Annotated in this window: 55 protein-coding genes and 1 tRNA gene (2 of these 56 only partly in view); 26 read left to right on the top strand and 30 right to left on the bottom strand. The window is 68.8% G+C overall.

Going from position 1 to position 56345, the window contains the following annotated elements; all coding sequences use genetic code 11:
* The 3 genes from thrA to ACORQU_RS14505 form a co-directional block, all read right to left on the bottom strand.
* Positions 1-105 carry the start of a bifunctional aspartate kinase/homoserine dehydrogenase I gene (gene thrA, locus ACORQU_RS14515; protein ID WP_491641807.1) on the bottom strand. It extends 2391 nt beyond the left edge of the window, so only the first 105 of its 2496 coding nucleotides appear in the window; its start codon is at positions 103-105; the stop codon falls past the left edge of the window.
* Between the two features lie 384 nt (positions 106-489).
* Positions 490-1047, bottom strand: a complete 558-nt coding sequence (gene ybiA / locus ACORQU_RS14510) for a riboflavin biosynthesis intermediates N-glycosidase (protein ID WP_491645138.1) — start codon at positions 1045-1047, stop codon at positions 490-492.
* A 90-nt stretch (positions 1048-1137) separates the two neighbouring features.
* Positions 1138-1214 (bottom strand) — tRNA-Arg (locus ACORQU_RS14505).
* A gap of 227 nt (positions 1215-1441) precedes the next feature.
* Between ACORQU_RS14505 and ACORQU_RS14500 the strand changes: the two genes are divergently transcribed.
* The 10 genes from ACORQU_RS14500 to ACORQU_RS14455 all read left to right on the top strand — a co-directional run bounded on the left by ACORQU_RS14500 (position 1442) and on the right by ACORQU_RS14455 (position 13630).
* The gene (locus ACORQU_RS14500; RefSeq protein WP_491641805.1) at positions 1442-2284 is read left to right on the top strand and encodes a cyanophycinase; all 843 of its coding nucleotides are present in this window, start codon (positions 1442-1444) and stop codon (positions 2282-2284) included.
* 180 nt (positions 2285-2464) lie between these two features.
* The gene (cphA, locus tag ACORQU_RS14495; RefSeq protein WP_491641804.1) at positions 2465-5260 is read left to right on the top strand and encodes a cyanophycin synthetase; all 2796 of its coding nucleotides are present in this window, start codon (positions 2465-2467) and stop codon (positions 5258-5260) included.
* A gap of 2 nt (positions 5261-5262) precedes the next feature.
* On the top strand, positions 5263-7029 hold the full coding sequence (locus tag ACORQU_RS14490) for a Mur ligase family protein (RefSeq protein WP_491641803.1): 1767 nt from the start codon (positions 5263-5265) through the stop codon (positions 7027-7029).
* Between the two features lie 150 nt (positions 7030-7179).
* Entirely contained in the window at positions 7180-8712 is a 1533-nt protein-coding gene (gene amaB, locus ACORQU_RS14485; protein WP_271646552.1) for an L-piperidine-6-carboxylate dehydrogenase, read from the top strand.
* A 241-nt stretch (positions 8713-8953) separates the two neighbouring features.
* Positions 8954-9727 carry a class I SAM-dependent methyltransferase gene (locus ACORQU_RS14480; RefSeq protein ID WP_491641802.1) on the top strand — a complete coding sequence of 258 codons (774 nt, stop codon included), beginning with the start codon at positions 8954-8956 and terminating at the stop codon, positions 9725-9727.
* Positions 9728-9737: 10 nt separating this feature from the next.
* Positions 9738-10022, top strand: a complete 285-nt coding sequence (locus ACORQU_RS14475; protein ID WP_491641801.1) for a DUF4190 domain-containing protein — start codon at positions 9738-9740, stop codon at positions 10020-10022.
* Between the two features lie 3 nt (positions 10023-10025).
* Entirely contained in the window at positions 10026-11081 is a 1056-nt protein-coding gene (locus ACORQU_RS14470; RefSeq protein WP_491641800.1) for a quinone-dependent dihydroorotate dehydrogenase, read from the top strand.
* Positions 11078-12118 carry a UDP-N-acetylmuramate dehydrogenase gene (murB, locus tag ACORQU_RS14465; protein WP_491641799.1) on the top strand — a complete coding sequence of 347 codons (1041 nt, stop codon included), beginning with the start codon at positions 11078-11080 and terminating at the stop codon, positions 12116-12118. Before ACORQU_RS14470 ends, murB begins: the two co-directional genes overlap by 4 nt.
* Entirely contained in the window at positions 12118-13029 is a 912-nt protein-coding gene (locus ACORQU_RS14460) for a DMT family transporter (protein WP_491641798.1), read from the top strand. The genes murB and ACORQU_RS14460 overlap by 1 nt, the downstream gene beginning before the upstream one ends.
* A 28-nt stretch (positions 13030-13057) precedes the next feature.
* Positions 13058-13630: an HD-GYP domain-containing protein gene (locus ACORQU_RS14455; protein WP_333909495.1), complete on the top strand. Its 573-nt coding sequence runs from the start codon at positions 13058-13060 to the stop codon at positions 13628-13630.
* 112 nt (positions 13631-13742) lie between these two features.
* Here ACORQU_RS14455 and ACORQU_RS14450 read toward each other — a convergent pair whose 3' ends face one another.
* On the bottom strand, positions 13743-13865 hold the full coding sequence (locus ACORQU_RS14450) for a hypothetical protein (protein ID WP_491641797.1): 123 nt from the start codon (positions 13863-13865) through the stop codon (positions 13743-13745).
* 9 nt (positions 13866-13874) lie between these two features.
* Between ACORQU_RS14450 and ACORQU_RS14445 the strand changes: the two genes are divergently transcribed.
* Complete coding sequence (locus ACORQU_RS14445; RefSeq protein WP_271646559.1) at positions 13875-14567, top strand: aspartate/glutamate racemase family protein; 693 nt, start codon at positions 13875-13877, stop codon at positions 14565-14567.
* Between the two features lie 7 nt (positions 14568-14574).
* Here the strand turns inward: ACORQU_RS14445 and ACORQU_RS14440 are convergent, their stop codons facing one another.
* The gene (locus ACORQU_RS14440) at positions 14575-15273 is read right to left on the bottom strand and encodes a phosphatase PAP2 family protein (protein WP_491645137.1); all 699 of its coding nucleotides are present in this window, start codon (positions 15271-15273) and stop codon (positions 14575-14577) included.
* Positions 15266-16543 carry a flavodoxin-dependent (E)-4-hydroxy-3-methylbut-2-enyl-diphosphate synthase gene (ispG, locus tag ACORQU_RS14435; protein ID WP_491641795.1) on the bottom strand — a complete coding sequence of 426 codons (1278 nt, stop codon included), beginning with the start codon at positions 16541-16543 and terminating at the stop codon, positions 15266-15268. Before ispG ends, ACORQU_RS14440 begins: the two co-directional genes overlap by 8 nt.
* 121 nt (positions 16544-16664) lie before the next feature.
* Here ispG and xseA point away from each other — a divergent pair, with 121 nt between their 5' ends.
* Positions 16665-18008: an exodeoxyribonuclease VII large subunit gene (xseA, locus tag ACORQU_RS14430; protein WP_491641794.1), complete on the top strand. Its 1344-nt coding sequence runs from the start codon at positions 16665-16667 to the stop codon at positions 18006-18008.
* A 183-nt stretch (positions 18009-18191) separates the two neighbouring features.
* On the opposite strand, the gene ACORQU_RS14425 is transcribed toward xseA, so the two are convergent.
* Positions 18192-19430 carry an AcvB/VirJ family lysyl-phosphatidylglycerol hydrolase gene (locus ACORQU_RS14425; RefSeq protein WP_491641792.1) on the bottom strand — a complete coding sequence of 413 codons (1239 nt, stop codon included), beginning with the start codon at positions 19428-19430 and terminating at the stop codon, positions 18192-18194.
* Between the two features lie 184 nt (positions 19431-19614).
* Here ACORQU_RS14425 and ACORQU_RS14420 point away from each other — a divergent pair, with 184 nt between their 5' ends.
* Both ACORQU_RS14420 and ACORQU_RS14415 read left to right on the top strand, forming a co-directional pair.
* The gene (locus ACORQU_RS14420; protein WP_491641791.1) at positions 19615-21318 is read left to right on the top strand and encodes a vWA domain-containing protein; all 1704 of its coding nucleotides are present in this window, start codon (positions 19615-19617) and stop codon (positions 21316-21318) included.
* Positions 21319-21451: 133 nt separating this feature from the next.
* Complete coding sequence (locus ACORQU_RS14415; protein WP_491641789.1) at positions 21452-21700, top strand: hypothetical protein; 249 nt, start codon at positions 21452-21454, stop codon at positions 21698-21700.
* Positions 21701-21710: 10 nt separating this feature from the next.
* On the opposite strand, the gene ACORQU_RS14410 is transcribed toward ACORQU_RS14415, so the two are convergent.
* On the bottom strand, positions 21711-24623 hold the full coding sequence (locus ACORQU_RS14410; protein WP_491641787.1) for an EAL domain-containing protein: 2913 nt from the start codon (positions 24621-24623) through the stop codon (positions 21711-21713).
* A gap of 246 nt (positions 24624-24869) precedes the next feature.
* Between ACORQU_RS14410 and ACORQU_RS14405 the strand changes: the two genes are divergently transcribed.
* The 7 genes from ACORQU_RS14405 (at position 24870) to nfi (ending at position 30677) form a co-directional block, all read left to right on the top strand.
* Positions 24870-25424, top strand: coding sequence for an RNA polymerase sigma factor (locus ACORQU_RS14405; RefSeq protein ID WP_271646564.1), 555 nt, complete (start codon positions 24870-24872; stop codon positions 25422-25424).
* On the top strand, positions 25421-26500 hold the full coding sequence (locus ACORQU_RS14400; protein ID WP_491641786.1) for a hypothetical protein: 1080 nt from the start codon (positions 25421-25423) through the stop codon (positions 26498-26500). The genes ACORQU_RS14405 and ACORQU_RS14400 overlap by 4 nt, the downstream gene beginning before the upstream one ends.
* On the top strand, positions 26497-27111 hold the full coding sequence (locus ACORQU_RS14395; protein WP_491641785.1) for an IMPACT family protein: 615 nt from the start codon (positions 26497-26499) through the stop codon (positions 27109-27111). Before ACORQU_RS14400 ends, ACORQU_RS14395 begins: the two co-directional genes overlap by 4 nt.
* A 168-nt stretch (positions 27112-27279) precedes the next feature.
* Complete coding sequence (locus ACORQU_RS14390; RefSeq protein ID WP_491641784.1) at positions 27280-29076, top strand: ABC transporter transmembrane domain-containing protein; 1797 nt, start codon at positions 27280-27282, stop codon at positions 29074-29076.
* Between the two features lie 105 nt (positions 29077-29181).
* Positions 29182-29367, top strand: coding sequence for a DUF3606 domain-containing protein (locus ACORQU_RS14385; protein WP_491641783.1), 186 nt, complete (start codon positions 29182-29184; stop codon positions 29365-29367).
* Between the two features lie 9 nt (positions 29368-29376).
* A complete protein-coding gene (locus ACORQU_RS14380; RefSeq protein WP_491641782.1) occupies positions 29377-29964 on the top strand; it encodes a histidine phosphatase family protein in 588 nt (195 codons plus the stop codon).
* Entirely contained in the window at positions 29961-30677 is a 717-nt protein-coding gene (gene nfi / locus ACORQU_RS14375) for a deoxyribonuclease V (protein WP_491641781.1), read from the top strand. Before ACORQU_RS14380 ends, nfi begins: the two co-directional genes overlap by 4 nt.
* Before the next feature lie 13 nt (positions 30678-30690).
* Here the strand turns inward: nfi and ACORQU_RS14370 are convergent, their stop codons facing one another.
* Positions 30691-33036 carry a CocE/NonD family hydrolase gene (locus ACORQU_RS14370; protein WP_491641780.1) on the bottom strand — a complete coding sequence of 782 codons (2346 nt, stop codon included), beginning with the start codon at positions 33034-33036 and terminating at the stop codon, positions 30691-30693.
* Between the two features lie 150 nt (positions 33037-33186).
* Positions 33187-34077: a LytR/AlgR family response regulator transcription factor gene (locus tag ACORQU_RS14365; protein WP_491641778.1), complete on the bottom strand. Its 891-nt coding sequence runs from the start codon at positions 34075-34077 to the stop codon at positions 33187-33189.
* Positions 34078-34367: 290 nt separating this feature from the next.
* Between ACORQU_RS14365 and ACORQU_RS14360 the strand changes: the two genes are divergently transcribed.
* Entirely contained in the window at positions 34368-35231 is an 864-nt protein-coding gene (locus ACORQU_RS14360) for a pirin family protein (RefSeq protein WP_491641777.1), read from the top strand.
* A 234-nt stretch (positions 35232-35465) separates the two neighbouring features.
* Positions 35466-35918 carry a hypothetical protein gene (locus tag ACORQU_RS14355; RefSeq protein ID WP_491641776.1) on the top strand — a complete coding sequence of 151 codons (453 nt, stop codon included), beginning with the start codon at positions 35466-35468 and terminating at the stop codon, positions 35916-35918.
* A gap of 19 nt (positions 35919-35937) precedes the next feature.
* On the opposite strand, the gene ACORQU_RS14350 is transcribed toward ACORQU_RS14355, so the two are convergent.
* The 7 genes from ACORQU_RS14350 to rlmD all read right to left on the bottom strand — a co-directional run bounded on the left by ACORQU_RS14350 (position 35938) and on the right by rlmD (position 41966).
* On the bottom strand, positions 35938-36792 hold the full coding sequence (locus ACORQU_RS14350; protein WP_491641775.1) for a pirin family protein: 855 nt from the start codon (positions 36790-36792) through the stop codon (positions 35938-35940).
* A gap of 523 nt (positions 36793-37315) precedes the next feature.
* Complete coding sequence (locus ACORQU_RS14345) at positions 37316-37522, bottom strand: cold-shock protein (RefSeq protein ID WP_130520125.1); 207 nt, start codon at positions 37520-37522, stop codon at positions 37316-37318.
* A 90-nt stretch (positions 37523-37612) separates the two neighbouring features.
* Complete coding sequence (locus ACORQU_RS14340) at positions 37613-38359, bottom strand: S-methyl-5'-thioinosine phosphorylase (protein ID WP_491641774.1); 747 nt, start codon at positions 38357-38359, stop codon at positions 37613-37615.
* On the bottom strand, positions 38356-38928 hold the full coding sequence (locus tag ACORQU_RS14335; protein WP_491641773.1) for a hypoxanthine-guanine phosphoribosyltransferase: 573 nt from the start codon (positions 38926-38928) through the stop codon (positions 38356-38358). The genes ACORQU_RS14340 and ACORQU_RS14335 overlap by 4 nt, the downstream gene beginning before the upstream one ends.
* The gene (gene nagZ / locus ACORQU_RS14330) at positions 38928-39932 is read right to left on the bottom strand and encodes a beta-N-acetylhexosaminidase (RefSeq protein WP_491641772.1); all 1005 of its coding nucleotides are present in this window, start codon (positions 39930-39932) and stop codon (positions 38928-38930) included. The genes ACORQU_RS14335 and nagZ overlap by 1 nt, the downstream gene beginning before the upstream one ends.
* Before the next feature lie 90 nt (positions 39933-40022).
* Positions 40023-40520 (bottom strand): CYTH domain-containing protein, encoded by a 498-nt coding sequence (locus ACORQU_RS14325; RefSeq protein ID WP_491641771.1) that lies wholly within the window; start codon positions 40518-40520, stop codon positions 40023-40025.
* A 105-nt stretch (positions 40521-40625) separates the two neighbouring features.
* The gene (gene rlmD, locus ACORQU_RS14320; RefSeq protein ID WP_491641770.1) at positions 40626-41966 is read right to left on the bottom strand and encodes a 23S rRNA (uracil(1939)-C(5))-methyltransferase RlmD; all 1341 of its coding nucleotides are present in this window, start codon (positions 41964-41966) and stop codon (positions 40626-40628) included.
* 114 nt (positions 41967-42080) lie between these two features.
* On the opposite strand from rlmD, the gene ACORQU_RS14315 reads away from it, so the two are divergent.
* The gene (locus ACORQU_RS14315; protein ID WP_491641768.1) at positions 42081-42782 is read left to right on the top strand and encodes an Hpt domain-containing response regulator; all 702 of its coding nucleotides are present in this window, start codon (positions 42081-42083) and stop codon (positions 42780-42782) included.
* On the opposite strand, the gene recO is transcribed toward ACORQU_RS14315, so the two are convergent.
* From recO to rpoE, 9 genes are all read right to left on the bottom strand, one after another.
* Positions 42779-43522, bottom strand: a complete 744-nt coding sequence (recO, locus tag ACORQU_RS14310) for a DNA repair protein RecO (RefSeq protein ID WP_491641767.1) — start codon at positions 43520-43522, stop codon at positions 42779-42781. The genes ACORQU_RS14315 and recO overlap by 4 nt on opposite strands.
* A gap of 47 nt (positions 43523-43569) precedes the next feature.
* Entirely contained in the window at positions 43570-44478 is a 909-nt protein-coding gene (era, locus tag ACORQU_RS14305; RefSeq protein ID WP_491641766.1) for a GTPase Era, read from the bottom strand.
* 156 nt (positions 44479-44634) lie between these two features.
* The gene (gene rnc / locus ACORQU_RS14300) at positions 44635-45300 is read right to left on the bottom strand and encodes a ribonuclease III (RefSeq protein ID WP_491641765.1); all 666 of its coding nucleotides are present in this window, start codon (positions 45298-45300) and stop codon (positions 44635-44637) included.
* Position 45301: 1 nt separating this feature from the next.
* Positions 45302-45685, bottom strand: a complete 384-nt coding sequence (locus ACORQU_RS14295; protein WP_271646591.1) for a DUF4845 domain-containing protein — start codon at positions 45683-45685, stop codon at positions 45302-45304.
* 32 nt (positions 45686-45717) lie between these two features.
* Positions 45718-46512 (bottom strand): signal peptidase I, encoded by a 795-nt coding sequence (lepB, locus tag ACORQU_RS14290; protein WP_271646592.1) that lies wholly within the window; start codon positions 46510-46512, stop codon positions 45718-45720.
* Positions 46513-46624: 112 nt separating this feature from the next.
* On the bottom strand, positions 46625-48418 hold the full coding sequence (gene lepA, locus ACORQU_RS14285) for a translation elongation factor 4 (protein WP_491641763.1): 1794 nt from the start codon (positions 48416-48418) through the stop codon (positions 46625-46627).
* A 157-nt stretch (positions 48419-48575) separates the two neighbouring features.
* Positions 48576-50114 (bottom strand): Do family serine endopeptidase, encoded by a 1539-nt coding sequence (locus tag ACORQU_RS14280; RefSeq protein WP_491641762.1) that lies wholly within the window; start codon positions 50112-50114, stop codon positions 48576-48578.
* Positions 50115-50183: 69 nt separating this feature from the next.
* Positions 50184-51062 carry a sigma-E factor negative regulatory protein gene (locus ACORQU_RS14275; protein WP_491641760.1) on the bottom strand — a complete coding sequence of 293 codons (879 nt, stop codon included), beginning with the start codon at positions 51060-51062 and terminating at the stop codon, positions 50184-50186.
* Positions 51059-51676 (bottom strand): RNA polymerase sigma factor RpoE, encoded by a 618-nt coding sequence (rpoE, locus tag ACORQU_RS14270; protein WP_491641758.1) that lies wholly within the window; start codon positions 51674-51676, stop codon positions 51059-51061. Before rpoE ends, ACORQU_RS14275 begins: the two co-directional genes overlap by 4 nt.
* 232 nt (positions 51677-51908) lie before the next feature.
* Here rpoE and ACORQU_RS14265 point away from each other — a divergent pair, with 232 nt between their 5' ends.
* Together ACORQU_RS14265 and ACORQU_RS14260 are read left to right on the top strand one after the other, a co-directional pair.
* Positions 51909-53984: a 3-hydroxyacyl-CoA dehydrogenase NAD-binding domain-containing protein gene (locus ACORQU_RS14265; RefSeq protein ID WP_491641756.1), complete on the top strand. Its 2076-nt coding sequence runs from the start codon at positions 51909-51911 to the stop codon at positions 53982-53984.
* A 92-nt stretch (positions 53985-54076) separates the two neighbouring features.
* Positions 54077-54250, top strand: coding sequence for a hypothetical protein (locus ACORQU_RS14260; RefSeq protein WP_271646599.1), 174 nt, complete (start codon positions 54077-54079; stop codon positions 54248-54250).
* 33 nt (positions 54251-54283) lie between these two features.
* On the opposite strand, the gene ACORQU_RS14255 is transcribed toward ACORQU_RS14260, so the two are convergent.
* The 4 genes in view from ACORQU_RS14255 to tmk are tightly spaced (at most 26 nt apart) and all read right to left on the bottom strand, a layout consistent with a single transcriptional unit that may run on beyond the window.
* The gene (locus ACORQU_RS14255) at positions 54284-54874 is read right to left on the bottom strand and encodes a hypothetical protein (RefSeq protein WP_491641755.1); all 591 of its coding nucleotides are present in this window, start codon (positions 54872-54874) and stop codon (positions 54284-54286) included.
* A gap of 26 nt (positions 54875-54900) precedes the next feature.
* Complete coding sequence (locus ACORQU_RS14250; RefSeq protein ID WP_271646602.1) at positions 54901-55248, bottom strand: PilZ domain-containing protein; 348 nt, start codon at positions 55246-55248, stop codon at positions 54901-54903.
* Positions 55245-56204, bottom strand: a complete 960-nt coding sequence (locus ACORQU_RS14245) for a DNA polymerase III subunit delta' (RefSeq protein WP_491641753.1) — start codon at positions 56202-56204, stop codon at positions 55245-55247. The genes ACORQU_RS14250 and ACORQU_RS14245 overlap by 4 nt, the downstream gene beginning before the upstream one ends.
* A protein-coding gene (gene tmk, locus ACORQU_RS14240) for a dTMP kinase (protein ID WP_491641752.1) crosses the window boundary here: on the bottom strand, positions 56201-56345 show its 3' portion. 500 nt of this gene lie beyond the right edge of the window; 145 of the gene's 645 nt are visible here — the last part of the coding sequence; the start codon falls outside the window, past its right edge — the gene reads right to left on this strand; its stop codon occupies positions 56201-56203. Before tmk ends, ACORQU_RS14245 begins: the two co-directional genes overlap by 4 nt.

Genomic DNA, 56345 nt, shown 5'->3' with positions numbered 1-56345 from the left:
GTGGCGATAGCGCGCGGCATCGGCCACGGAGGTGCCGCCGAACTTGTGGGCGACGACCTTGTGCGATGGAGAAGCTTGGACGGGTTCGGATGCGACGGACGACATGGGGACCTCGGGGAAAGGAGGCCTCGCGCGCATCAGGACGGGGGCTCCCGCATCCTGATCCGGGTGCGGGGCGGTGGTTGCGAAAAACTTACGCTTGCACGGCCATCCACACCCGGTAACCCCGGGTGATGGTGGTGGTAATGGTCGTGGTGCCAACGACTTCCAAACGCAGGCTCGCGCCGGGTGCGTGCAGGGGTTCGGAAGGGGTGGGCAAGTGCGTCATGGGCGGCTATGGAACCCCATGCGTGAAAGCCCTGTCAAGCACTGTGGAACAAGCGCCTCTGCACTTGTCAATATCGTTTCACGCGCAACTTCGCAGACGCGACGCCAAGGACGGTGAAGCGTGCCCAAGGCGCCCTTCAATGGAAGGCCGAGGATGTCGAGCTATCGACAAAAGAGGTGCTCGCGCACTGCCATCAGCGCAAACCCCAGGAGCTTGAGGCCTTCCCAGGCAGCAGGGTCTTGTATGCCAGGTGCGTCTGCAGCCAGGCCAATTCCCCAGATCGAATCCATCGGACTCGCTTCGACCAGCACCCTGCCTTCCGTACTGCAGAGGAACCCGGCCAGGCGCTCATCCTGACCGAACTTCGCCAGGTTGCCCTGGACGACGATGTCGAACCTGTGTCGTGACCAAGTGGCTTCGTCGAAGCCCACGACCTCGCGGCCATGCGCCTTGGCTGCGCCAGGACTTCGTGATGCCAGCACGCGCGCGAGTGCGGCGAGATCCCCGAACAATCTTGCCTTCTCCGCCATCATGTAGTGCTCGGCAGTGGGATACCTGATGCCATCCAGCTCAAATGAGGCTTCGTACCACTGACTGAAGCAGGCATTCGATGGCGCGCCATCGGGACGTGGACGATGCCCCCAGAAGCAGAGATACGAAAACGCCTCACCCGTTGCGGCGCGGGTGCGCAGCTGATCGATTGTGAGAGGAGGTGGCACGCTCAAGCCTCGATTCGACTGAATTGACCCGCAGCCCAGGTTGATGCACAGCCATACAACCGGCGGCCATCACCGCGACGCAGTCGCAGTTGGTGACCCCGAGTGGATTCGAACCACTGACCTTCCCCTTAGGAGGGGGACGCTCTATCCAGCTGAGCTACGGGGCCGGCCGCGCCATTGTAGCCGCATGCGCCGGGCGCACGGCAGCACGAAGCCGCTGCCCACATCGCCTTAGCGCGTGCGTGCTAACGTTTCGGCTGGCCTGGGGATCGCCCATGATCGTCTGGCCGATTGGGGGAGAACCCGGGGTGTCGGTTCCTTGCAGGCCGGCGCCCGCAGCGCGGCAGATGCCGCGCGCCAAGACCTCTTCCACGACAGGAGCCGCAGCGCCGTCATGTGTCCGAGCAAGGTTGCCCAAGGCGACGAACGCGGCTGGATCGTCCCCATCGGCGGTGCCGAGAACAAGGACGGCGACCCGCGCATCCTGGCGCGCTTCGTGGCGCTGGCCGGCGGCCCGCGCGCCGAGATCCTGGTCATTCCCACCGCCAGCCAGCTGCGTGATGCGGGATCGCGCTACGCGCAGCTGTTCGGGGAACTGGGCGCGCAGCGGGTGGAGGTCGTGGATTTCCAGACCCGCCACGACGGGCATGATCCCGAGCGCCTGGCACGCATCGAGCGGGCCAGCGCGATCTTCTTCACCGGCGGCAACCAGCTGCGGCTGTCCTCCGTGCTGGGCGGCACGCCGGCCGCGCAGCTGATCCGGGCGCGCAACGCCGCCGGGATCACCGTGGGCGGGAGCAGCGCCGGGGCGGCGATCCTGTCCGAGCACATGATCGCCTACGGCAGCGAGGGGGCGTGCCCGCGCGCAGACAGCGTGCACCTGGCCCCAGGGCTGGGGCTGACCAACCGTTTCCTGATCGACCAGCATTTCCGCCAGCGCGACCGCCTGGGCCGGCTGCTGGCGGCGCTGGCCTACAACCCGTTCGCCGTCGGCATCGGCCTGGACGAGGACACCGCCGCCTTCATCGGCCCGGACAACACGCTGGAGGTCGAGGGCTCGGGCTCGGTCACGGTGGTCGATGCGGGCGAGCTGGGGTTTTCGTCCATGGCCGATGCCGGCGGACGCGATCCGGTGTGCATGCTCGGCCTGACCCTGCACGTGCTCATCGCCGGAGCGACCTTCGACCTGGCCACGCGCACGGCATCGCCCGGTGCGCTGCTGGCGGAACGAACGTGAGCCAACGCCGGTTGACGCAATTGCGAGACACCACGCCGCGCCTGGGCAGGTGCGGGGCAAGCAACAAGGAGAGCGCTGATGTTGATAAGCAGCCCAATGACGACGCGGCACCGCGCGCGGCCATTCGCGCTCCTTGGACTTGCCGTGTCCCCGCTCTGTCGCGTTGACGGAATCTAGGCCATGCGCATCCTGGAACGCGCGGTCTACGTCGGCCCGTCGCTGTATGCACACTTTCCGGTCATCCGGCTGGTGGTGGACCTGGAGGCGCTGGCGGACTGGTCGAGCGCGCGCCTGGGCGAGGAATTCGTCACGGGCGTGCTGGCCGCGCTGCCCGGTCTTGGCGCACACGGCCATGGCGGCGATGAGCGCGGCGATCTGGCCAGTCGCATGCGTGCCGGTGACGGCGTCGGGCTAGGCGAGATCCTGGCGGCGGCGGCCGTCGAACTGCAGCGGATCGCGGGCGAAGACGTAACCTTCTTCCGCAGCCGTGCCATCGCGGGCCCTTCGCCCCCCCTGCACGAAGTGATCTACGCCTACGCGCAGCGTGAGGAGGGCCTGGCGGCCGCTGCGCTGGCGCTGAAGTTGCTGGCCTGGCAGGTCCCCGAGGCGCTGCGCGGCAGCGAGGCGGTCGCCGCTGACTGGCAGTGGGACACCGCGCGGATCGACTTCATCCGTTACGCCCAGCGGCGCGCGTTCGGCCCGTCGACCGCTGCCCTGGTCAAGGCCGCCGAAGTGCGCGGCATCCCCTGGCTGCGGCTCAACGCCCAGTCGCTGATCCAGTTCGGCCACGGGCGCTACCAGCAGCGCATCCAGGCCACGATCACCGGCCGCACCTCGCACATCGCCGTCCAGCTGGCCAGCGACAAGGAAGAAACCAACACCCTGCTCGCCGGCCTCGGCCTGCCGGTCCCGCGGCAGGTGCTGGTCACCAACGCGCAGGGGGCGGTGCGCGCGGCACGCCAACTTGGCGGCGCGGTAGTGACCAAGCCCTACAACGGCAACCACGGCCGCGGGATCAGCATCGACCTGCACACGCCGGAACAGGTCATCGCCGGCTTCGAGGCCGCGCGCCTGCATTCGCGCTCGGTGATCGTGGAGACCTTCATCGCCGGCGACGACCATCGCCTGCTGGTGGTCAATGGCGAACTGATCGCCGCCACCCGGCGCACGCCCGGCCACGTGGTCGGCGACGGCGTGGCCGATATCGCCGAGCTGGTGGACCGGGTCAACGCCGACCCGCGCCGCGGCATCGGCCACGAGAAGGTGCTCACCCAGCTGGAGCTGGACGACCAGGCCGACCTGATGCTCGAGCGCCTGGGCTACCACCACTTCACCGTGCCCGCCGCCGGCGAGGTGGTCTATCTGCGTTCGACCGCCAACCTGTCCACCGGCGGCACCGCCACCGACGTGACCGATCTGATCCATCCGGACAACCGCGACATGGCCGTGCGCGCGGTCAGTGCGATTGGCCTGGACGTGGCCGGCGTGGACTTCATCAGCCCGGACATCGGTGAGAGCTACACCAAGGTGGGCGGGGCGATCTGCGAGGTCAATGCCGCCCCGGGCCTGCGCATGCACGTGGCGCCCAGCGAAGGGCAGCCGCGCGACGTGGGCGGGCCGGTGCTGGACATGCTGTTTCCGCCCGGCAGCCCGGCGCGCGTGCCGATCGCGGCGATCACCGGCACCAACGGCAAGACCACCACCGCGCGCATGCTGGCGCACATCGCCAAGATGGCCGGACGCACGCCGGGCATGACCACCACCGACGGGGTCTACATCGACGGGCGACGCACCGTGGAAGGCGACATGACCGGCCCGGTCGCCGCGCGCATGGTGCTCGGCGATCCGCAGATCGACATCGCCATCCTGGAGACCGCGCGCGGCGGCCTGCTGCGCGCCGGCCTGGCCGTGCCGGAGGTCAATGTCGGCGCCGTGCTCAACGTGGCATCCGACCACCTGGGGCGGCAAGGCATCGACACCCTGCCCCAGCTGGCGCAGCTCAAGCGCATCGTGGTGGAGGTGGCCCGCGACTGCGCCGTGCTCAACGCCGATGACCCCAACGTGATCCGCATGTCCGCCCACACCGATGCGCGCGCGGTCTGCTACGTCACCACCAATCCCTCGCACGCGCTGGTCCGCGCGCACATCCGCGCCGGCGGCCGCGCCTGCGCGCTGGAGGCCGGCGTCAACGGCCAGATGATCACCCTCTACGACGGCGGTCGGCACATCCCGCTGATGTGGACTCACCTGATCCCGGCCACGCTGGAAGGCCGGGCCACGCACAACGTGTCCAACGCCATGTTCGCCGCGTCCCTGGCCCACGCGCTGGGATTGAAGCTGGATGCCATCCGCCAGGGGCTGCGCACCTTCGACACGACCTTCTTCCAGGCGCCGGGGCGGATGAACCTGTTCTCCGAGCACCCGTTCAAGGTGTTGATGGACTACGCCCACAATGCGCACGCGGCCAGCGCGATCGCCGATCTGGCCGGGCGCATGGACGTGAGCGGGCGGCGCATCGTGGTCCTCACCGGACCGGGTGACCGCCGCGACGCGGACCTGGTGGAGATCGCCCGCGCGGTGGCGGGGCGCTTCGATCATTACATCGTGCGCCGCGACGACGCGCTGCGCGGGCGCGGACCGGAAGAGGTGCCGCGCATCCTGGCCGAGGCATTGCGCGAGGCCGGCGTGCCCGCCTCGGCCATCGAGGTCATCCCCGACGAGCAACAGGCGGTGGACGCGGCCCTGCGCCTGGGCCGCACCGGCGACCTGGTCGTGGTGTTCGCCGATGCGCTGGCGCGCACCTGGAAGCAGATCACCAAGTTCCGCCCGGCCGGCGCGCCCGGGGCGCACCACACCGCTGCGGTCGGCCGTGACCCCATGCTCGACGTTGGCCTGGAGCCGGAAGCCCTGCCCGACGGCGTGGTCCGCGATGCACGCGGGCTGGTGTTCGCGCGACCGCCCGGGGCGGATGGGTGAGCATGTCCGGGCTTCCGTTCCACGAATCGCGCCGACTCACCGGCTGCAACGTGTATTTCGCCGGCCCCGGCACCGCGCTGGAATCCGCGCCGGGGCTCCCCCTGGACGACGCCGCGCCGCGCCGCTGGCGCGCCCTGGTGCGGCAGATGCGCCGTGCGCTGGGCTGGCCGGACGATGCACTGCACGTGCGCCGCCACGCTAGCGGCGTAACCCTGGCCTTCGCTGCACCGCTGGACCAGCTGCACACCGCCACCGTTCTCAACGAGTGGGCCTGGTGGCAGGCCTCCGGCTGCGCGGCCATCCCCTTCCACGCGCCGGGACATCCCGCCACCTGGGACATCACCGCCGCCCTGCCAAGCCTGCGCGCGGCAGCCGCCGCCGAGGCCATGCCGGCCCTGGTGGCGCTCAAGGCCGAGGCCGATGCGCGCGCGCTGGCCTTCCTCCTGGACGACGACGAATTGACCCTGGGCAGCGGTCGCGGCAGCCGCAGCTGGTTCCTGGATGAGCTGCCGACGCCGGCCGAAGTGCCATGGGCGCGCCTGCACGACATCCCGACCGCACTGGTCACCGGATCCAACGGCAAGACCACCACCGTGCGCCTGCTGGCCGCCCTGTGCGCCGCGCACGGCTGGCGCTGCGCCTACAGCTGCACCGATGGGGTGTTCATCGAAGGCCATGCGCTGGATACCGGCGACTTCTCCGGCCCCACCGGCGCACGCATGGCCCTGCGCCAGGCAGGTGCCCAGGCCGCCGTGCTGGAAACCGCGCGCGGCGGCCTGCTGCGCCGCGGCCTGGCCACCTGCCGGGCCAGCGTGGCGGTGGTGACCAACGTGGCGACCGACCACTTCGGCGAGTACGGCATCCACGGATTGGACGACCTGGCCGCGGTGAAGCTGACCGTGGCCCGGGGGATCGGCGCCGGCGGGCGGCTGGTGCTCAACGCCGACGACCCACGGCTGCGCGCTCAGGCCGAGGCCTTGTCCTGTCCGCTGGCGTGGCACTCGCAGGATTTCGAGCACCCGTTGCTGCGTGCCCAGCGCGCGCGGGGCCAGCCGGCCTGCGGGCTGCGCGACGGACATCTGTGGCTGTCGCTGGCCGGCGTCGACCACGACCTGGGCGCCACGGCCGACATGCCCCTGAGCCTGGGCGACCGCGCCGGCTACAACCTGGACAACCTGGCCTCGGCGGCCCTGGCCGCGGCCGCGCTGGGCATCCGCCCGGACGCCATCGCGGTGACCTTGATGCACTTCGGCAACGATCCGCACGACAATCCGGGCCGCCTGCAGCACTGGACCTTCGGCCGGACCCAGGTCTATCTGGACTATGCGCACAACCCCGACGGCCTGCATGGATTGCTCGACGCCGTAGGCGCCGGCGAGCGCGAAGGGCGCCTGGCCGTAGTGCTGGGCCATGCCGGCAACCGCGAGGACGCCGACCTGCGCGCGGTCGCCGCGACCGCCGCGGCCTACCGACCCGAACTGGTGGTGCTCAAGGACATCGCCGGCTACGAACGGGGCCGTGCCAGCGGCGAGGTGGCCGGCATCATGCGCGCGCAGCTGCTGGCCGACGGCATCGCGCCCTCGGCCATCGCCCTGCACCTGAACGAGGTCGACGCCGCGCTTGCACCCCTGATGTGGGCGCGCGATGGCGACCTGCTGGTCCTGCCCGTGCACGAGCTCGCGGCCCGCGAACGCGTGGTCGCCCTGCTGGATGCACTGGCCCAGCAGGGCTGGCGTCCCGGCCAGCCGGTGCCACGCCCCGCCCCGTAAGCGCTCGTCCGCCGATGGGACACGCCGCGGCGCCAGGGCCTGCATACGAACCAGCGCGCGGGAGGCGGCCGGCGCGCCCTGTTAAAATCACCGGCCGCGCCGCGTCCCCCCACGTGCGGCCACTTCTTTCGCATCAAACACGGAGTCTCCATGTCATCTGACCTGCTCAAGGCCCTGGGCCTTGGCCCGACCAATTCCGGCACCTACCTCGGCCAGGGGGAATGGTCGACCACGACCGACGCCGGCGTGCTGGAATCGGTCAACCCGACCACCAACGCCGTCATCGCCACGGTCCATGCCACCGGCAAGTCCGACTACGACACGGTGATCGAACGCGCCCAGGCCGCCTTCAAGACCTGGCGCACCACCCCGGCGCCGCGCCGCGGCGAAGCCGTGCGCCTGTGCGGCGAGGCGCTGCGCGCCAACAAGGATCTACTCGGCTCGCTGGTCGCCCTGGAAATGGGCAAGTCCAAGCCCGAGGGCGATGGCGAGGTGCAGGAGATGATCGACATCGCCGACTTCGCCGTGGGCCAGAGCCGTATGCTCTACGGCTACACCATGCATTCCGAGCGCCCCGGCCACCGGATGTACGAGCAGTACCACCCGATCGGCCTGGTCGGCATCATCAGCGCGTTCAACTTCCCGGTCGCGGTGTGGGCGTGGAACGCCTTCCTGGCCGCCATCTGCGGCGACATCTGCATCTGGAAGCCGTCCAACAAGACCCCGCTGACCGCGCTGGCCACGCAGAAGATCTGCAACGCCGCGCTCAAGGACGCCGGCTTCCCGGACCTGTTCTTCCTGGTCAACGATGCCGGCATCGAACTGTCCCAGCAGTTGGTCGACGACACCCGCGTGCCGCTGATCAGCTTCACCGGCTCGACACAGGTCGGCCGCATCGTCGGTGAGCGCGTGGCCCGCCGCATGGGCCGCAGCCTGCTGGAGCTGGGCGGCAACAACGCCATCATCCTGGATGAGACCGCCGACCTGAAGCTGGCCGTGCCAGGCATCGTGTTCGGCGCGGTCGGCACCGCCGGCCAGCGTTGCACCACCACCCGCCGCCTGATCGTGCACACCTCGATCTACGACACCGTGCTGTCCACCCTGGTCAAGGCCTACAAGCAGGTCGAAGGCAAGATCGGCGACCCGCTGGACGCGGCCAACCTGATGGGCCCGCTCAACAGCAAGGACGCGGTCGATGCGTTCCTGAAGTCCGTGGAAGCAGCCAAGGCCGCCGGTGGCACCGTGGAGACCGGGGGCATGGCACTGCCACGCGAAGGCAACTTCGTGCTGCCGACGATCATCTCCGGCCTGAAGAACACCGACGCCATCGTCCAGCACGAGACCTTCGCCCCGATCCTGTACGTGATGCCCTACGAGACGCTGGACGAGGCGCTGGACATGCAGAACGGCGTGCCGCAGGGCCTGTCCTCGGCGATCTTCACCAACAACCTCAAGTCCGCCGAGAAGTTCCTGTCCGCCGCCGGAAGCGACTGCGGCATCGCCAACGTCAACATCGGCACCTCCGGTGCGGAGATCGGCGGTGCGTTCGGCGGCGAGAAGGACACCGGCGGCGGACGCGAATCCGGCTCTGACGCGTGGAAGGCCTACATGCGCCGCCAGACCAACACGATCAACTACTCCGATTCGCTGCCGCTGGCCCAGGGCATCAAGTTCGATCTGTAAACCGCAGGGCCGGCCTCCCAGGGCCAAACCCTGCATCGCAACGGCGCCGCATCCCGGCGCCGTTGTCGTCTCTGCGGACGACGACGCACTGACGCCGGGCTTGCATTTGCGCGACCGGCACCTGGACGCCGGGCTGTTAAAATCCCGGTGCTGTCCCGCGCACCGCGCGCTGGTTGCCGTCCATCGCTGCCCGCTGGCGGGCAGGCGATGTTTCCCCCGACTGAGCACTGCCAGGATCCCCGTGACGCTCGATTCCACCGAACGCTTCACCACCCGCGTGGCCGATTACGTGCGCTACCGGCCGGACTATCCAGCGGCACTGCTGGACTGGCTGCACGGCGAACTGCGCGTAGCGGCCGATGCGCCGGTCGCCGATATCGGAGCCGGCACCGGCATCTCCAGCAAGCTGTTCCTGGATGGCGGCCATCCGGTGACCGCCGTCGAACCCAACGCCGCAATGCGCGCGGCCGCTGTGGAGTGGCTGGGCGGCGAGGAACGCTTTTCGGCAGTGGCCGGCACCGCCGAAGCCACTACGCTGGCCGATGCCAGCGTCGGTCTGGTCACCGCCGCGCAGGCCTTCCACTGGTTCGACCACGACGCCGTCAAGGCAGAGTGGTCGCGCATCCTGCAACCCGGCGGACTGGCGGTCATCTTCTGGAACTCGCGCCGGCTGACCGGTACGCCGTTCCTGGAAGGCTACGAGCGGCTGCTGCTGGACTACGGCCTGGACTACACCAGCGTGGCCGAGCGCTACAACGACGATGCGTCGATGGCCGCCTGGTTCGGCGAGGGCCTGCGCGGCAGCGCGCGCTTCGACCACGGCCAGCGGCTGGACTTCGATGCGCTGCGCGGACGACTGCTGTCCTCCTCCTATGCCCCGCAGTCGGATCATCCCCGGCATGCGCCGATGCTGGCAGCGCTGCGCGCGCTGTTCGATGCCACCGCGGTCGATGGCGCGGTGTCCTTCGACTACGACACGCGCGTGTTTGCCGGTACGCTTGCCAACGCTTCCTGAGGATCCCCCGATGAATACCCCCGTCCGCTCCACCAGCAGCCTGGCCGTGGTCTCGCTGGTCTTCGGCATCCTGGGCTGGACCCTGATCCCGGTCATCGGCGCCATCGTCGCGGTCATTACCGGTCACATGGCCCGCGCCGAGATCCGGCGCAGCGCCGGCCTGCTGGAAGGCGACGGCCTGGCGGTGGCCGGGCTGGTGCTGGGCTGGCTGTCCATCGCCCTGGGCGTGGCCGCGCTGGCGATCTTCCTGCTGTTCTTCGGCGGCGTCGCCGCGCTGGCCATCTTCAACTCCTGACCCATGTACGGACTCGCCCGCCCCTTCCTGTTCGCCCTGGATGCCGAGCGTGCGCACGGCGCCGGGCTGCGCGCCATCGAGGCCGCCTACCGCACCGGCACCTCCGCGCTGCTGGCGCGGCGGCCCGCGCCGCTGGTGACCAAGGCCTTTGGCCTGGCGTTCCCCAACCCGGTCGGCCTGGCCGCCGGACTGGACAAGAACGGCGCGCACATCGATGCGCTGCTGGCGCTGGGTTTCGGCTTCGTCGAGGTCGGCACGGTGACCCCGCGCCCGCAGCCGGGCAATCCCAAGCCGCGGATGTTCCGCCTGCCGCAGCAGCGGGCGGTGATCAACCGCCTGGGCTTCAACAATGGCGGGGTGGACGCGCTGATCGCCAACGTGCAGCGTGCGCGCCGCCAGGGCGGGCTGCTGGGCATCAACATCGGCAAGAACAAGGACACGCCCAACGAATCGGCCGCCGACGACTACCTGTTCTGCCTGGAACGGGTGTATCCGCTGGCCGACTACATCACCGTCAACATCTCCTCGCCCAACACCGCCGGCCTGCGCGAGCTGCAGGAAGAACAGGCCCTGCGCCAGCTGATCGGCACCCTGCGCGAGGCCCAGGAGCGCCTGGGCGCCCAGCACGGCAAGCGCGTGCCGATGCTGGTCAAGGTCGCCCCGGACCTGTCCGACGCCGACATCGACGCGGTCTGCCGGGTCCTGGCCGATCTGTCGGTGGATGGGGTGATCGCCACCAACACCACCGTGGCCCGCAACCTGATCCACACCCATCCGCACGCCGCGCAGGCCGGCGGCCTGTCCGGCGCCCCCCTGATGGGCCAGGCCACGCTGGTCCTGCGCCGCATGCGCGCGCGGCTGCCCGACACCATCCCGCTGATCGGCGTGGGCGGCATCACGTCCGGTGCCGATGCGGTCGCCAAGGTCTCCGCCGGCGCCGCCCTGACCCAGCTCTACACCGGCCTGGTGTACCGCGGCCCGGCCCTGGTGCACGACTGCGTGGAAGCCATCCGCCGCCGCCGCGAGCATCCCAGCGGCGGCCCGGTGGCCCCGGTATGAGCGCCCCCTGGCGTCTGACCGAACACGCCCCGCTCCGCTCCCGCAACACCCTTGGCATTGATGCGCAGGCGCGCTGGCTGCTGGAGGTCGCTCAGCTACCCGCCCTGCCCGCCGCACTGGCCCTGCCAGAGCTGAGCGAGCAGCCGCTGCTGCCGATCGGCGCGGGCAGCAACCTGCTGCTGGCCGGCGACCTGGACGGGGTGGCCCTGGCCTTCACCGCGCGCCAGGTCGCCATCGTCCAGGAAGACGCCGACCAGGTCCTGGTCCGCGCCGAAGCCGGCCTGGACTGGCACATGCTGGTGCTGTGGACGCTGGAGCACGGCCTGTGCGGGCTGGAGAACCTGGCCCTGATTCCCGGCACCGTCGGCGCCAGCCCGATCCAGAACATCGGCGCCTATGGCGTGGAGGTCGGCGAGCGCATCGACAGCGTGGAGGCCTGGGACACCCGCGCCAGCGACTTCTGTCGGCTCTCGCGCGCCGAATGCGCCTTCGGCTATCGCGACAGTGTGTTCAAGCGCCAGCCCGGGCGCTGGATCATCACCGCGGTGACCTACACCCTGAGCCGCACTGCGCATCTGCAGCTGGACTACGCCGGCCTGCGCGCCGAGCTGGCCGACATGGAGATCGCCAACCCCACCGCACGCGAGGTGGCCGAAGCGGTCATCCACATCCGCCGCCGCAAGCTGCCCGACCCGGCACTAATGGGCAACGCAGGGAGCTTCTTCAAGAATCCGATCGTGCCGGCGTCCATCGCCGAGCGACTGCAAGCCAAGCACCCGGGCCTGCCGGTGTTTAACGGGGATGCCGCCGACACGCGCAAGCTTTCGGCCGCCTGGCTGATCGAGCAGGCCGGCTGGAAGGGCCATCGCCAGGGCGATGCCGGCGTTTCTCCCGACCACGCCCTGGTGCTGGTCAACTACGGTCAGGCCAGCGGCGCGCAGCTGCTGGCGCTGGCACGGGACATCGCCGCCTCGGTGCATGCGCGCTTCGGGGTGGACATCGAGCCGGAACCGCGCATCGTGGGACAGACCTGGTGATGGCGCCGGTCCAAGCCGCGCCGCTGCGCGCGGCCCTGCTGATGCTGGCCAGCACGCTGTCCTTCGGCCTGATGGCCATCAGCATCCGCCTGGCCTCGGCCACGGTGGAGACCACCGAGATCGCCTTCTTCCGCAATGCCTTCGGCCTGCTGGCGCTGCTGCCGGTGATCCTGCGCCCGGGCAAGCCGCTGCCGCGTACCGCGCACCTGCCGCGCTACCTGGTCCGCACCGTGATCGGGCTGTGCTCGATGCTGTGCGGGTTCTGGTCGATCGGCCACTTGCCGTTGTCCCAGGCGGTCTCGCTGTCCTATTCCACGCCGCTGTTCGTGACCATCGCCGCGGTGTTCTGGCTGCGCGAGAGGGTTCACGTGCGCCGCTGGATGGCCGTGGCCGCCGGCTTCACCGGCGTACTGGTGATCGTGCGCCCGTGGTCGGAGGCCTTCAGCCCCGGCCTGCTGGTGGCCGTGGCCGCCGCGGTGATCAGCGCCATCGTGGCCATCCAGATCAAGCAGCTCTCGCGCATCGATGCGCCGGACACGGTGGTGTTCTACACCTACCTGTTCTGGGTGCCGATGTCGCTGGTGCCGGCGCTGTTCCAGTGGCACTGGCCGCAGGGTATGACCTGGCTGTGGCTGGTGGGCTGCGGCATCTTCGGCACCGGCGGCCAGCTGCTGTGGACGCGCGCGCTCAGGCTGGGCGAGGTCTCGGCCTTGCAGCCGATCAGCTTCATGCAGCTGCCGGTGGTGATCGTGCTGGGCTGGTGGCTGTTCGGCGAGACCCTGGACCTGGCCACGGCCGTCGGCGCGGGCATTATCCTGGCCTCCACCGCCTACATCGCCCACCGCGAGGCGGTGCTGGCAAGGCGCGCGGCGACCCATGCCCCATCCGAAGGCGCCAAGCCCGGCGAATAATCCCACTCGACCCTGGGTGTCACCTCTCTTGCAAGGTTCACTCGACGCACTCTCGATGGCCCTGGCCGAACGTGACCTGGGCACCCATGACCACAGCGACCGGGTCGGGCAGCTCAGCCTCGCGTTGGGCCAGGCCTGCGGCCTGACCTCCGCGGAGCTGAAGCAGCTGGCACTGGCCGCGCGCTTCCACGACATCGGCAAGATCGGCATCCCGGACCGCGTCCTGCTCAAGCCCGGCGTGCTGGATGCCGGGGAACGCGCGCTGATGTCCGAGCACTGCGAACGCGGCGCACGGATCTTCCTGTCGACCGAGCGTCAGGACGCGGCATGCATCGCCGCGATCATCCGCGGCCATCACGAAGCCTGGGACGGCAGTGGCTACCCGGACCAACTGGCCGGCGAAGCCATCCCGCTGCTGGCCCGCATCGTGCGCGTGGCCGACAGCTACGACGCGATGATCTCGGCGCGCCCGTATCAGCGGCCACGTGCGCATGCCCAGGTCATGCATATCCTGCAGCAGGAGCGCGAGCGCAAGTTGGACCCGGCGATCTTCGACCACTTCACGCGGCTGATCGCACACCACCCGTGGCGCAGCCCATGACCGGCATGCTGCGGACGATCGCCAGGCGACTGCGGCGGCCGGCGCTGACCGGCGCCGGCAGGCTCCTGGGGGCGTGGCTAGAGGCCGGGGACTACGCCTACACGCCGGCCTACTACGCCAGCCAGGCATCGTCGTCCTCATCTTCTTCATCGTCATCCTCGTCCGGCGGCGGCAGCTCGGGCGGCGGCGGCGCCAGTTCGAGTTGGTAGGCGAGAAAGGGAAGCAGCTGCGGCACAATGGCGCCATGAAGACCATCGGCATGATCGGCGGCATGAGCTGGGAATCCACCCTGCCCTACTACCGCCTCGTCAACGAAACCGTCCGCGACACCCTGGGCGGGCTGCACTCGGCACGGGTGCTGCTGCACAGCGTGGATTTCCACCAGATCGAGGCCTTGCAGCATGCCGGCGACTGGGACGCGGCCGGCGAGGCGATGGCTGAGGCCGCACGCGCGCTGCACGCCGGCGGCGCGGACTTCATCGTGTTGTGCACCAACACCATGCACAAGGTCGCCGACGCGATCACCGGCGCCACGCCCTTGCCGCTGCTGCACATCGCCGACGCCACTGCCGATGCACTGGCCGCTGCCGGCATCGCCCGCGTGGGCCTGCTGGGGACGCGCTTCACCATGGAGCAGGACTTCTACCGCGCGCGGCTGCAGGCGCGCGGCTTCGAGGTCCTGGTGCCTGAAGAAGAAGACCGCGGACAAGTCCACCGGATCATCTACGACGAACTCTGTCAGGGCGTGATCCGCGACGACGCGCGCGCAACCTACCGCCAGGTCATGGCCCGGCTGGCCGCGGCCGGTGCGCAGGGCATCATCCTGGGTTGCACCGAGATCTCGCTGCTGGTGGACCAGACCGACGCGGATGTGCCGCTGTTCGACACCACCACCCTGCATGCACGCGCCGCGGCGCTGCACGCGCTGGCCGCCTAGGCCCGGATCAATCCGACTGCGGGGTCTCCGGCGTCTTCCACGGCCGCCGGTGACCACGGAACACGGCCGCATACACGCCCACCGTCCAGGCGATCGCGGCGGTCCAGCCGCCCAGGATGTCCGAGGGGTAATGCACGCCCAGGTAGATCCGCGAGAGCCCGACCAACAGCGCGAACAGCGCGGTGATGGTCAAGACCGGCCAGCGTCCGCGCGTGCCCCAGGTCAGCAGCACCAGCACGGTGACCAGGGTCATCGAGCCCATCGCGTGCCCGCTGGGAAAGCTGAAGGTGTCTTCCGGCGAGATCGACTCCCATAGCGTGGGCCGGGCGCGGCCGAAGGCCTGCTTGGTCGCCAGGTTGAGCAGCGCCGAACCGACCACGGCCACGCCGACGAAGGTCGCCTCGCGCCAACGACGCAGCGCCAGCAGCACGATGAGCAGCACGCTGTTGAAGACGATCACGCCCTGGTAGCCGGCCCAGGTGATCTTGAGGAATGCCTGGTCCAGCCACGGCCCGGACGCGGCCTGGGCGTGCAGCAGCAAGGGCGTGTCGAAGACGAAACTCTCCGATTCGTGGACCTCTTCGCCCAGTTCGGCGAAGCCCCACATCGGCAGGCCGATGGCCACGAACAGCAGCCCCATGCGCCAGCCGATGCGGCGCAGGGTGTGGCCGATGAGCCGCACCCCTTCGGCGAAGACCTTAACCAGCACTACGCGCGTAGTGCGTGTCGACGTATTGGTCGATCAGCGCGACGAATTCATGGGCGATGTTCTCGCCACGCAGGGTGACGGTTTTTTCGCCATCGACGAACACCGGTGCCGACGGGGCCTCACCCGTGCCCGGCAGCGAGATACCGATGTTGGCGTGGCGCGACTCGCCCGGGCCATTGACCACGCAGCCCATCACCGCCAGGGTCATGTGCTCGGCGCCGGGGCGGGTGATCTTCCATTCGGGCATCTTGCCGCGCACATGCTCCTGCACGACCTTGGCCAGCTCCTGGAAGAACTCCGAGGTGGTGCGCCCGCAGCCGGGGCAGGCGGTGACCATCGGGGTGAAGGCGCGCAGGCCAGTGGTCTGCAGCAGTTCCTGGGCGACGATGACCTCCTGCGTGCGCGAGGCGCCGGGCTCGGGGGTCAGCGAGATGCGGATGGTGTCGCCGATGCCTTCCTGCAGCAACACCGCCAGCGCCGCCGAGGACGCCACGATGCCCTTGGAGCCGATGCCGGCCTCGGTCAGGCCCAGATGCAGGGCGAACTGACTGCGGCGCGCCAGGTCGCGATAGACCGCGATCAGCTCCTGAACCCCGGAGACCTTGGCCGAGAGCACGATGCGATCGGCCGGCAAACCGATCTCCACCGCCCGATGCGCCGAATCCAGCGCCGAACGGATCAGGGCCTCGCGCAGCACCGCGGTGGCCTCCCACGGCTGGGCGCGCTGGGCGTTCTCGTCCATCAGCGCGGCGGCCAGCGACTGGTCCAGCGAACCCCAGTTGGCGCCGATGCGCACCGGCTTGTCGTACTGGATCGCGAACTCGATCAGCTGGGCGAACTGGGTGTCGCGCTTCTTGCCAAAGCCGACATTGCCCGGATTGATGCGGTACTTGGCCAGGGCCTGCGCGCACGCCGGCTCGTTGGCGAGCAACTGGTGGCCGTTGTAGTGGAAGTCGCCGATGATCGGGACCTCGATGCCCATCATCGCCAGCTTGTCGACGATGCGCGGCACCGCGGCGGCCGACTCGGGATTGTTGACCGTGACCCGGACCATTTCCGACCCCGCGCGCCACAGATCGGCGACCTGCTTGACGGTGCCGGTCACGTCGGCCGTGTCCGTATTGGTCATGGACTGCACCACCACCGGCGCCCCGCCCCCCAGCCGGACCTTGCCCACCTGCACACCGTGGGTGTGACGGCGGGGTTGGGCACCGGCGGTCACGGGCGTGGATTCGGAGGCGGGCGATTGGGTTGGAATGGCGTTCATGGGAAACATTTTAGCCCCTGGCAGGTGTGGGAGCCGCCACGGCGGCGATGGCGCCTGACCATGAAGGCCTCTCGCCGCCATGGCGGCTCCCACACCTGCGCGCCGCTACACTGGCGCGCTGATGAACGACCTGCCCGCCCGCGATGTCCTCACCCCGTCCCAGCTCAATACCCTGGCCCGCGACCTGCTGGAAGGCAGCTTTCCGGCGATCTGGGTCGAGGCCGAGCTGGGCAATGTCACCCGTCCCGCCTCCGGGCACCTGTATTTCACCCTGAAGGACGCGCGGGCGCAGGTGCGCTGCGCGATGTTCAAGCCCAAGAGCAGCTGGCTGAAGTTCGTCCCGCGCGAAGGCCTGCGCGTGCTGGCGCGCGGACGGGTGACGCTGTACGAGGCACGCGGCGAGTATCAGCTGGTGCTGGATCACATGGAGGAAGCCGGTGAAGGCGCACTACGCCGGGCCTTCGAGCAGCTCAAGGCAAGGCTGCAGGCCGAGGGCTTGTTCGATCCGGAACGCAAGCGGCCGCTGCCGGCCTTCCCGCGCCGGCTGGCGGTGATCACCTCGCCTAGCGGTGCGGCGGTGCGCGATGTGATCAGCGTGCTGGGCCGGCGCTTTCCGCTGCTGGAGGTCGACGTGCTGCCCACTCAGGTGCAGGGCGCCACCGCCGCCGCGCAGATCGCAGCGCTGGTGCGCGCAGCCGGTAACAGCGGCCGCTACGACGCGGTCCTGGTGACCCGCGGCGGCGGCTCCATCGAGGACCTGTGGGCGTTCAACGACGAGGCGCTGGTTCGCGCAGTGGCCGACTGCGCCGTGCCGGTGGTCTCGGCCGTGGGCCACCAGACCGACTTCACCCTGTGCGACTTCGCCGCCGATCTGCGCGCGCCCACGCCATCGGCTGCGGCCGAACTGCTGGTGCCCTCGGTCGCCGACCTGGGCACGCGCCTGCGCGGCCTGGGACGGCGTCTGCACACCCTGCATGCGCATCGCATGGACCGCGTGCACCAACGCGTGGATCGCGCGTGGCTGCGCCTGCAGGCGCAGGGTCCCCAAGCGCGTCTGCAGCTGATGCGCCGACGTCACGCCGAAGCCTTGCGCCATCTGCAGGCGCAGTGGCAGGTGCAGTTGGATCGCCGCCAGGCACGGCTGCGCCACGCCGACAGCGTGCTGCGTGCGCATTCGCCGCAGCGCCGCCTGGCCGCATTGGCCGAACGCCTGGCCGCGTTGCAACCGCGTCCGCGAGCCGCCATCGCCCGCCAGCTGCAGCGCGACACGCTGCGGCTGGGTGGGCTGGTGCGTTCGCTCGAAGCGGTCAGCCCGCTGGCGACCGTGGCGCGCGGCTACGCGCTGGTGACCAAGGACGACGGCACGCTGGTGCGTTCGACCACACAGGTCGCCGCCGGCGACCGGTTGAACGCGCGCCTGACCGACGGCCAGCTCACCGTGCAGGTCCTGCCGCCGCGGGACTGACCGATCAGGGCCGGCGTCTTGCCACGGCCGGCCTTTCAGCCGCCACGTTTCACTTTCACTCCCGCAAGCACCCACGCACGCGCGTGCCCCAAGCGCGCAACGTCGCCCGGCCCGAGGCCATCGACCAGGTGCAGGCATGTGGTGATGTCATCAGCGCGGCAGAACGCCGGACGCGCCCGCACCTCACCCCGATGGCGGTCGGCCCGCGCTGTCATTGCGCGAGAAGTTGGCGCGCAGGCGCTCGACCATCGCCGGGATGTTATGGTCGAAATGATGGCCACCGCGGGTCTTGGCAACGCGAATGCCTTGCGCGGCCAGCGTCGGGCACAGGGTGTCCCTCTCATGCTCGCCATACACGCACAACAGCTCGCCGGGCGGCACTTTCGCCAGCTCCGGCGCGACCGGCACATCGTCGGAGGACGGCGTGCCCAGCCAGTCGCCCACCGACACACGGAACGACGCCGCATGCCCCAGGCCCAGCAGCGAAATCGAGCGCACGCTGGCGCGGGTGGCCGGTGGCAGGCGGTTGTAGAGGAAGGGCATGGCGTCGGCGCCAAACGAGTAGCCGATCAATTCCACTTCGTCTGCATGCCAGCGCTGGCGGTATTCATCGATCACCGCGGCCAGGTCGGCAGCGGTCTGATCGGGTGTCCGCCGCGACCAGAAGTAGCGCAGGCTGTCCCAACCCACCACCGAAACCCCCTGCGCGCGCAACCCGTTGCACACGCCCTTGTCCAGACTGCGCCAGCCACCATCGCCGGACATGAAGATCGCCAGGCGATGGCTGCCGGCCGCCGGCAGCTCGATCAGGGGCAGGCCGCGAAACGCCGGCTGCGGCCGCGGCAGGTGCGCCACCACCGTATCGGCCACCGACTGCTCCCCGACCCGTTCCAGCACGAAGCCCTGCTCGGCCGAAGACGGCGCTACCGCGCAACCCGCAGGCGCCGCCGATGCGGGCCCGTTCAACACCGCGCCAGCCACGGTCTGCGGCAGCGCATTGGCCACCGCCAGTCGCGCCAACGCACTGCCCTGCGCATCTGCGCCGACCAGCATCGGGGCGAAGTAGGCATCCGCACCGCTCTGACGCATCAGACGCCGGCCCACGCGCTCGACATCGTTGGCGACCAGCGCGCAGTGCTGCGGATCGAGGTGCGTCAGCACTTGGCGGGCCGGCACCAGCGCCACCAACAGACCACGATCGGCCAGCGACTGCGCCAGCTGCGCGGCCGTTCCGTGCGAGCGCACACGTTCGGCCATCATCACCACCACGCCACGCGGCGTGCCGGCCGGCTGGAAGGTCAGCGCCATGCCGAACGGCTTGCCCAGGTGGTCACGGCGCAGATGCGCGGCCACGGCCGCACCGGCGGCAAGGCTCAGCAACAGGACCAGCAGCGTCCAGCGGGCCCAGGGGCGGATACGCATCGCGGTTCCTGACGGAAGGAAAAGGTGGCGCAGCCTAGCGCCAGGTTGCGGCCAACGCGCACACCGGCCTTGCGCCCGTTTCGCCGCGGTTGAGCTGGCCTGGGCCGCACACGAGGCACCGGTGCAAACCCCGTTGCGGCTGCCCGCGCGTTTGCAGGTCTGTCCATCCCAGGAAGCCACCGACATGCTCCGCACGCCTCGCACCTGTCTGTCCCTGCTGACCGCCGCCACGTTGGTGGCTTGCTCCTCCGCGCCCCTGTCGCCCTCCGCCCGCAACGATATTCCAGCGGCCGAAGCCGCCAAGCTCGCCACTTACCCGGCTCAACGCGACCAGGCCTTCCAGCTGACCGCGCCCGTGGCGCCACCCGCCCCGCCTGCGCCAGCACTGCAGCGCGCCGCCCCCATGGCGATGTACGAAATGCTGATGCCCGCCCCCGCGCCGCCCCCGATCAATACCGAGCGCTATGCGCGCCACGACGACAACCCGGTCCAGCGGACCGCCGAGCAGCCGGTCTCGACCTTCTCCATCGACGTCGATACCGGCAGCTACAGCAACGTGCGGCGCATGGTCCAGCAGGGCCAGCGGCCGCCGGCCGACGCGGTGCGCACCGAGGAATTCATCAATTACTTCGACTACCACCTGCCCGCGCCCGCCAGCCGCCACACGCCGTTCAAGGTCACCACCGAACTGGCGCCCGCGCCATGGAATGCCCAACGCCAGGTGCTGATGATCGGCATCAAGGGCTACGAGTTGCCCAAACGGGACCTGCCGCCGTCCAACCTAGTGTTCCTGATCGATACCTCCGGGTCGATGGAGGCGCCGGACAAGCTGCCGCTGCTCAAGCGCTCGCTGGCACTGCTGGTGCCGCAGTTGCGCGCGCAGGACCGGGTGTCGATCGTGGTCTACGCCGGCTCGGCCGGGCTGGTGCTACCGCCAACGCCGGGCAACCAGCACGACACGATCCTGGCCGCGCTGGATCGGCTGGAGGCCGGCGGCAGCACCAACGGCGGCGACGGCATCCGCCTGGCCTATGCGATGGCGCGGCAGGGCTTCGTCCCCGGTGGCAGCAATCGGGTCCTGCTGGCCACCGATGGCGACTTCAACGTCGGCACCGTCGACCAGCGCGCGCTGGAGACGCTGGTCGGTGATGCGCGCAAGTCCGGCGTGGCGTTGAGCACCCTGGGTTTCGGCCAGGGCAATTACAACGACGCACTGGCCGAACGCCTGGCCGATGTCGGCGATGGCCAGCACGCCTACATCGATTCGGAGAAGGAGGCCCGCAAGGTGCTGGTGCAGCAGATGCAGGGCACGCTGCTGACCATCGCCCGCGATGTGAAGATCCAGGTCGAGTTCAACCCGGCCGCGGTCGCCGAGTACCGCCTGATCGGCTACGAGAACCGCCTGCTGCGACGCGAGGATTTCGCCAACGACCGCGTCGATGCCGGCGATATCGGCGTTGGCCACGAGGTCACCGCGCTTTACGAGCTGACCCCGGTCGCCTCGAAGGCCCCGCGCCTGCCGGCGTTGCGCTACGGCCCCGCGCCAGCGCCCGCGGGCGACGCGCATGAGATCGCCGACCTGCGCCTGCGCTACAAGCTGCCCGAGGCCACGCAGAGCACGCTGATCGACACCCCGATCCTGGCCACCTCGGCCACCACGCACCCCAGTGATGCCCTGCGCTTCGCCAGCGCGGTGGCCGGCTATGCCAACCTGTTGCGCGGAGGCAGCGGCCTGGACGGCTGGAATTGGGAGCAGGTGCGGGCGAGTGCCAACGCGGCACGCGGCAAGGACCCGGATGGCCTGCGCGGCGAATTTATTGCCCTGATCGATCAGGCCCAGGCGTTGACCGTGCCCACCGCGGCGATGGTCCAGACCGATTTGGAGTGACTTGGGCGGTCGGACGTTAAGGGGAGCTGCACAACGCCCAGACTATCCTGAGCCGGTTGTGTTAACCGGCTGTCCTATCAACATGCGTCTACGCGTCACGCTCCCGTTTTCGCGATGCAGCCCGTGGATACCCGTGCTGTCGCTGGCGCTTGCCGCGCCAGCGGCCTGGGCCAGCGAGGGCCAGGCCCAGACGAACCTGGGCGTGTCCCTGCGCGTGGTGGATGCATGCACCATCCAGCACGCGGGCAACACCGCGTCACTCCAGGTCCACTGCAGCCCGCTGGTCGCCCGACCCGCCGTCCTCGTGCACACCGCGCCCGCGTCGCCGGTAGGCAAGGTGCGCGCGGATGAGGCGCCGATGCGAGTGGATGTGATCTTCTAGCGCGGCAGCGTCAGCCCAGCGCCTGGCCAAGCACCGGACCCGGCCGCCCCAGGAAGTAACCCTGGGCGTGGTCGCATTCCAACTCGCGCAGCGCCTGCAACTGCGCGGCCGTCTCCACTCCCTCGGCGATGCTCTCGATGCCCAGGGTATTGCCCAGCGCCAGGATCGCCCGGACCAGGCCCAAGCTCTCTTCGCTGTGCGCGCTCCCCAGCCCGGCAATGAAGCTGCGGTCGATCTTCAACGCCGAGATGGGGAAGCGCTGCAGATAGGAAAGCGCAGAGAACCCGGTCCCGAAATCGTCCAGTTGGGCAAGCACGCCGTGCGTACGCAGCAACTGCAACATGCGCAGCGTGCGCGGCGCATCGTCCAGCAGCGCCATCTCGGTGATCTCCACGCGCAGTTGCGCGGGATTGGCACCGGCATCGCGCAACAGCGCCAGCAGACGCTCGGCGAAATCCTGAGCCCGGAAGTGGCGCGGCGAGACATTGACCGAGACGTAGCCGTCCATGCCTTGCGCGATCCGCCGGGCGACCTGTTCGTACAGCAGCCAGTCGACGTGCTCGATCAGGCCACTCTCTTCCCCAAGTGAAATGAACGAGGCCGGCAGCAGCAGGCCGCGGCGCTCGTGGTGCCAGCGCAACAAGGCCTCGTGACCGATCACCTTCCCGTCGCTGATGCGCACGATGGGCTGGAAGTGCGGCACGAAGTCGCCCGACTTGATGGCCCGGCGCAGGTCCGCCTCCAGGTCCAGGCTCTGCATCGCCGCCTCGCGCATGGCCTGGTCGAACACCGCGCTGCGGTCGCGCCCCTCGGCCTTGGCCCGGTACATCGCCGCGTCGGCGTCACGCAGCAACTCCTCGCCACTCTGGTAGCTGGCGTGCCAGGCGGCGATGCCTACGCTGGCGGCCGGAAACAACTCACGCCCGGCCACCCACATCGGCCGGTTCAGCGTGGTCAGCAGGCGCGCGGCGAAGTCCACCGCTTCCTGCGGATCGACGCGGTAGCCGATGACCATCGCAAATTCGTCGCCTCCCAGCCGCGCGACCAGATCACCCTCGCGGACCTGCGAGGTGATGCGGCGCGCCACCTCGATCAGCATTTCATCGCCGGCCGCATGGCCGATCGAGTCGTTGACCAGCTTGAAGCGGTCCAGGTCCATGAACAGCACCGCGAACTCGTTGCCCGGCTCGGCGTGGGCGCGCGCGATCGCCGCGGCCAGGCTGTCCAGCAGGAAGGCACGGTTGGGCAAGCCGGTCAGGGCATCGTGGGTGGCCTGATAGGTCAGGCGCTGTTCGGCGCGCAGGCGTTCGCCCATCTGCGCCATCAGCTTGGCGTTGGCTTCGGCCAGTTCGAAGGTGCGCTCCTCGACCCGGCGCTCCAGTTCCAGATGGGCCGCGCGCAACGACTCGCGCGCACGCTGACGGACCAGGCCATTGCCGATGTGGTGGGCCACGAAGGACAGCAGGTTCTGGTCATGCGCGCTGTAGCGCACCTCGGGCGAGTAACTCTGCACCACCACGCAGCCACGCACCTCGCCACTGCTCTGCAGCAGCGGCACGCCCAGCCAGCTGTGCGCCGGCGGGCCATGCTGGACCACCGCGCCGCTGCGGCTGAGCGCGGCCACCAGCTCCGGATCGGCCAACAGCGCCCTGGCACTGTTGATGACATATTCGGTCAGCCCGTTGCTGGCCTTCCGCGACTGGCGCATCGGATCGCGCTCGTCGATGGAGTACGGGAAGTGCAGCGTCTTGCCGTCCTCGTCCAGCAGCGCGATGTAGAAGTTGCGCGCCACGATCAGTTCGTCCACCACCCAGTGGACCGCTTCGTAGAACTGCTCCAGCGTCGGGGAGGTATTGGCCAGATCGGTGATGCGGAACAGGGCGCCCTGCAGCTTCTCGGCGCGCTTGCGCTCGACGATTTCGGCCTGCAGTTCGCGGTTGGCCAACTGCAGCTCACGGGTGCGCTCCTGGATCCTGGCCTCCAGCTCCTCGTGCGCATGGCGACGGTCCATCGCGGTCAGGATGTGCTGGGCCACATAGGACAGCAGCGCACGATCCTCGTCGGTATAGCTGGCCGGGGTGTCGTAGCTCTGCACCACGATCGCCCCGCACACGCGGTCATCGCGACGCATCGGCACGCCCAGCCAGTCCTGGCTGTCCGGTCCATGGCTGGGATCGGGCGGCACTGACAGACCGATCCGCTGGCGCACGGCCACCGAGGGCCCCCGCAGCGGTTGTCCATGGCGCAGCAGCGCCACGGTCATGCTGCTCTGCATTTCCTCCTCGCTGAACTCGCGGTCCGGATCGGCCACGTAGGGATCGATCAGATCGGCGAAATACAGGAACCGCAGCGTGCGCCGCACATCGTCGTAAAGGACGATGTAGCAGTTTTCCGCATACATCAGGGTGCCGACCACCGCGTGGATGCGGCGCAGCATGTCGTGCATCTCCAGATCGGCACTGGCGACATCGGCGATTTCGTACAGGGCCTGTTGCAGACGCTTGGACTTTTCCAGCGACAGCACCCGGGCACGCGAGCGGGCCGTCTCCAGCGACGAGGCCACCAGGGCCTTGGCCGCTTCCAGCCAGGCTGGGGCCTGGGATGGCGCGAGCGGCTGACCCAGGCTGGCGGCCACGGCCATGCGCGCGTTGCCCTGTGGATTGGACCAGGCATGCAGCAGCAGGGTCGGATCGCCGTCTGTACGGGCGGCGTTGTTGTCCCAGAGGGACTGCTCGGCCGCCCGCCGCAAGCCGGGACTGGCCCCGGCGGTCGCCGTGCTGCCCGCCCCCACCGCCCAGTCGCGCCAGTAGGCCACCACCTGCGAGCCGGCCGGCAACAGGCCGCACAGCACCTGCGCCAGGGCGTCAGTCGCCACAGCGTCGACACCGGTCTGCGCTTGGGCAGTGGCGGTCTGGCCAGACATCAAGATTCCCCATGTTCGCTTGGCGCCCACACGGGCGCACAGGTCGATACATCCCGGCACTGGAAGGCCCGTTCAATGCAGTGACCCCGAAGCGGATGGCCGGACGTTGAACCCTCCGTGTTCCATGCCCCCCGCCCCAGGTCGTCAGTATACGCAAGGCGTGAACGCCGCCAGCAGCAGCAAGAACTTCCGTCACGAGCACCGCCAGGCTTTGAGACGCCGGCCACACAACGTACGCTTGCCGACGTGAACGACGCCGCCGAGCCCGCCGACGACGCCCTGATGCTGGCCTATGCCGCCGGCGACATCCGCGCTTTCGAGATGCTCTACGCCCGCCATCGCGGCCCGCTGTACCGGTTCCTGCTGCGCCAGCTGCGCAATGGCGCGCTGGCCGACGAGCTGTTCCAGGATGTGTGGCAACGGGTCGTGGGCGCGCGGGCGAGCTGGCAACCGGAGGCGGCGTTCTCGACCTGGCTGTTCCGCATCGCCCACAACCGGCTCAACGACCATTGGCGGGCCCAGCGCCATCGCCCGGCCGCCCCGGACGATGCCGACGCCCGGACCGCCCAGTTGGCCGATCCGGACACGCCCGAGCGACAGCTGTCCGCCCTGGAACAGCGTCGTGTGCTGCAGCGCGCCCTGGATGCGCTGCCAGAAGAACAACGCGAGGTACTGCTGTTGCGCCTGGAACAGGAACTGACCCTGGATCAGATCGGCCAGATCACCGGCGTCGGCCGGGAAACCGTCAAGTCACGGCTGCGCTATGCCATGGACAAGCTGCGTGCGGGGATCGGGCCATGAACACGCCAGGCGATCGGCTGACGCCGGAAGAGCGCGCCCTGGCCGACCGGCTGGCCGGCGAGCACGCCAACGCCGGCCCCGGACCCGACCTGGATGCACGCATCCTGGCAGCCGCGCGCGCGGCCCTCGAAGCGCCGTCGGCACCATCGCCAGTCGCGGCCCTCCCATCCGGCCACCGCGCCGGCCGCACCTCTAGCCGGCGTCCGCGCCGGCGCTGGACCGTCGGCGCGGGGATCACCGCCTCGCTGCTGCTGGCGGTCACCATCGCCTGGCAGTTGCGCCCACAGCAAACGGCCCATGTGCTGTATGAGGGCGCCTCGGCGCCTGCGACGCCACCTCCCGAACCGGCCGCCGCCGTGCAGCAGCGCAAGCAAACCCCCGCCCAGCCCGCAGCCGATGCGTCCCCGCCGGCGCCCACGGTCCGCGCGCCGGCTGAGGACGACGCCCCGGTTCCGGCGTCTCCGGAAATGGCGCCGACGCCCGAACCCGCGCTGCCGCAGGCGGTCGCGCCCCCGCCCCCCGCGCCGAAGCAGCGCGCTGTCCCGCGTGCCCCGTCCAAACCCCAGACACCGTCCTCGCTGGAGCGGGCGGGCGCCCACATCGAGGCAGCCCCCGACACCGCGCAGGTGCGACCGAACGCGACCTACTCCCCGCCAGCCCCTCCGGCACCACCCGCGCCCGCCTACGCGCCTCCGCCCCCTCCTCCCCCGCCGGCCCCGACAGTGGAAGCCTTCGAGGCCCGCACCGCGCACACGCGCCAGCAGCGCTCCAACCTGAGCGCCGCGCCACCGACGGATCAGGAGGCTGCACCCGCGGCCCTCGCACCCCTGCGTGCAGCGGACGCCGACACCGTCCTCCGCAGCACGGAACGTTCAGCCGGCCTGGTGCCCGTGACGCCCGCCATCGCCCGCCAGATCGAGGAGGATCGACAACTCCCCCCCGAGCAGTGGCTGCGCCGCATCCGTCTGCATCGCTTCGAAGGCCAGGGCGCGCTTGCGCGGGCCAGCCTGGCCGCGTTCGTGCAGGCTTATCCGCATCGCGCCCTCCCCGACGACCTGCGCGCGCTGCGGCCATGAGCCACACCCTGGCCGGGGCGGTGGACCAGGAAACCCTGATCAAGCACAGCCGCTTCATCGTCCATGCCGCCCCGGTCGACTCGGCCGACGCGGCGATGGCCCACATCGCCGCGGCCAGCGAGATGGGCGCCACCCACAACTGCTGGGCCTGGCGGGTCGGCGCGGCCTTCCGCTCCAGCGACGACGGCGAGCCAGGTGGCAGCGCCGGCCGGCCCATCCTGGCGGCGATCGACGGCGCCGGCTTCGACCAGGTCGCGGTCGTCGTCACCCGCTGGTACGGCGGGATCAAGCTGGGCGTCGGCGGCCTGGTCCGCGCCTATGGCGGCTGCACCGCAAGCGCCCTGCGAGACGCGCCCCGGGTGGCGCTGGTGGCCATGGCCGAGCTGGCCGTCAGCTGCGGCTTCGATGACCTGGGTCATGTGCATGCCGCCGTCGCCACCTTTGGCGCAGAAAAGCTGGAAGAGACCTTCGACGCCGAGGGCGCCCACCTGCGGTTGCGGCTGCCGACCGGCCAGCTCGCGCCGTTGCGCCGTCATCTGCGCGATGCCACCCGCGACCGCGTGCAGTGCCGGGCCGATGCCCCGTCCGACCTGGCCGCGCCCGAACCTTGAAAAACCGGGGGCCTGCCGCCATCCGCATGGGGTGTGCAGGTCCGGCCAAGCCGACGGCGCCCCTTCAGATGCGCCCGTCCGGTTCTGCCATGTCGGTCGCGGGGAACCGTCCGGTGCGTGCGTGGTCCATGAACCCGCACGGCCCTCCCTCGCTCGACCGGACTCCAGATGACTGCGCCCCAGGCCTCGACCCTCCCCGCCGCCGAACCGACCGACGCGGCGCGACCGAAGAAGGCCAGGCTGGGCAGCCTGCGTGCCCTGTGGCCGTTCGTGCGCAAACACCTGGGCCTGTTCATCTGCTGGCTGGTCGCGCTGGCGGTGGCCTCGGCCGCGACCCTGAGCCTGCCGCACGCGGTCAAGCAGATGATCGACCACGGGTTCTCAAGTGGCGACAACATCGACCGCGCCTTCCTGGCGCTGTTCGGCGTGGCGGTGGTGCTGGCCCTGGCCAGTGCGGCGCGCTTCTTCTTTGTGTCCATGCTGGGCGAGCGCGTCGTGGCCGACCTGCGCCGCCAGCTCTATGGCCACCTGCTGGGCCTGGATGCGCAGTTCCATGACCGCAACCGCAGCGGCGAGCTGATCTCGCGCCTGTCGGCCGACAGCGAACTGCTGCGCAGCGTGGTGGGCAGTGCCATGTCGGTGGCGGTGCGCAGCACGGTCACGGTGATCGGCTCGGTGGTGATGATGTTCATCGCCAGCCCGCGCCTGGCCGCCTTCGCCCTGGTGGGCATCCCGGTGGCGGTGGTGCCGATCGTGCTGGGCGCGCGCAAGCTGGGCCGGATCTCGCGCGCCAGCCAGGACCGCGTGGCCGATGCCAACACCCTGGCCAGCGAGAGCCTGGGCGCGGTGCGCACGGTCCAGGCGCATGCGCGTGAGCCGTATGAGCAGGCGCGCTTCGAGGCAGCGGTGGAGGTCTCGGTGCAGACCGCGCGCAAGCGCATCCGTGCGCAGTCCTTCGTCACCGCCGGGGCGATCACCCTGGTGTTCGGCGCCATCGTGTTGGTGCTGTGGTCCGGCGCGCACGACGTGATCTCCGGGCGGATGACCGCCGGCACGCTGGGGCAGTTCGTGCTGTACGCGCTGATCGGCGGCGGCTCGGTCGGCTCGCTTGCCGAGGTCTGGAACGAGCTGCAGCGCGCAGCCGGCGGCATGGGCCGCATCGGCGAACTGCTGGAGGAGACCGCGCAGGTGCGCCCGGCCGCGCAGCCGTTGCCGCTGCCGGCGCCGGTGCGCGGCCAGATCCGCTTCGACCACGTGTCCTTCCGTTACCCCACCCGCCCCGACGCCCCGGCCCTGGACGATTTTTCCCTGGAGATCTCCCCGGGCGAGACCGTCGCCCTGGTCGGGCCGTCCGGCGCGGGCAAGAGCACCGTGCTGTCGATGCTGCTGCGCTTCCATGACGTGGAGCAGGGAGCGATCCGCGTGGACGGCCTGGACCTGCGCCAGGTTGATGTGGCGGCTCTGCGCGAGCAGATCGGTCTGGTCCCCCAGTCGCCGACGATCTTCGCCGCCAGCGCGGCCGAGAACATCCGTTATGGCCGCCTGGAGGCCAGCGACGCGGACGTGCAGGCCGCCGCGACCGCCGCCGAGGCGGACGGCTTCCTGCGCGAACTGCCCGAGGGCTACGACAGCCAGCTGGGCGAACGCGGCGCACGCCTGTCCGGCGGGCAGCAGCAGCGCATCGCCATTGCCCGCGCCTTGCTCAAGGACGCGCCGATCCTGCTGCTGGACGAAGCCACCAGTGCGCTGGACGCGCAGAGCGAGCGCGCGGTGCAGAGCGCGCTGGAGCGGCTGATGGCCGGGCGCACCACCCTGGTCATCGCCCATCGCCTGGCCACCGTGCTCAAGGCCGACCGCATCGTGGTCATGGACCGCGGCCGCATCGTCGCCCAGGGCACGCACGAAGCGCTGATGGCCGAGGGCGGGCTGTACGCGGAACTGGCGCGGCTGCAGTTCATCGATTGAATCGGCCGAAGCGCGCAGGCGCGAGCCAGCGCCCGCGACCCGGCTCACGCGCCTTTACGGTGGACATTCCCACGCTGGTCGCCTGTTCCCTACCGCGAGCCAGACATGACTCCTGCCGACAATCCCCGCATCCCCAAGGACATCGCCAAGGTCGAACTGACCGAAGAATGGGAACTGGCCTACTGGACCGGTCATTTCGGCGTGGACGAGGCGGCCCTGCGCGCCGCAGTCCAGGAAGTCGGCAGCGACAGCGATCAGATCAAGACCCATCTGGAATCCCGGCCGGAGTAGTCAGGCGCCGTGCGACAGTCCGCCTTTCCGGTTCCGGCGGCCTTGGTGGCCCTGGCGCTCTGCGGCCTGCTGGGCGCCTGCACCACGTGGTCACCCCCAGACACTGCACACACGGCGCCCCGATCCACCGCCGCTCAGCAGGAGGCACCGCTGCGCTTTGTGCTGGCGGTGCATGCAGCGACCGAACCGGGCGACGCGCTCAATCCCCCGCTGTCCACCGCCGGCCGCACCCAGGCCGAGGCACTGGCCGCAAAGCTGGCAAAGGCGCCGTTGGTCGCGGTCTATGCCAACGAATTCCTGCGCAACCAGCAGACAGCGCAAGCCGCGCTGGAGCAGCATCCTGGGCTGGCCCTTCAGGCGTTCTTCTCCCGCGGCCCGCTCGAGGAAACCGCTCGCGACTGGCGGCAGCGCTACCACCACGGCATGGTCCTGGCCGTGGGCGACCCGGCGCAGATCACCCTGCTGGCGCGCGCGCTGTGCGCCTGCCCGGTCGCTACGCTGGAGGAAGGAGAAAGCGGGCACGTGCTTGAGGTGCGTTTCGACGCGCAAGGACGGGCCACGCTGCAGGATCCGTGGATCGGAGAACCGCACCAATGATGTCCCCGGAAACACCTGACGCATTCGCCGGCTGGGACGGCAGCATTGCTGGCGCACGTGCGCTCCAGGAAACCTTGGCGACGCAAGTCGTCCTGGCCGACCAGGCGCCCGAGACCCCGCGCACGATCGCCGGCTTCGACGTCGGCTTCGAGGATGAGGGGCGCATCACCCGGGCCGCTGCGGTGCTGCTCGACGGACAGACCCTGCAATTGCAGGCCAGCACCATTGCACGCGTGCCGACCTCCATGCCCTACGTGCCGGGACTGCTGAGCTTCCGTGAGTTGCCCGCGCTCCTACAGGCGCTGGACGATCTGCCGTACGCCCCGGATCTGGTGCTGGTCGACGGCCAGGGCATCGCCCATCCCCGCCGGCTGGGGATTGCCGCGCACTTTGGCGTGGTCACCGGCCTGCCGACCATCGGCGTGGCCAAGAAGCCGCTATGCGGGCGCGCGGACCCGCCCGGCCCGACGCCCGGTGATCACAGTGCCCTGATCCACCGCGGCGAGCAGATCGGCTGGCTGCTGCGCAGCAAGCTGCGCTGCAATCCACTGGTGGTCTCGCCCGGTCACCGCGTCTCGCTGGGCACCGCCTTGGCGTGGACCCTGTGTCTACTGCGCGGCTATCGGCTCCCGGAACCCACCCGCCTCGCCGACCGCTTGGCCTCACGGCGTGGGCCGATGCCGGGCGACACACCGCAGTTGCCGCTGCGCTAGTTGTGCCTATCGATCACGGGTGCGGCAGGGCGACTTCGGCAGGCAATCGGAAGGGCCCAGGCCCGCTCGCTGATCCGCGATCGCGCATGCCACCAGGCACCGCGACGACAGGGCGTGGAGCGCGAACAAGCGCGGCTTCCGCGCCCTGCTCCCGTACACCAAGCTCGAAGTAGCTCTGGGGCAGCCACTGGATCCGCAACGGCTGGCCCGCATCGGCGATCGATTCGTCGCTCACCGCGCGGCCGGTGCCGTAGTTGATCTCGACATCGGGACGCTTGGGCACCCCCACCACCGCCACGATGCGGCTTCCAGGCGTCAGCAAGCGTGCGGTCAGCGTCTGGCTCTGAAAGGAGAGCACCTGCGTCCGTCCTGGCCGTAGCAGATGCCGCTTCGTCCGGTCCTTCATATAGCTTGCTCGGCCCAGATAGGAAGCCAAATCCAGGTAGCGGCCGTCCGGCTTTTCCTCGTAGAAGCCGACCTCCAGGTCGAAGTCGCATTTGTTGGTGACCACCTGCAGGTTCGCCTGGAACAGGCCATCGATTTCGACAGGTGCCTGGAGTTTTTCAGTCCTGAAGACCAGCGCGTTGCGTGTATCTGGGGCACCAGGCGGAAGGCTCAGATCGACGTCGTGACGATCCGCCAAATCGACCAGAAGCGCCGGAGGGACCGCCTTGGTTGGCAGCGCGCCAAACAGCAAACCCTCTCCGTCGCGTGTTCCGGACAGATACAGGCGTCGCCGACCAGTGGCCATGCCTGCCAGGGTCGAGACGTGCCGCCACGTGTTTGCACCCATGACCTGGAAATTGATGCGATCGCTCAGTATTGCGGGCATGGGCGCACCACGGAAGACATGATCAAACCAGTCCAATCTCACGTCTTGAAGATCGATCAGGGCCACCTTGTCCACCACATCCCCACGGACGCTGGCGAGGACCCCGCTCTGCATCGCAGTGTGGTGATAGGGCCCGACGAGCAGGCGATGATCGGCGTTGGGCCTGTAGCTGTAATGCTCCTCAAGATAATAGAGGGCACCGACCATGCCAGGGTCGTAATAGCCTGTCTGAACCAGGACCGGGATATCGATCGCTGAAAACTCGCGACCGTAGGGAATAAGCTGCTGCCAGAATCGATCGTAGTCAGGGTGGTCCAGCCAAGCATCAAAGATGGGGTTGGGCGTGCCATCGATCCTGTCCAGGTCGCGGTAGGGCGCCCCGCTGCGATACCACTGTCGCTGCATCCGCTGCCATCGGGCCCGGTCCTGGTAGGTCTTGTCGTCCAGGCCCTTGCCGCTGGCGGTGTAGAACGGCCATGGATAGATGAAGCTCTGGAAGACGCCGCCCTGCATCGGGGTGTCGATGCCAGGCGCATTAGTCGCATTGGTCGCCATCGCCTTCAGCGCCGGTGGACGGCGCTTGGCCGCTGCCCACTGCGTGAATCCGTTGTAGCTCCCGCTGAACATCCCCACCCGGCCGTCGCTCCACGATTGGTTCGCAAGCCAATCGATCACCGTGGCGGCATCGCCACCATCGTGGAGATAAGGCTCAACCGGGCCCGGGCTGCTGCCTCGCCCCTTGCCGCGTGTATAAGCGACCACCCCGACATAGCCACGTCCGGCCATCTGAACCGCGTCGGCGAGCGCCCATTCATCGCGCGCGTAGATGGTGAAATTCAGCAGCGAGGTCAGCCGCGTGCCATCCGTATGACGCTGCCGCACCATCAGCGCCGCGATCCGCGCGCCATCGGAGGTAGGGATCAGGACCTGCTGTATCGAGAAACGCCGGTCCAGGTCGGCCCTCAGCATTGGTTCCAGCGCGGGCCCGAGCGCGCGCCGGACCGCAGTCGCCTCGCGCGCCGTGATCAAGGCCTGCGGCGCAGCGCACTTGCCCCGGGCAAGATCCGGGCAGGCGCGCTCCTGTTTGGCCTGCTCCTCCCGGAGCGCGTCGAGATTGACCTGGAACCAGGGCAGGATCCGGGCGATGTCGCGGTCCGGGAGGCTGGCGAAAAGCTCGGAGAACGCCTGAGCCAACGCATCGCCAAGTAACTGACCCTCGGTCTGGTGGACTTTTGCCCTGGCATAGAGCTGCCAAGGCACCAAGGCCGGGACGCGCCTTGGTTCGACCGAGCGATACAAGTCGCTCAGCTTGGCCAGCGTCGCTTCCGCCGCGGCATAGCGCCCGACGAACAGCTGCAGCCGATACAGCGTCGCCAGGTCCTCCGGTTTGCCGGAGGCTGCGTAACGGGGAATCAGCGCCGAGGCCACCGCGACGTCTGACACGGCCTCGGTGGAAGCCGATGCCCCGCTGAGGAAACACACAAACAGGCTTGCCAGGACAATGAAACGCAGGCGGGACAGGATCATGCGGGGCGCTCCTCCGGACTGGGCCGGATGGCGATGCCTCCTGCTCACCCAGTCATGTTGTTGGAGGGCGATCGTCTTGAATCTACCGCTCGCCGTGTCGGAAATTCGGCGAGCGGACACTTCCGGACGGCGAACCGGACCTTGCAGCGGTCAAAGCACCCGGCTCCGCAGCAGGCTCGCGCCTTCCCGGCTGGTCGAGATGGTCTGCCCGGTCTCCAGATGCAGCAGCAAGCGCCCGCCGCCCGCAGGCTCCAGGCGCGCGATGCGGTCGGTATTGACGATCCAGGAACGATGGACGCGGACGTACCGGGTCGGATCCAGGGAATTGGCGAACTCGGCCAAGGTGACCCGGACCAGATGCTTCGCTGTCAGGGTCGTCACTTCCGCGTAGTCGCCCGCGCCCCCGATGCTGACGACCGATTCGATATCGAGCGGGCGAAGCTCGTCGCCGATCTTGACGAAGTAGCGGGACAGCGCGGCGTCCACCCGCGCTTCTGGTTCCTGTGGCCGGAGGGGTGCCGTCGGTTCAGGCACAGGCTCCAGGCACGGCGCATCGTCAGAGGCGCCTGTCGTCGCGGCGCCGGCGCCTGCTGACCCGCACGCAACCTCGCCGACGTCGGGTTGTGGCGGTGTCCGTGACTGCGCCGAAAGGTAGGACACCGCCGCGATCAGCGCGTAGGTCGTCAGATTCTGGAGCGACTGCCAGGCCGCTCCGCCGGACTTGAAGGGGCGCACGACGAAGCCTTCGGGCGCGGCGCCGAAGAAAAAACCGAGCAGCACGATGAGCAGCCAGTACGACAGGAGCATAAACATCGCGCACAGCAGGGCATGGGCCAGCAGTTGGACGACGGCAGGCTTGCCGATCAAGTGCCTGACTACGATCCGCCTCACCGCCCAACCGAAGATCACCACGGGAAGGGTGTTGGCCAAGCCTCCCAGCAGTGCGCCGACGACGTCCAAGCCAAGCGCAAACCGGAGCGTGACCGTGTACGCCCCAAAGATGGCCAGGACCGCCCAAAGGTCCGAGTTGCGCTGCTTCATCGGTCATCCTGCGCGACAGACGAGCCCAGGCGCCCGGCTTTCTCGAACGCATTTTAGCGGTCTGCATAGGCCCCGGGCCGCCTGCGGAGGTGTCCCGGGAGGGACCGGTGGCAGGTTCGACCGGCTTTCCCAGCCAGGCCGTGAGGAAGCCTTGCGCCCGGTCCCGCCGCACAGCGTCGCGCAAGGTCAGCTCGCGGCCGAACCTGCAACGATCCGTTGTACGCGCTCGTCAGACAGAGCCCCCGGCCGGCATGCGATCCTGCGGGCCTCTCGAACCGGAGCAGACACCAATGACCGCCACCGTGATCGCCCCACGCGTCCATGACCTCGGCGGCTTCCAGGTCCGCCGCGCCGTGCCAACCATCCAAGCCCGTAGCGTGGGGCCGTTCGTCTTCGTCGATCACATGGGGCCGGCCGATTTCGCCGCAGGCCAGGGCGTGGACGTGCGCCCGCATCCGCACATCGGCCTGGCGACGGTGACGTTCCTGTGGGATGGCGCGATCGGGCACCGCGATACGCTGGGCTCGGACACGATCATCCGACCCGGCGACGTGAACTGGATGACGGCCGGCCGTGGCATCGCGCATTCCGAGCGCACCCCGACCCTGGAGCGCGTGGACCACGCGCCCCTGCACGGCATGCAGACCTGGGTGGCGCTGCCCAGGCCGGATGAAGAGACCGCACCGGAGTTTCACCACCACGCCGCCGATACGCTGCCCCACTGGGAACAGCATGGCGCGCGACTGCGTGTGATCGCCGGTCGCGCCTGGGGCCATGAATCCCCGGTGCGGGTGTTCGCCGAGACCTTCAACGTGGCCCTGGACCTCCAGCCCGAGGCAGAGCTGGCCATCGACGACAGCGCCATTGAGCGTGCGCTCTACATCCTGGAAGGCGAGGCCCAGCTGGACGGCGCCGACATCCCGGCCCGGCATCTGGTCACCCTGGATCGTGGCACCCGCCCGGTCCTGCGGGCCACCACGCCGATCAAGGCGATGCTGCTGGGCGGCGAACCGTTGGACGGGCCGCGTCATCTGTGGTGGAACTTCGTGTCCAGCTCGAAGGAGCGGATCGAGCAAGCCAAGCAGGACTGGCTGGAAGGGCGCTTCGGCACGATCACCGGCGACCCGGAATTCATCCCCCTCCCCGACCACTGAGGCAAGGCGCGCCGCGCCCGATTTGTCACGCCCGCTGTCATCGCTTATGGTGCGGCGCAGGGTGATCGTGCGCGGGGAGCGCGCAATCGCCCCGCTACCGCACCACGCGTCGACCGGAGTGATGCGCCATCCGCCTGCCGGGGAAGTCCTACGCAGCAGGCCACGTCGGTCACCGTGATCCATGCACCAACCGCACCGCCGCGCGCCGGTGGTGCCCTGTTTGGGGAACGATCGATGAAAGCCTGCCTTTGTTCCGCCGCCGGCCTGCTGCTCGCGCTGGCCGCGCCCGCCTTCGCCCAGTCATCCGGCTGCCCGGCGCTGCCAGCCGGCTCGGCCCTGCACTGGGAGCAGACCGGCACCGACACTCTGATGATCTGCAAGGCATTGGACGATCAGGGCAATCAGGCCTTCGGCGTGATGCTCACCGCCGAGCCGTCGATGGACCCCAAGCGCCACAACCGCGAGGAAAAAGGCGTCATCGACGGCAAGGAGATGCGCTGGTACCGCACCGAGATCGCCAATCGGCCTGACGCACAGACCCGGGTCGCGGTGGTCGAACTGGACAAGGACCGCTACGTCCAGATCTGGATCGACGCCGACTCACCGGCGGCCCTGCAAGCCAGCATGACCACGGCCGAGCGGCTGGATTTCCGCCGCGCCGGCACCCCGGTTGCTTCCAGTCCGTAAACCGCCAGCCTGACGCGGCTCAGAAGCGGCCTTCCTGGAAATCCACGAAAGCCTGCATCAGCTCCTGCTTGGTGTTCATCACGAATGGTCCGTGGCGCATCACCGGCTCGCGTAGCGGGCGGCCCGCCACCAGGATCAGTTGGGCGCCCTGGGTGCCGGCCCGTAGCGACAGGGCCTCTCCTCCCCCGAGCACGGCCAGGACCTGGGTGTCCAAGGGGCGTGCATCATCGCCCTCGCCCACCGTGACCGCGCCTTCGTAGGCATAGGCAAACACGTTGTGGCCGGTAGGCAGCGTGGTGTCCCAGCTGGCGCCGGGCTCCAGCCGGACGTCCAGGTACAGCGGGTCGGTCGCCGGCTGCACGATGGGGCCGACCACCTCGCCCACCGCACCGGCGATCACCTTGATCTCTACCCCGCGCGCCGGCGTGGCGACCGGAATGCTGTCCGGCGCGAACTCCTGGTACTTCGGCGCGCACAGCTTGTCCTTGGCCGGCAGGTTCACCCACAGCTGAAAACCGCGCATGCGCCCGGATTCCTGCTCTGGCATCTCCGAATGCACCAGGCCGCGCCCCGCGGTCATCCACTGCACGCTGCCTGGCGTGAGCAGGCCTTCGTTGCCGTGGTTGTCGCGATGGCGCATGCGCCCATCGAGCATGTAGGTCACCGTCTCGAAGCCACGATGCGGGTGCTCCGGGAAACCGGCGATGTAGTCCTCGGCCTTGTCGGTGCCGAACTCGTCCAGCATCAGGAACGGGTCCAGATCCGGCAATTGCGCGGTGCCAATGACCCGGGTCAGCTTGACCCCGGCGCCATCGGACGTGGGCTGGCCGCGCACGGTGCGCAGGATGCGGGCGGATTCGGTTGCAGTACTCATGCTGGACCTCCTGTGTTGCACACAAGGTGGCGTGCGAGGTGCCCCAGCGTAAGGCCTTTGACGCGCAACCGTCTGTTCCATCGACACGCCCTTCGTCGAGCGCAGAAGGAAAGGGGCCGGCCGTGCCGGCGCATGTCCTGCGAAGCTCGAACATACTTGTGCTTTGCCGCGCAGAGGCACTCCGATCCTTCCATCGGTCAGCCCCCCCCCGGCAGGCGCACGTCGCGCGCCTGCATCCGGCCCGCCTCAAGCCGCAGGCGTGAGCCACCTGGAACCAGGGTTCGTCCGAGGCCGGTACTTGGCTTGAAGCAGTCGAAGTCATGCGAGCAACGGATCGCCCGGCGCCTCCGGTGGCAGAGGCCGGCCCGCAGGTTGCCGAGGCCTGTCGGCGGTCACGGCGCAAGCGGATGTTCGCAGCGCAGGCGCTGGCGCTCCACGCAGTGGCCGATTACCAGCAGGCGATCACGCCCACAAAAAACCCCGCCGAAGCGGGGTTCAAGAATTCTGCAATGTCAACCGCGAATCAGGTGGCCGGCGTGATGTTGGACGCCTGTGCGCCCTTCGGACCCTGCGTCACTTCGTAGCTCACGCGCTGGCCTTCCTGCAAGGTGCGGAAACCCTTGGCGTTGATCGCGGTGTGATGCGCGAAGACATCGGCGCTGCCATCTTCCGGCGCGATGAATCCGAAGCCCTTGGCATCGTTGAACCATTTGACGGTACCGTACGGCATAGCTCTCTCTTTCCCCAGTTGGATCGGTGGTGGTGGCGCGGCCGGGAAGCCGCACGGCCCGAGTATGCAAAGACGCGGCAGCGTTGACAATCACCCGCGCGCCAGTTCCCCCACCAACTCGGCCATCCCGGCCGATGCCGCGTCGACATTGGCCAGGACATCGGCCATGGTGATTTCCTCGCCGGTCCCGCAGCCGGCCGCCCAGTTGGCGACGATGGCCAGGCAGGCATAGTCCAGGCCCAGCTCGCGCGCCAGGCCGGCCTCGGGCATCCCGGTCATGCCCACCAGGTCGCAGCCGTCGCGCTTCATGCGGGCGATCTCGGCCCGGGTTTCCAGGCGCGGGCCCTGAGTGGCGCCGTAACAGCCGCCTTCGACCACCTTGACCCCGGTCACGCGCGCCGCGGCCAGGATCTTGTGTCGCAGCATCGGGGTGTAGGGATCCCCGAAGTCCACGTGCAGGACCTCGCCCCCTTCCTCGCACAGCGTGGAAATGCGGCCCCAGGTGTAGTCGATGATCTGGTCCGGACAGGCCAGCACGCGCGGGCCGAACCGCTCGGTGATGCCTCCGACGGTATTGAGCGCCAGCACGCGCGTGGCGCCGATCTGCTTGAGCGAGGCCAGGTTGGCGCGATAGTTGATCTTGTGCGGCGGCAGCGAATGCCCCTCGCCATGGCGGGCCAGGAACGCCACGCGCTTGCCCAGCACCGTGCCCACCCGGACCGGACCGGACGGTGCCCCGTAAGGCGTGTCGAGGTGCCGGGTCTCGACGTCATCGAGCGTGGCCAGCTTGTAGACGCCGGTACCGCCGATGACCGCCAGGTCGATGCGCTGGCTCACGCGTCTTCCTTCATGGCGTAGATCGCCGGCAGGTTGCGCAGGTGCTCATGCACATCCATGCCGAAGCCAAACACGTAACGGTCGGGCACCTGGACACCGACATAATCCGCCTTGACGCCCGGCACGGCGCGATCGTGCTGCTTGACCGTCATCGCGGCGATGCGCACGTCGGTGGCGCCCTGCTCCAGGCACCACTCGCGCACGGCCAGCAGGGTATAGCCCTCGTCCAGGATGTCGTCGACCAGCAGCACGCGACGGCCATACAGCGCGGTGGCCGGGCGATGCTTCCAGACCAGCTCGCCGCCTTCGGTCTCGCCGCGATAGCGGGTGGCGTGCAGGTAATCGAACTGCAGATCCAGGCTGCGGCCACCGAGCTCCAGCGCCAGCTGCCCGGCGAACGGCAGCGCGCCATGCATGATGGTCAGGTACACCGGCACCTCGCCAGCGTAGTCGCGGGCGATGGCATCGGCCATGGTGGCGATGGCGGCGTCCAGCGTGGGTCGGTCGACCAGCAGGTCGGCATTGGCCAGGGCCTGGCGGATGGTCGGGGCGGTATGGGTCGTGGACATCAGGCAATTCCCTTGGAAACAGGCAGGCGCGCGCGCGCCTGGTCATAACGCGTGTCGGCCAGCAGGCCTTCCCACGCGCGTGGGCCGCGACCGATCAGGCCGATCAGCGCGGCGGTGTTGAGTGCGCGGCCTTGCACGGCCCGCAGGGCGTCTTCGACCACGTCGGGCTGGCAGGCCAGGACCACGTCGCAGCCGGCGTCCAGGTGCAGGGCGACGCGCTGGGCGACGCCGCCGGCCGAGTGCGCGGCGGCCATCGAGATGTCATCAGAGAACACCACCCCGCGAAAGCCGAAGCGCCCACGCAGGACCTCGTTGATCCAGAACGACGAATATCCGGCCGGCTCGGGCGTCACGGCCGGATAGGCCACGTGCGCGAGCATCACCGCGTCGGCGCCGGCCTCGATGCCGGCGGCAAAGGGCACCAGGTCCTCTGCCAGCAGGGTCTCCAGCGGGCGCGGATCGGTGGCGATGTCGAAATGGGTGTCTTCCAGCACGGTGCCGTGCCCGGGGAAATGCTTGAGCGTGGCGGCCATGTCGGCGTCGTGCATGCCGCGCACATAGGCGCGGGTGAAGGCGGCGACCACCTGCGGATCGGCGTGGAAGGCGCGGTTGCCGATGGCGCGGTTGCCACGGGCCAGGTCGACGACGGGGGCGAAGCTCAGGTCCACCCCGCTGGCGCGGACCTCGCTGGCCATCAGCCAGGCGTGCTCGCGGGCCTGTTCCAACGCGCCGTCCGGATCACGCCCGTACTGCGCGCCAAAGGTCTCCAGCGGCGGCAGCGCGGCATAGCCCTCGCGGAATCGCTGCACGCGCCCGCCTTCCTGGTCCACGGTGATCAGCACCGGTCGCGGCGCGGCGGCACGGATCGCGGCGCTCAATTCAGTCACCTGCTGGCGCGAGACGAAATTGCGCGCGAACAGGACCACGCCGGCCACGGCGTCGTGCTGCAGCCAATCGACTTCGTGGGCGGCCAGTTCGGTGCCGGCGATGCCGATCAAGAGCATGTCAGGGTCTCCAGGCTGGCGCGCCTTACGCGCCGGTCGGGCATTGTCGCAGAAGCGGCCTGAAGCTTCAGAGCAGGCGGCGGTGGGACTTCACTCGCCCTGGGACCAGCGCGCATAGGGATGCGCGGCCAAGGCCAGGTTGTAGTAGCGCGACTGATCGGTCACCTCCGCGCCGATCCAGTCCGGCCGCACGAAGGCCTCGTCGGCCGAGGCCAGCTCGATCTCGGCCACCACCAGCCCCGCGTTCTCACCCAGGAACTCGTCCACTTCCCACAGGTGCGCGCCCACCCGGACCAGGTGGCGGCGCTTGTCGACCAGGCCGCCCACGCACAGTTCCAGCAGCGCGCGCGCATCGGCCACCGGCACGGGATACTCGTACTCCTGCCGGGTGTGGCCCAGTTCGCGCGACTTGATGTTGAGATAGGCCAGCTCGCCCTGCACACGCACGCGGACCGAGGCCTTCTGGGCCCCGGATTGCACCGCGCCCAGGTCGTTGAGGTAGCCCTGGGCCATGGGCACGACCGCATGCGCCGCGTCGCGCCAGCCGTCGTTGGTGACCAGGAACTTGCGTTCGATTTCGATTCCCATGGCCCATTATGCCGGCCGCGCGCCATCACGCATCCGGACGGCGCAGGGCTGACGCGCGATTCGGCGCCAGGCGACTGTGCGGGCCCCAGCGCGTGGGGTGAACGCTCAGCGCTCGAACAGCGCGATCGACTCGACGTGCGCGGTCTGCGGGAACATGTCCATCGCCCCCGCCGAGACCAGCTTGAAACCGCATTCGTTGACCAGGTAACCGGCATCGCGCGCCAGCGACCCCGGATGGCAGCTGACATACACGATGCGCGAGAACTGCTTGAGCGGCAGCTGCTTGAGCACGTCGATGGCGCCCGAGCGCGGCGGGTCCAGCAGCAGTTTATCGAAGCCGGCGCGCATCCACGGCGTGCCGCGCTGGTCCTGGGTCAGGTCCGCGGCGAAGAACTGCGCGTTGTCCAGGCCGTTGCGCTGCGCGTTGTCCTTGGCGCGGGCGACCAGGCCGGCCTCGCCTTCCACGCCGACCACCTCGCCAACCAGACGCGCCAGCGGCAGGGTGAAGTTGCCCAGGCCGCAGAACAGGTCCAGCACGCGTTCGCCCGGCTGCGGGTCCAGCAGCGCGAAGGCGTGGGCGATCATCTTTTCGTTGAGCTTGGCGTTGACCTGGATGAAATCCAGCGGACGGAAGGCGAGTTCGACGTCCCACGGCGCCAGCTTGAACGACAGCGGCACCTCGGCGGGCCACAGCGGATGCACGGTGTGGTTGCCGCCGGGCTGCAGGAAGATCGCGAACTGCTCTTCTTTCGCGAACGCGGTCAGCTTGTCCAGGTCCTCGGGTACCAGCGGATTGAGATGGCGCACGACGAAGGCGATCGCGTCGTCGCCGGCGATGAACTCGATCTGCGGGATATCCGCGCGCCCGGCCAGACTGTCGACCAGCACACTGAGCGCGGCGATCTTGAAGCCGATCTCCGGGATCAGCGTGTGGCACTCCCGCAGGTCGGCGACGAAGCGCGGGTCCTGCTCGCGGAAGCCGACCAGGGTCTTGCCCTTCTTCTCCACCCTGCGCACCGAGAAGCGCCCCTTGCGGCGATACCCCCAGCTGCCTTCCTTCAGCACCGGCAGCACCGCCCCGGGGGTGACGTGGCCGATGCGCTCAAGGTTTTCCAGCAGGGTGTGCTGCTTGGCGGCGATCTGTTTGGTCTCGTCCAGGTGCTGCAGGACGCAGCCTCCGCAGGTGCCGAAATGCGGGCAACGCGGCGTGAGGCGATCCGGCGAGGCCTCCAGCACCTCCAGCGTGCGCGCTTCGTCGAAATGGCGGCTGCGCGCGGTCTGCTCGACCAGCACCCGCTCACCCGGCAAGGCACCGGACACGAACACGGCCTTGCCGGGCTCGCCTTCCACCAGCGGCGTGCGACGGGCCACGCCGCGGCCATCGTGGCTCAAGTCGTGGATATTCAGTTCAAACGGGGTCTTGTCGATGCGCGGGGAACGGGCCACGTGGCGTCAGGCTGCGTGCGGGAAAACTGCCATTGTCGCAGATGCCGCCGCCCACTCCACGGCAGCGGCGCTATGCTCAAGCGCAAGGAACCCATCGCAGAGGGACTGCCCCCCGTGACCTCACGCATCCTGCTGGTCGAGGACGACGCCACCACGGCCGAGTTCATGCGCGCCACCCTGGAAGACCTGCCCGCCACGGTGTTGCTGGCCCGTTCGCGTGCCCAGGCCCTGGCGCAGGAAGGGCCGTTCGACCTGTGCCTGGTCGATGCCAATCTACCCGATGGCCGCGGTGAGGAACTGTTGCAGCGCCTACGTGAGCGACAACCGGACGTTCCCGCCCTGGCCCATACCGCCGATCACGGCCAGGACACGCAGGCCAGGCTGTGCGCGGCCGGCTTCGCCGCCGTGGTGGTCAAGCCGGTCCGGGCCGACGTGCTGCGCCAGGCCGCGCGCGACGCGCTTGCGGCGCGCCCGCCCGTTCCGGTGATGGAGGTCCGCGTCTGCGGCAACGACCTGCCGGCGTGGGACGACACAGCCGCGCTGACGGCGCTGGGCGGCAACCCGGCGCACCTGGACACCCTGCGTGGCCTGTTCCTGCAGGAGCTCGACAGCCAGGTCGTCCAGATCCAACACGCGCTGGATACCGCCGATGTCGCCGCCGCCCACCAGCTGCTGCACCGACTGAAGGCCAGCACGGGACTGGTGGGCGCCATGCGCTTGCGCGCCGCCACCGAGGCCCTGGATGCCGCCCTGCCCGATCTGTCCAGCCGCGGGGAGTTCGTTGCCGCCTGGCAGGCCAGCCGGACGCAGGATTAGCGATCGGCCGCGCCGCCGGGAGCCCGCGCCGTGCGCGGCAGCGCCCCCAGCATCTCCCAGGATTTGAGGCCACGCGGTCCCAGGTGATGCGCCAGCAACTGGCGCATCGCGCGGCGCAGGTCGGCCAGATCGGTCGCATCGGGTTGGGTGTCACTGGCCAGGGCCAGCAGCGCCTGCCCGCTGGGCGCGCGCTGGCGCTCGCCGCCACGCTCGCTGAGCAGGCGGCGCGGACCCAGTTCGGGGTCGAGGTGGTAGCGGGCCACCGGATCGATCGGCACGCCGGTGTCGTCGATGTCGAGGATCAGGCCGACGCCAATGGCCTCGAGCAGGTCGCGCTCGAAGCGGCGCAGGGTCCAGCCCAGCGCAGCGCCATGCGCCAGGCGCGCGCGGACCTTGGCATAGGCCACGAACAGCTCGGGCAGCGGATCCTGCCGCGGCACCAGGCGCAGCATCAGTTCATTGACGTAGAAGGCGGCCAGCGTCGATTCGCCATCCAGCCGCGGGGCGGCATCCAGCGCTTCGGCGCCGACCAGCCGTCCCAGTTCGCCGCGCAGCTGGACCTGCAGGCGAATGTGCTGCAGAGGCTGCAGCGCCGAGCGCAGCAGGTGCTTCTTGGGGCCCTGCACGCCGCGCGCGACCACACCCAGGCGGCCATGTTCGGCCGTGAGCACCTCCACCAGCAGGCTGGTCTCACGCCAGGCACGCGCATGCAGGACGAAGGCGACGGTGTCCAGCTGCATCGGGACGGGCCCTCAGGACCGGGAGCGGGCGGGGCCGGTGGCCGCGCTCACTCGTAGCCGAAGGCCTTCAGTGCGGTCTCATCGTCCGACCAGCCCTCGCGCACGCGCACCCAGGTTTCCAGGAAGACCTTGCGGTCGAACAGGTGCTCCATCTGCTGGCGCGCCTTGCTGCCGATGTCCTTGAGCCGCGCGCCGCCCTTGCCGATGACGATGGCCTTCTGGCTCTCCCGTTCGACCCAGATGACCGCGCCGATGCGCAGCATGTTGCCATCCACGGTGAAGTGTTCGATCTCGGTGGTGGTCGCGTACGGCAGCTCGGCACCGAGCTGGCGCATCAACTGCTCGCGCACCAGTTCGCCAGCCAGAAAGCGCTCCGAGCGGTCGGTGATCTCGTCTTCGCCGAACATCGGCGGTGCTTCGGGCAGCTGGGCCAGCACGTCGCGCACCAGCGCATCCAGGCCGTTCTTCTTCAGCGCCGAGATCGGGTGCACGGCGGCGAAGGTGCGCCCCTCGCTCACCTGGGCCAGGAACGGCAGCAGTTCGGCCTTGTCCTTGAGCCGGTCGACCTTGTTGATCACCAGGAGTACCGGGATGCCGGTGTCGCTGAGCACGTTGTAGGCCAGGGTATCGGTCTCGTCCCAACGCCCGGCTTCGATCACCAGCAGGCCGGCATCGACACCTTCCAGCGCGCCGCGCGCGGCACGGTTCATGACCCGGCTCATCGCCGAGGCCGAGTATTTGCCCTGTTGCTTGTGCAGGCCGGGTGTGTCGACCAGCACGATCTGGCCCTGCGGGAAGGTCGCGATGCCCAGCAGCCGGTGGCGCGTGGTCTGCGGCCGGCTGGAAGTGATCGACACCTTGGCGCCGACCAGGGCATTGGTCAGGGTGGACTTGCCGACGTTGGGACGGCCGATGACTGCGACGCTGCCGCTGCGGTGGGACTGGGAAGTGTTCATGGGCAAAGCTTAGAGCGTGTCCGGGGTATTGGGGGAACGAAAGGCGCCTGCGGCGCTTCGTCCTGTCGTGCCGAGCTTGCTCGGCTGCGTCTTTCTCCGGTGCCGCCCCGGCCGAGCAAGCTCTGCGCGACAGAGGGCTCCCGGGATCGAGAGCGCCTAGCGGCGCGGCAGCTGGCTGATGACACCAGCCGCGGCGGCCTGCTCGGCGATCCGGCGCGAGCCGCCCTCGCCGTCGGCCGACAGTGCCGGCTCGCTGATGATGCAGCGCACCTGGAAATGGCGCGCATGCTCCTCGCCGCTCTCGCAGACCAGTTCGTAGACCGGCAAGGGCTTCTGGCGGCCCTGCAGCCACTCCTGCAGGCGGGTCTTGGGGTCCTTTTCCGGTTTGCCGACCGGCAGCGCCGCCAGTGCGGTCTCGAACCAGGGCAGCACGCAAGCGCGACAGGCTTCGAAGCCGGCATCCAGATAGATCGCGGCGATAACCGCCTCGACGGCATCGGCCAGGATCGAATCGCGTCGATGCCCGCCAGACTTCATTTCGCCCGGGCCCATGGTCAGGCGCGCCCCAAGCTCCAGCGTGCGCGCGACGGTGGCCAGCGAAGCCTCGCGCACCAGCTCGGCGCGCGCCCGGGTCAGTGCCCCTTCGTCGGCCTTGGGCCAGCGCTGGAACAGGACTTCGGCGATCAGCAGGTTGACGATCCCGTCGCCCAGGAACTCCAGGCGCTCGTTATGCGGCGCACCGGCGCTGCGATGGGTCAGCGCCTGGGCCAACAGCTGCGGATCGGCGAAGGCATGGCCGATCGGGTCAGGGCCGGCTGCCAACTCAGCCTTCGCCACCACCGCTCCGAACGATGTCCTGGGCGGTGTCGAACTTGCCCACGACATCCAGGTTGCCGATGATCGGACGACGCACTTCGTACTGGACATTCATCCGCCAACCGCCTTCGATCCGCTTGAAGTTGACGTTTTCCGGTTTGACGTTTTCCGAATAGTTGATATCCAGGCGACGGAAGAAAAAATCCTCCAGGCGTGACGGGTCCATGTCGGCGGAACCCGGCTGTTCGGCCAGGCCCTTGGCGGCGGCCTTGACCGAATAGAACTCCTCGTACATCGGGAACAGCTTCATGCCGATGTATGCGGCAAATCCCACCACCGCCAGCGTGATCAGAAACCCGATCAGCGTGATACCACTCTGCTTGCGCTTCATGACGTTCCCCTTCCCCTTGAAGGACTTGCTGATCACTCGATGCCGTGCCCGATGCGCGACGGATCGAACCCGTTCTTGCAGAACCACCCCTCGCAGTTGAGCCAGATCACGAAGGCCTTGCCCCGCAGATCCTTCTCCGGCAGGAAGTGGGTATCCGGCCACAGGCGGCCGTCCTCGCTATTATCACGATTGTCGCCCATCACGAAATAGTGGTCCGCCGGCACGGTCCAGGTGCCCTCGCCGGTGTAATGGCCCAAGTCCTCGTAGATGGTGTGGGTCCGGCCGGGCAGGTCCTCCTGCAGCAGGGTGACCCGGTCGCTGCCCGGCGGCAGGCCGCGACCCGAATAGGTGCCCAGCGGCTTGTACTTCACCGGCGTGCCGTTCACCGACAGGGTGTTGCCGGTAAAACTGATGGTGTCGCCCGGCAGACCGATGATGCGCTTGACCCAGTTGTGCTCCGGGTCCATCGGCGGCTTGAACACCACCACATCGCCGCGCTTGGGCTCGCCGATCGGCAGGAACTTGGTGTTGGTGATCGGCAGGCGCAGGCCATAGGAGAACTTGTTGACCAGGATGAAGTCCCCGATCAGCAGGTTGGGCATCATCGAGGCCGAGGGGATCTTGTAGGGCTCGGCGACGAAACTGCGCAGGACCAGCACGATGGCCAGCACCGGGAAGAACGCCTTGGAGTAATCGACCAGCACCGGCTCTTCGTCCAGCAGGCCGGCCTTGGCGGCGCGGCGCTTGGCCAGAAAGAGCTTGTCCAGCAGCCAGATGAAGCCGGTCAGCAGGGTGAGTACGACCAGGATTGTTTCGAACCAGACCATCGCATTTCCTTGTCGCGACGTCCGCGCCCGGTGCGTCGCATCTTGCACAGAACAAAGGCGGGTCACGCGACCCGCCCCGCTTGGCATGCCGGCCCCCGGGCCGGCGCGCCCTTTACTTGCTGTCCACCTGCAGTACCGCCAGGAAGGCTTCCTGCGGGATCTCCACGCGGCCGACCTGCTTCATGCGCTTCTTGCCTTCCTTCTGCTTTTCCAGAAGCTTTTTCTTGCGCGTGATGTCGCCACCATAGCATTTGGCCAGCACGTTCTTGCGCATGGCCTTGACCGTGGAACGGGCGATGATCTGGGCGCCGACAGCGGCCTGGATCGCCACGTCGAACATCTGCCGCGGGATCAGCTCCTTCATCTTTTCGCACAGCTCGCGGCCACGGCGATCGGCCTGGCTGCGATGCACGATCAGGCTCAGCGCATCGACCTTGTCGCCGTTGATCAGCGTATCCAGGCGCACGAACGGACCAGCCTGGAAACGCAGGAAGTGGTAGTCCAGCGAGGCGTAGCCACGGCTGACGGACTTGAGCTTGTCGAAGAAATCCAGCACCACCTCGGCCATCGGCAGTTCGTAGCTGATCTGCACCTGGCTGGCCAGGTACTGGATGCCGATCTGCATGCCGCGCTTTTCCTCGCACAGCTTGATGATGTTGCCGATGTAGGCCTCGGGCGTGAGGATGTTGGCGCGGATGATGGGCTCGCGCACTTCCTCGACCAGATTGGACTGCGGCAGCTTGGCCGGGTTGTCCAGCGACAGGATGGAGCCGTCGGTTCTGAGAACCTCGTAGACCACCGTCGGCGCGGTGCCGATCAGGTCCAGGTCGTACTCGCGCTCCAGGCGTTCCTGCACGATTTCCATGTGCAGCATGCCTAAGAAGCCGCAGCGGAAGCCGAAGCCCATCGCCTCCGAGCTTTCCGGCTCGAACCGCAGCGCCGCGTCATTCAGGCGCAGCTTTTCCAGCGCCTCGCGCAGGGCCGGATAGTCCTCGGCATTGACCGGGAACAGCCCGGAGAACACGCGCGGCTGCATCTCCTGGAAGCCCGGTAGCGCCTCGGTGGCCGGGTCGGACGCCAGGGTCAGGGTGTCGCCGACCGGCGCGCCATGCACGTCCTTGATGGACGCGTTGATCCAGCCCACCTCGCCAGCGCGCAGCGCCTTGGTCTTGGTCCGCTTGGGCGTGAAGATGCCCACATCGTCCACCTTGTGCTTGCGCCCGGTGGACATGACCAGAATGTCGTCGCCGTCCTTGATCTGGCCCTGCATCACGCGCACCAGCATGACCACGCCCAGGTAGTTGTCGAACCACGAGTCGATGATTAGCGCCTGCAGCTTGTCGGTGTCGCGCGGCTTGGGCGGCGGGATGCGGTGGACGATCGCCTCTAGCACGTCCTGCACGTTCAGGCCGGTCTTGGCCGACACGGCCACCGCATCAGCCGCGTCGATGCCGATCACCGCCTCGATCTCGGCCTTGGCTTTTTCGATATCGGCGGTGGGCAGGTCGATCTTGTTGAGGACCGGCACCACTTCCAGGCCCTGCTCGACGGCGGTGTAGCAGTTGGCCACCGACTGGGCTTCCACGCCCTGGGCGGCATCGACCACCAGCAGCGCGCCCTCGCAGGCAGCCAGCGAGCGGCTGACCTCGTAGGAGAAGTCCACGTGCCCGGGGGTGTCGATGAAATTCAGGTAATAGGTCTGGCCGTCGCGCGCGGTGTAGGGCAACGACACGGACTGGGCCTTGATGGTGATGCCGCGCTCGCGCTCGATCGGATTGTTGTCGAGCACCTGGGCTTCCATCTCGCGCTCAGTCAGCCCGCCACAGAGCTGGATGATCCGGTCGGCCAGCGTGGACTTGCCATGGTCGACGTGGGCGATGATGGAGAAATTGCGGATGAACCGCATCGATTCAGGTGTTTCAGGCGACATGTGGGGAGCGCGGCGGCGCGACGAGGCGTCGGGGAGACAATCGCGGATTATCGCACGCCCGACCCGGGCCTGCCCGCTTTGCGCAGAGCGGCCCGGGAGGCGCCGGCCAAGGCCGGCGCCGGGGTGGCAGGCTTCAGCCGCCGACCGTCAGGGCCACGAATTGCTTGACGCCGTTCTGCGGATCCTGGACCAGCAGCATCAGCACGTCGCCCTTCTTCACGCCGGCGACGGCCTTGTTGAAGTCCGAGACGCTGCCGACCTTGTTGCGGCCGACCTGCAGGACCACCAGGCCCGGCTGCAGATGGGCTTCCAGGGCCACGGCGCGGCTGACGTTCGAGATGACAACGCCCGCGTCATTGGGCAGGTCCAGGCGCTGACGCAGCTGCGGAGGAACTGCCTCGACGCTGAAACCGATGTCCTTGCTGTTGGCCGACTTGCCCGACTCGGCGCCCTGGTCGCCCTCGTCCTCGCCAGGACCGGACAGCCCGGCAGCCTTCTGATCCAGTTCGGTCAGGGTGACGTCCACCTTGCGCGACTTGCCATCACGGATGACCGTCAGGGTGACCTTGGTCCCGGGCGGCAGCGGTGCCACGCGCGACGGCAGATCGGTGAAGTCGTTGATCTTGCTCCCGTCGAATTCGGTGATCACGTCCATGGGCCGAATCCCGGCCTTGTCCGCGCCACTGCCCGGCGACACCGACGCGACCAGGACGCCATTGGTGTTTGGCAGCCCCAGGCTCTTGGCCATCGCCTCGCTGATTTCCTGGTTCATGGTGACGCCCAGCATCGAGCGGCTGACCTTGCCGTTCTTCTTCAGCTGGTCGGCCGCGCTGATGGCCAGGTCGATCGGGATCGCAAAACTGATGCCCATGTAGCCGCCGGACTGGGAGAAGATCTGCGAGTTGATACCGACGACTTCACCCGCTGTATTGAGCAGCGGACCGCCGGAATTGCCCGGGTTGATCGCCACGTCGGTCTGGATGAAGCGCACGTAGTTCGACCCCATGCCGGCCTGGGTTCGTCCTGTCGCACTGACCACGCCGGCGGTGACCGAATGATCCAGCCCAAACGGCGAGCCCACGGCCACCACCCACTGCCCGGGCTTGAGGTTGTTGGACTCGCCCATACGCAGCGACGGCAGGTTCTTGGCGTCGATCTTCAGCACGGCCACGTCGTAGCCCTTGTCGGCGCCGATGACCTTGGCCTTGAACTCACGCCCGTCGGACAGCTTGACCTTCACGTTGTCCGAGCCATCGACTACGTGGTTGTTGGTCAGGATGTAGCCATCGGGCGAAATGATGAAGCCCGAGCCCATCGACTCGCCTTCCGGACGGCCGCCGCGGCCGCGCGGCGAAGGCATCTGGAACTCCGGCCCGAAGAGCTGACGGAAGATGTCCGGGATCTGCTGCTGGTCCATCTGGGGCTGCTGGTCGTCGTCGCTGCTGCTGTCGTCACCGCCGCCGATGGTGGCGTCGACGTTGACCACACCCGGGGCGACCTGCTCGACCAGCTTGGTGAAATCCGGCAGCCCGGTGACGATCTGTGGGGCGCTGCTCTGGGCGATGGAGGGGGCGACCGCAGCCGCGCTGCTGCCGCCCTGCTGGGCGCACGCCGACAGGGGCATGGTGAGGGACATCAGGCCGATCAGGCCAAAACGGACACGTGCATTCATCGACTGCTTGCCTCTGCGTCGGAAAAAGAAAGGGTTGGCAGCACCCGCCCGCAGGCGGGTGCAGGTCACTCAGGGCTGCGCGTCCGGCGCCCGGGCTTCTGACGGCTGGGACGTCGAGGCCGCCGTGGGAAGCCGGGGCTGGAACGGGTAATAGGGCGCCTGTTCGCCTTGGACGTAGCCGGCGGCATAGCCGCCATCGCCGGCCAGGTGAGGGAGCGTGGTCCGTGGCCAGGGCCGCGCCCGCGCCTCACCCAGGGCCGCACCGGCAAAGGGGTCCTGACGGCTCGAAGGCGCCTGGGCCAGGGCGTCCGCCCGCGGGACCTTGGCCGCATTCACCTCGGCCAGGGCCTGACGGGTGATGGCGGCCGTGGCACGTGCAGCCTGCTGGTTGCGGGTCGCACTGCCCCGACGGCTCTCGTCGGCGCGGCGCGGCACACTGGCGACCGCGACCGCCGCCGAAGCGGCCAGCGTCGCCGCAGGGTCCGGGTCGGCCGGCGCCGACGGCGCTGATGGCGAGCGGATCGTCGAGCCACCGGAAGCCGGTGCCATGCTGCTGGCCAGCTCGGTCGCCTGTGAGGCGACCTGCGGGCGACTGTGTTGTCCGGCGATGAACATGGCCACCAACGCCACGGATGCGGCGACCGCACCACCGCTCCAGCGCAGCAGCCGATGCCCGCCGCGGCCGAATTCCTGATTGGCGGCAGGCTGCTGCCTGGGCTGCTCGGCCACGGCCGCGGCAACGCGCTCCGCGAACCCATGCGGCGCCGGCGTCGGTGCGCGCCCCCGCAGGACCTCACCACACAGCTGCCAGCGTTCCCAGGTCGCGTTCAACGCCTGATCCTCGCCCATGCGGCGCATCAGGAAGCGGGCCTGATCCGGCGCCAGTTCGCCGTCCATCAGCGCGGACATCTGCTGGCGGTAATGCTGCTGAAACTTGTCGTCGATCATCGGGCACGCTCCCGGGTGGCACTGTCGTGTTCAAGCAAGGGCCGCAGTTCGGCATCGATCGCATCGCGGGCCCGGAAGATCCTGGAGCGCACCGTGCCGATCGGGCAGCCCATCCTGGCGGCGATTTCCTCGTAACTCAGTCCATCGACCTCGCGCAGGCTGATGGCGGTACGCAGGTCCTCAGGCAAGGCCTCGACCGCGCGCATCACGGTCTGTTCGAGCTGCTGGCGCATGAGCTCGCGCTCAGGCGTATCGGTGTCGCGCAGGCGCGCGCCGGAGTCGTACTGCTCGGCGTCACTGGCGTCTACGTCGTCAGTGGGCGGGCGTCGGTTGTGGGCAACCAGATGGTTCTTTGCGGTGTTCACGGCAATCCTGTGCAGCCAGGTATAGAACTGCGCGTCACCACGGAAACTTCCAATCGCGCGATAGGCGCGCATGAAAGTGTCCTGCGCCACGTCCTGGCACTCGCTCCAGTCGTGTACGTAGCGGCCGATCAGCGCCAGGATGCGATGCTGGTATTTGCGCACCAGCAGGTCGAATGCGGCGCTGTCCCCGCGCTGTACGCGCTTGACCAGCTCGAGATCCAGTTCGATGGGTGGATCAGCTTCGGCCATGCCGGTCCGCACTCCTGTGGGCGCCGTCATGAGCCGCTCCTTGTGACCACGCGGGCAGCGGAAAGTTCACTGACGCCATGAAAATCCTGCTGCGGAAAAGTTAGAACGTAAAAATAACGCATGGCGCGTGGACTGCCTGTCAGGTCGTCAGCACAGGACATAGGGATTTGACGCAGGCCAAACAACCTCCCGATCATAACGGGCTCCCCGTACCGTAACGGATGGTCACTCCATGACAGCCAGCTTCGATGGGCTCCGATTCAGTCACTGGCGCACGGAAACCCGTCCCGAAGGCGTGGTGATCCTGTTCCTCGACCGTCAGGACGCCTCGGTCAACGCCTTCTCCCAGGATGTCCTGATCGAGCTGGGCGAGGTGATCGAACGCCTGGCCATCGACCCGCCCAAGGGCGTGGTGATCGCTTCGGGCAAGGACAACGGCTTCATTGCCGGTGCAGACCTCAAGGAATTCCAGGAATTCGACCGCCGCGGCACCGTGAGCGATGCGATCCGTCGCGGCCAGGCCACCTTCCAGAAACTGGCCGAACTGCCCTGCCCGACCGTGGCGGCCATCCATGGCTTCTGCATGGGCGGCGGCACCGAAATCTCCCTGGCCTGCCGCTATCGCATCGCGTCAAAGGATGCTTCCACGCGCATCGGCCTGCCCGAGGTCAAGCTGGGCATCTTCCCGGGCTGGGGCGGCAGCGCGCGCCTGCCGCGTCTGATCGGCGCGCCGGCCGCGATGGACCTGATGCTGACCGGTCGTACCGTCTCGGCCAGCGCCGCACGGGCCATGGGCCTGGTCGACCGGACCGTGGACAAGGCGGTGCTGATCGACAGCGCCGTGGCCCTGGCATTGAAGGGCACCACGCGCCCATTCAAGCAGCGCGCCCTGGGCTGGTCCACCAATACCTGGCTGGCGCGCCGCATCCTGGCCCCACAGATGAGCAAGCAGGTCGCGCGCAAGGCACGCAAGGAGCACTATCCGGCTCCCTACACACTCATCAACACGTGGGAGCGCGCGGGCGGCAAGGGGATCGGCGCGCGCCTGGATGCCGAGCGCCGCGGCGTGGTCAAGCTGGCCGGCACCCCGACCGCGCGCAACCTGATCCGCATCTTCTTCCTGACCGAGCGCCTCAAGGGGCTGGGCGGCAAGGACGCGGGCATCAAGCACGTGCACGTGGTCGGCGCCGGCGTGATGGGCGGTGACATCGCCGCGTGGTCGGCCTACAAGGGCTTCGAGGTCACCCTGCAGGATCGCGAGCAGCGCTTCATCGATCCGGCCATGACACGTGCGCAGGCGCTGTTCGACAAGAAGGTCAAGGACGCCAGCAAGCGCCCTGCCGTGGCCGCACGCCTCAAGGCCGATCTGGCCGGCGAAGGCGCCGCCAGCGCTGACCTGGTGATCGAGGCCATCATCGAGAACCCCGAGGCCAAGCGCGCGCTCTACCAAACCATCGAGCCGATGCTCAAGCCCGATGCATTGCTGACCACCAACACCTCGTCGATTCCCTTGGTCGAACTGCGCGAGCACATCGCCCGACCGGCGCAGTTCGGTGGCCTGCACTACTTCAACCCGGTGGCGATGATGCCGCTGGTGGAAATCGTGCACCACGACGGCATGTCGGCCGAGACCGGCCAGCGCCTGGCCGCGTTCTGCAAGGCGCTGGACAAGTTCCCGGTGCCGGTGGCCGGCACCCCGGGCTTTCTGGTCAACCGCGTGCTCTTCCCGTACATGCTCGAAGCGGCCAATGCCTATGCCGAGGGCATCCCGGGTGCGGTGATCGACAAGGCGGCGGTGAAGTTCGGCATGCCGATGGGCCCGATCGAACTGATCGACACCGTCGGCCTGGACGTGGCGGCCGGCGTTGGCAAGGAGCTCTCGCCGTTCCTGGGCCTGCAGGTCCCGGCGGCGCTGGCCACGGTCGAGCCGGACAAGCGCGGCAAGAAGGATGGCCAGGGCCTGTACAAATGGGAGCAGACGGCCAAGGGCAGCAAGCCGGTCAAGCCCGAGGTGCCCGCCGATTACCAGGCGCCGGCCGACCTGGAGGATCGCCTGATCCTGCCGCTGCTCAACGAGGCGGTCGCCTGCCTGCACGACGAGGTGGTCGCCGACGCGGACCTGCTGGATGCCGGCGTGATCTTCGGCACCGGCTTTGCGCCGTTCCGCGGCGGCCCGATCCAGTACATCCGCGCCGCTGGTGCCGATGCGCTGGTCGAACGCCTCAAGACCCTGCAGGCGCGGCACGGAGATCGCTTCGCGCCACGCCCTGGCTGGGACAATCCCGCGCTGCGCCAACCGGCCGCCTGATCGAGGCACCCCCGCACATCCGCCGCAGGCTGCAAGCCGCGCGGCGGATCGGGCATCATGCTCCGCCTTGGAACCACGACGACCTCACCTGCATGTTCAATCTGTCTGCGCCGAGTACCGGCACCTATTTCCTGTCGCTGCTGCTGGGCGGCCTGGGCGTCGCAGCCAAGCTGCACTACATCCCGGCACTGGTGCCATACGCGTTCTGGCTGGTCTGCGCGGGCTTGGTCGTGCTGCTGCTGGGCAATCTGTTCAAGAGCCTTTGACCGCAGGCGAGCGGTGATCAGGACGGCGAGGTCTCAGCACCCCATCGCCAAGGCGACTTCCAGCTCGGTCACCCGCACCCAGCCACGCCCATCCCACTGCTCCAGCACCATCCGCAGCAGGCTCGGCGCGACATAGGATGCGCCTTCGCCTGCTCGTGAGACGCCGCGCGCCAGGTTCTGCCAATGCGCCTCGCCTCCCTGGCGACGCACGGCCGCCAGCAGCTCCACCTGGCTGAAGGAGGGGAAGCAGGTGGATTCGGCCTCCGACGGCGGCAGCACGGCGAAGCGCCCATTGCCGTCTACGGCAATGGTGTGCCACGCGGACGTACAGTGCTTCCAGTCCAGTAGATCCAGGTGCGGCCCCTCATCCGCAAGCGCCAGGCTGGTCTGGTATTGCACGCGCAGGCGCAGTGGCACCTGCTGCCCGGCGGCCTGCGCGACCTGGACGAGACTGACCGTCTCTCCGACCTCCGGCGACAGCGCATAGCGCGGTTGCAAGGGCGCGGACTGTGACCAGATCGCTGCCGGTGAAGCTTCCGTCCACACCTGGATCCGGGTCACCTGCGCCCCCGCATCCAGCGCAAACGACATCGCCAGCCCCGCTGGCAGAAGGCTGGCGATCATGCTGCGGCATCGCGGCATGGGCGCGGTTACATGGTGTGGGTGGGCTTGTCGGCGTTGAGCGTGCCGGCCAGCAGGGTCTCGATGCGGTTGCGCACCATGTCGCCCTCGCCGCCCTCGGTGAACTGCACGCCGATGCCGGCGGTGCGCGCGCCCTGTGCGCCAACCGGCGTCACCCAGATCACCTTGCCGGCCACCGGCAGGCGCTCGCTGGACTCGGGCAGGGTCACCAGCACGAAGACCTCGTCGCCGAGGAAATACCGCTTGGTCGTCGGCACGAAGATGCCCCCGTTTTTCACGAACGGGATATAGGCACTGTAGAGCTGCGCCTTGTCCTTGACCGCCAGCGACAGGATGCCGCCCTTTGTTGCATTCATCCCGCTCCTCCAGTCGCCGAACCGCGCACGCCATCGCGCCAGGCCAGCAGTAAATCCACCATCGCCAGGTCGGCGCGCACCGTGGTGCGCAGCAGGTCTCGCGTGCGGTTGGCCGCATCGAACCAGGCAGCCAGCTTGTTCAATCGTGCAGGATCGGTCAAGGCCGGATCGGCTGCCTGCGCCAGCACCAGGTCCGCGGCAAAACGCAGCCGCAATGAGGCGTGATCGTCGTTGGCCCAACGCTGGGCGGTCTCCACCACCTGCAGCTGGCCCCGCTCGAGCTTGCCCAGGTCGGCCGCCACCTCGCGGCGCAGCGCCATGCCTCCTTCGGCCATCCAGGACAGGGCCAGTCCCGGATGCCCGCGAGCCGCGTCCAGGGCCTCGGCCGCGGCGCTTTCCGGGTAGTCATGCGCAGCCAGCCAGGCCAAGGCCTCGGCACGCGGCGGCAGGCGGACTTCCAGGCTCTGGCAGCGGCTGCGGATGGTCGCCGGCAGGCGCATCGGATTGGCGCTGAGCAGCCACAGGTAGCGCCCAGGCTGGGGTTCCTCCAGCGTCTTGAGCAGCGCGTTCCAGGCCGCGTTGTTGACCGCATCGGCCGGGTCGATGATCGCCACCTGCGCGCGCCCGTACTGCGGGGTGAGCGATAGCTTCTGCGACAGCTCGCGGATCTGCTCGATCACGATCTCGGTGCGTAGCTTGGTGCCGTCGCGCGTGGGAATGAAGGACACCACCGTCAGGTCTGGATGGGTGCCGGCCTGGATCAGCTGGAGATCGCGTCCGCCGCCGTCGGCCTGCCCGCCGCTGAGCACATGGCGCGCCAGCCGATCGGCGATCGCACGCTTGCCCAGGCCGGCTGGCCCGCACAGCAGCAGGCCATGGCCCAGGCGTCCGGCATCCAGTGCGGCGAGCGCATGGTCGTAGGCGCGCTGCTGCCACGGGGCGAATGGACCTGTCACGTCGTCGCCTCCAGCCAGGTGCGTACGGCACTGGCGACCGCCTGCGCGACATCCTGCGGCGGCTGCGCCGCATCGATCACGCGGAAGCGCGCAGGGAACGCCTCTGCGCGTCGCCGATAGCCCTCGCGCACACGCTCGAAG

This window comes from Pseudoxanthomonas sp. JC1303 (assembly GCF_058448525.1).
Note: the sequence above shows the minus strand (reverse complement) of the source record. Positions and strands in the feature narration are given on the sequence as shown.

Bases quoted from the DNA above. Each gene is read 5' to 3' on its own strand.
- ACORQU_RS14500 (WP_491641805.1), top strand. From the start codon at position 1,442: ATGTGTCCGAGCAAGGTTGCCCAAGGCGACGAACGCGGCTGGATCGTC.
- cphA (WP_491641804.1), top strand. From the start codon at position 2,465: ATGCGCATCCTGGAACGCGCGGTCTACGTCGGCCCGTCGCTGTATGCA.
- ACORQU_RS14490 (WP_491641803.1), top strand. From the start codon at position 5,263: ATGTCCGGGCTTCCGTTCCACGAATCGCGCCGACTCACCGGCTGCAAC.
- amaB (WP_271646552.1), top strand. From the start codon at position 7,180: ATGTCATCTGACCTGCTCAAGGCCCTGGGCCTTGGCCCGACCAATTCC.
- ACORQU_RS14475 (WP_491641801.1), top strand. From the start codon at position 9,738: ATGAATACCCCCGTCCGCTCCACCAGCAGCCTGGCCGTGGTCTCGCTG.
- ACORQU_RS14470 (WP_491641800.1), top strand. From the start codon at position 10,026: ATGTACGGACTCGCCCGCCCCTTCCTGTTCGCCCTGGATGCCGAGCGT.
- murB (WP_491641799.1), top strand. From the start codon at position 11,078: ATGAGCGCCCCCTGGCGTCTGACCGAACACGCCCCGCTCCGCTCCCGC.
- ACORQU_RS14460 (WP_491641798.1), top strand. From the start codon at position 12,118: ATGGCGCCGGTCCAAGCCGCGCCGCTGCGCGCGGCCCTGCTGATGCTG.
- ACORQU_RS14445 (WP_271646559.1), top strand. From the start codon at position 13,875: ATGAAGACCATCGGCATGATCGGCGGCATGAGCTGGGAATCCACCCTG.
- ispG (WP_491641795.1), bottom strand. From the start codon at position 16,543: ATGAACGCCATTCCAACCCAATCGCCCGCCTCCGAATCCACGCCCGTG.
- xseA (WP_491641794.1), top strand. From the start codon at position 16,665: ATGAACGACCTGCCCGCCCGCGATGTCCTCACCCCGTCCCAGCTCAAT.
- ACORQU_RS14425 (WP_491641792.1), bottom strand. From the start codon at position 19,430: ATGCGTATCCGCCCCTGGGCCCGCTGGACGCTGCTGGTCCTGTTGCTG.
- ACORQU_RS14420 (WP_491641791.1), top strand. From the start codon at position 19,615: ATGCTCCGCACGCCTCGCACCTGTCTGTCCCTGCTGACCGCCGCCACG.
- ACORQU_RS14410 (WP_491641787.1), bottom strand. From the start codon at position 24,623: ATGTCTGGCCAGACCGCCACTGCCCAAGCGCAGACCGGTGTCGACGCT.
- ACORQU_RS14400 (WP_491641786.1), top strand. From the start codon at position 25,421: ATGAACACGCCAGGCGATCGGCTGACGCCGGAAGAGCGCGCCCTGGCC.
- ACORQU_RS14395 (WP_491641785.1), top strand. From the start codon at position 26,497: ATGAGCCACACCCTGGCCGGGGCGGTGGACCAGGAAACCCTGATCAAG.
- ACORQU_RS14390 (WP_491641784.1), top strand. From the start codon at position 27,280: ATGACTGCGCCCCAGGCCTCGACCCTCCCCGCCGCCGAACCGACCGAC.
- ACORQU_RS14385 (WP_491641783.1), top strand. From the start codon at position 29,182: ATGACTCCTGCCGACAATCCCCGCATCCCCAAGGACATCGCCAAGGTC.
- nfi (WP_491641781.1), top strand. From the start codon at position 29,961: ATGATGTCCCCGGAAACACCTGACGCATTCGCCGGCTGGGACGGCAGC.
- ACORQU_RS14370 (WP_491641780.1), bottom strand. From the start codon at position 33,036: ATGATCCTGTCCCGCCTGCGTTTCATTGTCCTGGCAAGCCTGTTTGTG.
- ACORQU_RS14365 (WP_491641778.1), bottom strand. From the start codon at position 34,077: ATGAAGCAGCGCAACTCGGACCTTTGGGCGGTCCTGGCCATCTTTGGG.
- ACORQU_RS14360 (WP_491641777.1), top strand. From the start codon at position 34,368: ATGACCGCCACCGTGATCGCCCCACGCGTCCATGACCTCGGCGGCTTC.
- ACORQU_RS14355 (WP_491641776.1), top strand. From the start codon at position 35,466: ATGAAAGCCTGCCTTTGTTCCGCCGCCGGCCTGCTGCTCGCGCTGGCC.
- ACORQU_RS14350 (WP_491641775.1), bottom strand. From the start codon at position 36,792: ATGAGTACTGCAACCGAATCCGCCCGCATCCTGCGCACCGTGCGCGGC.
- ACORQU_RS14345 (WP_130520125.1), bottom strand. From the start codon at position 37,522: ATGCCGTACGGTACCGTCAAATGGTTCAACGATGCCAAGGGCTTCGGA.
- ACORQU_RS14335 (WP_491641773.1), bottom strand. From the start codon at position 38,928: ATGTCCACGACCCATACCGCCCCGACCATCCGCCAGGCCCTGGCCAAT.
- nagZ (WP_491641772.1), bottom strand. From the start codon at position 39,932: ATGCTCTTGATCGGCATCGCCGGCACCGAACTGGCCGCCCACGAAGTC.
- ACORQU_RS14325 (WP_491641771.1), bottom strand. From the start codon at position 40,520: ATGGGAATCGAAATCGAACGCAAGTTCCTGGTCACCAACGACGGCTGG.
- recO (WP_491641767.1), bottom strand. From the start codon at position 43,522: ATGCAGCTGGACACCGTCGCCTTCGTCCTGCATGCGCGTGCCTGGCGT.
- era (WP_491641766.1), bottom strand. From the start codon at position 44,478: ATGAACACTTCCCAGTCCCACCGCAGCGGCAGCGTCGCAGTCATCGGC.
- ACORQU_RS14295 (WP_271646591.1), bottom strand. From the start codon at position 45,685: ATGAAGCGCAAGCAGAGTGGTATCACGCTGATCGGGTTTCTGATCACG.
- lepB (WP_271646592.1), bottom strand. From the start codon at position 46,512: ATGGTCTGGTTCGAAACAATCCTGGTCGTACTCACCCTGCTGACCGGC.
- lepA (WP_491641763.1), bottom strand. From the start codon at position 48,418: ATGCGGTTCATCCGCAATTTCTCCATCATCGCCCACGTCGACCATGGC.
- ACORQU_RS14280 (WP_491641762.1), bottom strand. From the start codon at position 50,114: ATGAATGCACGTGTCCGTTTTGGCCTGATCGGCCTGATGTCCCTCACC.
- ACORQU_RS14275 (WP_491641760.1), bottom strand. From the start codon at position 51,062: ATGATCGACGACAAGTTTCAGCAGCATTACCGCCAGCAGATGTCCGCG.
- rpoE (WP_491641758.1), bottom strand. From the start codon at position 51,676: ATGGCCGAAGCTGATCCACCCATCGAACTGGATCTCGAGCTGGTCAAG.
- ACORQU_RS14265 (WP_491641756.1), top strand. From the start codon at position 51,909: ATGACAGCCAGCTTCGATGGGCTCCGATTCAGTCACTGGCGCACGGAA.
- ACORQU_RS14260 (WP_271646599.1), top strand. From the start codon at position 54,077: ATGTTCAATCTGTCTGCGCCGAGTACCGGCACCTATTTCCTGTCGCTG.
- ACORQU_RS14255 (WP_491641755.1), bottom strand. From the start codon at position 54,874: ATGATCGCCAGCCTTCTGCCAGCGGGGCTGGCGATGTCGTTTGCGCTG.
- ACORQU_RS14250 (WP_271646602.1), bottom strand. From the start codon at position 55,248: ATGAATGCAACAAAGGGCGGCATCCTGTCGCTGGCGGTCAAGGACAAG.